At 63.8% G+C, this 45,830-nt stretch carries 45 protein-coding genes; 29 read left to right on the forward strand and 16 right to left on the reverse strand.

The genetic code is table 11. The features are described 5' to 3' along the window. Nucleotides 1-359: 359 nt before the first annotated feature. Nucleotides 360-1,349 (forward strand): HdeD family acid-resistance protein, encoded by a 990-nt coding sequence (locus tag ABF648_RS04505; protein ID WP_415631098.1) that lies wholly within the window; start codon nt 360-362, stop codon nt 1,347-1,349. Nucleotides 1,350-1,354: 5 nt separating this feature from the next. Here ABF648_RS04505 and ABF648_RS04510 read toward each other — a convergent pair whose 3' ends face one another. Continuing rightward, nucleotides 1,355-1,972: a hypothetical protein gene (locus ABF648_RS04510; protein ID WP_415631099.1), complete on the reverse strand. Its 618-nt coding sequence runs from the start codon at nt 1,970-1,972 to the stop codon at nt 1,355-1,357. A 934-nt stretch (nt 1,973-2,906) separates the two neighbouring features. Beyond that, a complete protein-coding gene (locus ABF648_RS04515; protein ID WP_415631100.1) occupies nt 2,907-3,176 on the reverse strand; it encodes a hypothetical protein in 270 nt (89 codons plus the stop codon). 69 nt (nt 3,177-3,245) lie between these two features. On the opposite strand from ABF648_RS04515, the gene ABF648_RS04520 reads away from it, so the two are divergent. From ABF648_RS04520 to ABF648_RS04550, 7 genes are all read left to right on the forward strand, one after another. Then, on the forward strand, nt 3,246-4,145 hold the full coding sequence (locus ABF648_RS04520; RefSeq protein WP_415631101.1) for a phosphopantothenoylcysteine decarboxylase: 900 nt from the start codon (nt 3,246-3,248) through the stop codon (nt 4,143-4,145). 75 nt (nt 4,146-4,220) lie between these two features. Continuing rightward, nucleotides 4,221-4,790, forward strand: coding sequence for a flavoprotein (locus ABF648_RS04525; RefSeq protein ID WP_415631102.1), 570 nt, complete (start codon nt 4,221-4,223; stop codon nt 4,788-4,790). 69 nt (nt 4,791-4,859) lie between these two features. Continuing rightward, a complete protein-coding gene (gene panC / locus ABF648_RS04530; protein WP_415631103.1) occupies nt 4,860-5,723 on the forward strand; it encodes a pantoate--beta-alanine ligase in 864 nt (287 codons plus the stop codon). A 1-nt stretch (nt 5,724) separates the two neighbouring features. Then, the gene (gene panD, locus ABF648_RS04535; RefSeq protein WP_415631104.1) at nt 5,725-6,090 is read left to right on the forward strand and encodes an aspartate 1-decarboxylase; all 366 of its coding nucleotides are present in this window, start codon (nt 5,725-5,727) and stop codon (nt 6,088-6,090) included. Nucleotides 6,091-6,120: 30 nt separating this feature from the next. Continuing rightward, a complete protein-coding gene (locus tag ABF648_RS04540) occupies nt 6,121-6,915 on the forward strand; it encodes a type III pantothenate kinase (protein WP_415631105.1) in 795 nt (264 codons plus the stop codon). Between the two features lie 35 nt (nt 6,916-6,950). Then, entirely contained in the window at nt 6,951-7,490 is a 540-nt protein-coding gene (locus tag ABF648_RS04545; protein WP_415631106.1) for a hypothetical protein, read from the forward strand. A gap of 158 nt (nt 7,491-7,648) precedes the next feature. Then, the gene (locus ABF648_RS04550) at nt 7,649-8,209 is read left to right on the forward strand and encodes a hypothetical protein (protein ID WP_415631107.1); all 561 of its coding nucleotides are present in this window, start codon (nt 7,649-7,651) and stop codon (nt 8,207-8,209) included. A 357-nt stretch (nt 8,210-8,566) separates the two neighbouring features. Here the strand turns inward: ABF648_RS04550 and ABF648_RS04555 are convergent, their stop codons facing one another. Continuing rightward, nucleotides 8,567-10,234 (reverse strand): AMP-binding protein, encoded by a 1,668-nt coding sequence (locus tag ABF648_RS04555; protein WP_415631108.1) that lies wholly within the window; start codon nt 10,232-10,234, stop codon nt 8,567-8,569. A 725-nt stretch (nt 10,235-10,959) separates the two neighbouring features. Here ABF648_RS04555 and ABF648_RS04560 point away from each other — a divergent pair. The 9 genes from ABF648_RS04560 (at nt 10,960) to ABF648_RS04600 (ending at nt 20,297) form a co-directional block, all read left to right on the forward strand. Further along, the gene (locus ABF648_RS04560) at nt 10,960-11,475 is read left to right on the forward strand and encodes an SAF domain-containing protein (protein WP_415631109.1); all 516 of its coding nucleotides are present in this window, start codon (nt 10,960-10,962) and stop codon (nt 11,473-11,475) included. Continuing rightward, on the forward strand, nt 11,472-12,431 hold the full coding sequence (locus ABF648_RS04565) for a hypothetical protein (protein WP_415631110.1): 960 nt from the start codon (nt 11,472-11,474) through the stop codon (nt 12,429-12,431). Before ABF648_RS04560 ends, ABF648_RS04565 begins: the two co-directional genes overlap by 4 nt. After that, complete coding sequence (locus ABF648_RS04570) at nt 12,428-14,077, forward strand: CpaF family protein (RefSeq protein WP_415631111.1); 1,650 nt, start codon at nt 12,428-12,430, stop codon at nt 14,075-14,077. Before ABF648_RS04565 ends, ABF648_RS04570 begins: the two co-directional genes overlap by 4 nt. Before the next feature lie 140 nt (nt 14,078-14,217). Continuing rightward, entirely contained in the window at nt 14,218-14,967 is a 750-nt protein-coding gene (locus tag ABF648_RS04575) for a type II secretion system F family protein (RefSeq protein ID WP_415631112.1), read from the forward strand. Beyond that, entirely contained in the window at nt 14,960-15,865 is a 906-nt protein-coding gene (locus ABF648_RS04580; RefSeq protein ID WP_415631113.1) for a hypothetical protein, read from the forward strand. The genes ABF648_RS04575 and ABF648_RS04580 overlap by 8 nt, the downstream gene beginning before the upstream one ends. A gap of 108 nt (nt 15,866-15,973) precedes the next feature. Next, nucleotides 15,974-16,171, forward strand: coding sequence for a hypothetical protein (locus ABF648_RS04585; RefSeq protein ID WP_415631114.1), 198 nt, complete (start codon nt 15,974-15,976; stop codon nt 16,169-16,171). A 6-nt stretch (nt 16,172-16,177) separates the two neighbouring features. Continuing rightward, the gene (locus ABF648_RS04590; protein WP_415631115.1) at nt 16,178-16,540 is read left to right on the forward strand and encodes a TadE family protein; all 363 of its coding nucleotides are present in this window, start codon (nt 16,178-16,180) and stop codon (nt 16,538-16,540) included. 47 nt (nt 16,541-16,587) lie between these two features. Beyond that, nucleotides 16,588-17,076: a TadE/TadG family type IV pilus assembly protein gene (locus ABF648_RS04595; protein ID WP_415631116.1), complete on the forward strand. Its 489-nt coding sequence runs from the start codon at nt 16,588-16,590 to the stop codon at nt 17,074-17,076. Continuing rightward, complete coding sequence (locus ABF648_RS04600) at nt 17,073-20,297, forward strand: LysM peptidoglycan-binding domain-containing protein (RefSeq protein ID WP_415631117.1); 3,225 nt, start codon at nt 17,073-17,075, stop codon at nt 20,295-20,297. The genes ABF648_RS04595 and ABF648_RS04600 overlap by 4 nt, the downstream gene beginning before the upstream one ends. Before the next feature lie 8 nt (nt 20,298-20,305). On the opposite strand, the gene ABF648_RS04605 is transcribed toward ABF648_RS04600, so the two are convergent. Beyond that, nucleotides 20,306-21,661, reverse strand: a complete 1,356-nt coding sequence (locus tag ABF648_RS04605; RefSeq protein WP_415631118.1) for an MFS transporter — start codon at nt 21,659-21,661, stop codon at nt 20,306-20,308. Between the two features lie 125 nt (nt 21,662-21,786). Here ABF648_RS04605 and ABF648_RS04610 point away from each other — a divergent pair, with 125 nt between their 5' ends. Then, the gene (locus tag ABF648_RS04610; protein ID WP_415631119.1) at nt 21,787-22,221 is read left to right on the forward strand and encodes a hypothetical protein; all 435 of its coding nucleotides are present in this window, start codon (nt 21,787-21,789) and stop codon (nt 22,219-22,221) included. Between the two features lie 568 nt (nt 22,222-22,789). Here the strand turns inward: ABF648_RS04610 and ABF648_RS04615 are convergent. Then, the gene (locus ABF648_RS04615) at nt 22,790-23,452 is read right to left on the reverse strand and encodes a response regulator (RefSeq protein WP_415631120.1); all 663 of its coding nucleotides are present in this window, start codon (nt 23,450-23,452) and stop codon (nt 22,790-22,792) included. Nucleotides 23,453-23,611: 159 nt separating this feature from the next. After that, complete coding sequence (locus ABF648_RS04620; protein ID WP_415631121.1) at nt 23,612-24,862, reverse strand: sensor histidine kinase; 1,251 nt, start codon at nt 24,860-24,862, stop codon at nt 23,612-23,614. A 90-nt stretch (nt 24,863-24,952) separates the two neighbouring features. Here ABF648_RS04620 and ABF648_RS04625 point away from each other — a divergent pair, with 90 nt between their 5' ends. Next, entirely contained in the window at nt 24,953-26,851 is a 1,899-nt protein-coding gene (locus ABF648_RS04625; RefSeq protein ID WP_415631122.1) for a hypothetical protein, read from the forward strand. A gap of 264 nt (nt 26,852-27,115) precedes the next feature. On the opposite strand, the gene ABF648_RS04630 is transcribed toward ABF648_RS04625, so the two are convergent. Beyond that, the gene (locus tag ABF648_RS04630) at nt 27,116-28,507 is read right to left on the reverse strand and encodes an Nramp family divalent metal transporter (RefSeq protein ID WP_415631123.1); all 1,392 of its coding nucleotides are present in this window, start codon (nt 28,505-28,507) and stop codon (nt 27,116-27,118) included. 106 nt (nt 28,508-28,613) lie between these two features. Here ABF648_RS04630 and ABF648_RS04635 point away from each other — a divergent pair, with 106 nt between their 5' ends. Beyond that, nucleotides 28,614-29,324 carry a metal-dependent transcriptional regulator gene (locus ABF648_RS04635; RefSeq protein ID WP_415631124.1) on the forward strand — a complete coding sequence of 237 codons (711 nt, stop codon included), beginning with the start codon at nt 28,614-28,616 and terminating at the stop codon, nt 29,322-29,324. Nucleotides 29,325-29,452: 128 nt separating this feature from the next. After that, the gene (locus tag ABF648_RS04640; RefSeq protein WP_415631125.1) at nt 29,453-29,902 is read left to right on the forward strand and encodes an HIT family protein; all 450 of its coding nucleotides are present in this window, start codon (nt 29,453-29,455) and stop codon (nt 29,900-29,902) included. 19 nt (nt 29,903-29,921) lie between these two features. Here the strand turns inward: ABF648_RS04640 and panB are convergent, their stop codons facing one another. Both panB and ABF648_RS04650 read right to left on the reverse strand, forming a co-directional pair. Then, nucleotides 29,922-30,767 (reverse strand): 3-methyl-2-oxobutanoate hydroxymethyltransferase, encoded by an 846-nt coding sequence (panB, locus tag ABF648_RS04645; RefSeq protein WP_415631126.1) that lies wholly within the window; start codon nt 30,765-30,767, stop codon nt 29,922-29,924. Nucleotides 30,768-30,996: 229 nt separating this feature from the next. Further along, nucleotides 30,997-31,506 carry a hypothetical protein gene (locus ABF648_RS04650; RefSeq protein ID WP_415631127.1) on the reverse strand — a complete coding sequence of 170 codons (510 nt, stop codon included), beginning with the start codon at nt 31,504-31,506 and terminating at the stop codon, nt 30,997-30,999. A 273-nt stretch (nt 31,507-31,779) separates the two neighbouring features. On the opposite strand from ABF648_RS04650, the gene ABF648_RS04655 reads away from it, so the two are divergent. Then, nucleotides 31,780-32,682, forward strand: coding sequence for a hypothetical protein (locus ABF648_RS04655; protein WP_415631128.1), 903 nt, complete (start codon nt 31,780-31,782; stop codon nt 32,680-32,682). A gap of 180 nt (nt 32,683-32,862) precedes the next feature. On the opposite strand, the gene ABF648_RS04660 is transcribed toward ABF648_RS04655, so the two are convergent. Next, nucleotides 32,863-33,243, reverse strand: coding sequence for a Fe-only nitrogenase accessory AnfO family protein (locus ABF648_RS04660; RefSeq protein WP_415631129.1), 381 nt, complete (start codon nt 33,241-33,243; stop codon nt 32,863-32,865). Nucleotides 33,244-33,420: 177 nt separating this feature from the next. Here ABF648_RS04660 and ABF648_RS04665 point away from each other — a divergent pair, with 177 nt between their 5' ends. The 4 genes from ABF648_RS04665 to ABF648_RS04680 are packed head-to-tail and all read left to right on the forward strand — an operon-like array spanning nt 33,421 to nt 35,993. After that, on the forward strand, nt 33,421-33,597 hold the full coding sequence (locus ABF648_RS04665) for a hypothetical protein (protein ID WP_415631130.1): 177 nt from the start codon (nt 33,421-33,423) through the stop codon (nt 33,595-33,597). An 18-nt stretch (nt 33,598-33,615) separates the two neighbouring features. Then, nucleotides 33,616-34,431, forward strand: coding sequence for an ABC transporter ATP-binding protein (locus tag ABF648_RS04670; RefSeq protein ID WP_415631131.1), 816 nt, complete (start codon nt 33,616-33,618; stop codon nt 34,429-34,431). Then, on the forward strand, nt 34,428-35,201 hold the full coding sequence (locus tag ABF648_RS04675) for an ABC transporter permease (RefSeq protein WP_415631132.1): 774 nt from the start codon (nt 34,428-34,430) through the stop codon (nt 35,199-35,201). Before ABF648_RS04670 ends, ABF648_RS04675 begins: the two co-directional genes overlap by 4 nt. 15 nt (nt 35,202-35,216) lie before the next feature. Next, nucleotides 35,217-35,993 carry a MerR family transcriptional regulator gene (locus ABF648_RS04680; RefSeq protein ID WP_415631133.1) on the forward strand — a complete coding sequence of 259 codons (777 nt, stop codon included), beginning with the start codon at nt 35,217-35,219 and terminating at the stop codon, nt 35,991-35,993. Nucleotides 35,994-36,306: 313 nt separating this feature from the next. Here the strand turns inward: ABF648_RS04680 and ABF648_RS04685 are convergent, their stop codons facing one another. The 5 genes from ABF648_RS04685 to ABF648_RS04705 form a co-directional block, all read right to left on the reverse strand. Beyond that, on the reverse strand, nt 36,307-36,747 hold the full coding sequence (locus ABF648_RS04685; RefSeq protein ID WP_415631134.1) for a PTS sugar transporter subunit IIA: 441 nt from the start codon (nt 36,745-36,747) through the stop codon (nt 36,307-36,309). A gap of 72 nt (nt 36,748-36,819) precedes the next feature. Beyond that, complete coding sequence (locus ABF648_RS04690; RefSeq protein ID WP_415631135.1) at nt 36,820-38,535, reverse strand: glycoside hydrolase family 13 protein; 1,716 nt, start codon at nt 38,533-38,535, stop codon at nt 36,820-36,822. 17 nt (nt 38,536-38,552) lie between these two features. After that, nucleotides 38,553-39,374, reverse strand: a complete 822-nt coding sequence (locus tag ABF648_RS04695) for a PTS system mannose/fructose/sorbose family transporter subunit IID (protein ID WP_415631136.1) — start codon at nt 39,372-39,374, stop codon at nt 38,553-38,555. Further along, on the reverse strand, nt 39,371-40,225 hold the full coding sequence (locus ABF648_RS04700) for a PTS mannose/fructose/sorbose/N-acetylgalactosamine transporter subunit IIC (protein ID WP_415631137.1): 855 nt from the start codon (nt 40,223-40,225) through the stop codon (nt 39,371-39,373). The genes ABF648_RS04695 and ABF648_RS04700 overlap by 4 nt, the downstream gene beginning before the upstream one ends. A 15-nt stretch (nt 40,226-40,240) precedes the next feature. Next, nucleotides 40,241-40,714, reverse strand: coding sequence for a PTS sugar transporter subunit IIB (locus ABF648_RS04705; protein ID WP_415631138.1), 474 nt, complete (start codon nt 40,712-40,714; stop codon nt 40,241-40,243). A gap of 180 nt (nt 40,715-40,894) precedes the next feature. On the opposite strand from ABF648_RS04705, the gene ABF648_RS04710 reads away from it, so the two are divergent. The 3 genes from ABF648_RS04710 (at nt 40,895) to ABF648_RS04720 (ending at nt 45,008) form a co-directional block, all read left to right on the forward strand. Then, on the forward strand, nt 40,895-41,947 hold the full coding sequence (locus ABF648_RS04710; RefSeq protein ID WP_415631139.1) for a LacI family DNA-binding transcriptional regulator: 1,053 nt from the start codon (nt 40,895-40,897) through the stop codon (nt 41,945-41,947). A 789-nt stretch (nt 41,948-42,736) separates the two neighbouring features. Next, a complete protein-coding gene (gene gnd / locus ABF648_RS04715; protein WP_415631140.1) occupies nt 42,737-43,780 on the forward strand; it encodes a phosphogluconate dehydrogenase (NAD(+)-dependent, decarboxylating) in 1,044 nt (347 codons plus the stop codon). A 217-nt stretch (nt 43,781-43,997) separates the two neighbouring features. Then, nucleotides 43,998-45,008 (forward strand): FUSC family protein, encoded by a 1,011-nt coding sequence (locus tag ABF648_RS04720; protein WP_415631141.1) that lies wholly within the window; start codon nt 43,998-44,000, stop codon nt 45,006-45,008. A 109-nt stretch (nt 45,009-45,117) separates the two neighbouring features. Here ABF648_RS04720 and ABF648_RS04725 read toward each other — a convergent pair whose 3' ends face one another. Next, on the reverse strand, nt 45,118-45,429 hold the full coding sequence (locus tag ABF648_RS04725) for a hypothetical protein (protein WP_415631142.1): 312 nt from the start codon (nt 45,427-45,429) through the stop codon (nt 45,118-45,120). Between the last annotated feature and the right edge of the window lie 401 nt (nt 45,430-45,830).

The raw sequence follows: 45,830 nt of genomic DNA on the forward strand, positions 1-45,830 counted from the left end.
ATGTCGTCGACGCCGAGATCGTCGACGACGACACCGACCAGAAGTGACTCGGCGGGGGGGGGGGGGGGGGGGGGGGGGGGGGGGGGGGGGGGGCGCCCCCCCCCCCCCCCCCCCCCCGTCTCGTTGTGCCGTCCCACGGTTCTCACGCACTGTCCACGACATCAAAGCCGGCAACCGTGAGTTGGGCCGCCGATCATGCAGCAACCAGCTCAGTCTTCTCACGCAACCTATGACTGTAGGAAAAGGCTGGTAAATACCTGCCCGAGTGCGATTTGGCATCGTACGCGCGGCTGGCCGACATCCTAAGGTGACTATGGGCGCAGGCCTTCGATCAGTTGTGACGCCGACAAGAGGAAATGATGAGCGAAAAAAGTTCCCCGGACACCTTCGAACGCATGGTGGCTCTGACCAACACCGTCCGGGTGGTGTTCTTCATCAGTGGTCTCATCACAGCTGTCGTCGGTGTGCTGCTGCTCATCTGGCCGGGACTCAGCCCTCAGTTGGCAGCAGCGCACATCGCCATCTATGCCCTTCCTGCTGGCGTGATCTCCGTCGCGCTCGGGCTGTTCGCCAGGCGCATCGCGGGGTGGCGACGCGGCGGCTATGCAGTCATCGGTGTGCTGCTCGTGATCGTCTGCATCGTGGCGCTGTGGGGGGTGGACACAGACGGTTCGAATGTCTCCACCTTCCTCGGCATCGTGGCCGGCATCGTGTGGATTCTGCAGGGAATCTTCGCCGTTGCCCAGACCGACCGCTCCAAGGACACCCTGTGGTCGATCATCTTCGGCGTGGTGAGCGTATTGGCGGGTATTGCCGTGCTCATCTCCCCGCTGTGGGGCCGTCAGGGAGTATGGATCTCGTTCGGTGTCGCGCTGCTGGTGCTCGGTCTGGCGCAGATCGTCCAGGGACTGAACATCGGCGATTGGACCTATGACCCCAAGCGCAAGCAGGCTCCCGCGGCTGAGTCCAGGCCGGCGTCGGTCAAGCCATCCGCCAAGGCCGAGAGTGCTCCCAAACCGAAGAGCGCGGGCAAGCCCAAGGCCACTGACCAGAAACTCCCCCAGAGTAAGAATGCGGGGGCCACCACAGCAGCCACAGGTCCCACCGCAGCAACCGATCCCGCTGTGGCTGCGCCCATGCCTGTGAAGTCCACCGGCAGCGAACTGACACCGGACTTCCTCAAGACGGACACCGCCGGATCAGCTGAGGCGAAGCCCGGCGATGCGCCCCGTGATGACATCGCCGGTCAGGCACCGGTTGGCGAAGAGAAGCCGCACACCGGCGCTGACAACTCGGTCACCGGCCCAGAGGATGACGCCAAGATGAAGAAGGGCTGGCGGCGCCACTGAGCTCCCTAGGCCACTTCTGGAGACATCTCCAGCAGTTCTTCACTGCGTAGCCAGGCAGCAACGGACTGCTCGGGCACGAGTTCATGCCAGGCGTCCCAGCCAATGTGGAAACTGTGCCCATGAGCCCGTTCAGCACCATGAGTATGACCGTGCAGCAGAGCGGTTCCGAGATCGGGAAGCCGGAATTGGTCATACCGGGCGCCATCCCGGAACAGGCCATCACCCCAAGCCGCATAGGGAAAGTGGGAGAGCAGCACGGGAACTCCCTCGATCTTCATCAGGCGGAAGGTCGTGATGGTCTCGAACACCTCCAGCCAGGCGTGCATGTCGGCGTGAGCGAATCTGGTGTCATGCAGTGGATGCACGTCATCGTGGTTGCCCGCCACCAGGTGCTTGCGGCCGGGCAGGGTGGCGAGCACGGCCAGGGCTTCGTGGGGATCTGAATCGGCGATGTCTCCCAGTAGATAGACGGCATCGTCGGGCCCCACCTGGCGTCGCCAGGTCTGGCAGATCTCACCATTCATGGCCTGTGGATCGGCGAATCCCCGCATGTGGGCGACCTTCGCGTGCCCGAAATGAGGATCGGCCGTGAACCACACATGACTCACTGGTGTGCCCTTCATGTCGTTGGTTTCCACAGCCGCGATGGGATCCGAAATCCCTCGCAGAAATTCAGAATGCGTGCTCTTGGTGAGATGCTGACGAAGCCTGTAGGAGAGTCTCTGGTCTTCTGTATTTCCACCATTTTCACTTTATGCGGGAGAATGGCTCTGCGCCCGCCCGATCATGGTGTGATGCGGACAGTCCAGTACCCAGCGCCGTGATGTGCATCATGGAAGGTCGGCATGGCGAGCGTGCCTCGAGACCAAGGCGAGCCCTGACACAGTGAAACGAAGGCGAGTCCTGTCGCCGCGAGACGTTTGGAACCGCGAGACAAGGCGAGCGTTGACACAGGAGGCCACGCGTGAACGAAAACCAGAACCACCCCGATGACGGGCGTGACTGGTCCGAGAATGACGTGACGAACAACGATCCGATCTCAGGTGGGAAAGCTGCCGGAAATCCGGACGCGGACGAAACTGTCATCCTCCCTCGGCGCACTGCGCGCCGGGGGCTCTCACCGGCATCTGAGGATTCACCGAAGCCGCCGCCGGAATCCGACGCGGAGAAGACTCAAGCGATGGGAGCCGTGACCCCATCGCGCAATCCCGATCAAACTGGGGGGATGGGGGCCGTGACCCCATCGGACGACCCCGACAAGACACAGGTGATGGGGGCGGTGTCTCCCTCGTCTGCACCGAAATCATCGTCAGATGCGCCGAGCAATTCCGATCCCGACCTCGGGCAGCCGACGCAGGTGATGCCCGTGGTCACCCCCCATCCGGTTCCGCCTCAGCCGTCCAGTCAGGATGGAACTCGGCCGCCCACGGCTCAGGACGGTGGCCAGCCCCTTCATTTCGTCGCATATGACACGCCGGGGGGTCAGGACGACGCTGGCAATGATGATTCAGACGGTTCTGGCGGCCACAAGTCAGGCAAAGTGCTGACACGACTGCTTCAGGTGCTCAGCGCTCTGCTGATCCTGTGCATCGGTCTGGTGATTGGAGCCTTCGCCTTCGGGTCGTCGGTCAATCGGGCCACCCCGGCGAGCACGACCACGGCCACGGTCACGAACACCACCACCACGGTGAATACGGTGACGGCAACGCCTTCTGTGACGTCGGCGCCACCTGCACAGACCGTGACGGCGGAAGCACAGACGGTGACCGTGACGGTGCCGGGTCGAGGAACCACAGTTACTGCAACGTCTGTCAATCCTGCAGTCACGGTGACCGCTCCGCCCGACACGGTGACCGCCACGGTCACTGTTGCTGCAGCTGCGCCTCAAAGCTGACAATGCGCTTTCTCATCACAGCAGGTGGCACCACCGAGCTCATCGACCCGGTGCGCCGCATCACGAACAGCGCCACGGGTCAGCTGGGCAGCCTGATTGCCGCCAGCCTCGCAGCTGCTGGTGGCCAAGAGGTGGAGCGGATTCACTATGTCTGCGAGCGCGGTGCCGTCGTGCCCGAGCTCGACTGCCTCGACCTGGTCACGGTGCGCGGAGTGAACCAGACCGCTGAGGCGATGCGCCGGCTGCTCAGCTCCGAGCCCATCGATGCGGTGATCCACTCAATGGCTGTCAGCGATTACACGGTGTCGGGAGTCACCACTCGTCACGAGATATCTGGCAGATTGGCACAGCTGGCCGGCCGGTGGGCTGCATCCGGCGTCCCGGATGAGGCTCAGCGCGACATGGAGCTGAACGCCGTGCTCAACGGCAGCGCCCAGGCGCCCAGCGAGGAGGTCAAACTCTCCTCCGGACTGACCGATCTCGTGCTGCTGATGGCGCAGACGCCCAAGCTCATCTCCCTGGTCAAGACGCTGCAGCCCAGCACCGTGCTGGTGGGATTCAAATTGCTCAATGGGGTGTCCGAGGCCGAACTGCTCAGGGCTGCCGGTCGCGTGCAGCAGCAGAATTCCTGCGACTTCGTGCTGGCCAATGACATGACCGCCATCACGGCAACCCAGCACAAGGCCCTATTGCTTGACTACGGGCGGGCGCCCGAGGGGATGCTGGCAGATGGCCAGGCGGCTGAGAGCCTGCCGGGTACAGTGTGGAAGCCGTCGGCATCGCCCGGATCCGGGGCACAGGCAACTGCTGAAATCATCGGGAGATATGAAACCAAGCAGCAGATTGCCGATGGGATCGCGCAGGCCGTGCTTACCCGCATGAAGAATGTGGACCGGCGGTGACCCGCACCGCAGGTGCGGACTGGACAACGGGCACCGCAGGTGCGGACTGGACAACGGGCACCGCAGGTGCGGACCATGAGCAGGGCACAGCGAAGGAGCAGACCTGCAGTGAAGAATGTCATCCTCGGCGTGACCGGCAGTATCGCTGCTTACAAGGCCGCCGACATCGCCAACGAACTCACCAAGGCCGGCAACAGTGTTGACGTCATCCTCACCAGCGGCGGGGCGCAATTCATCACCCCTCTCACCCTTCAGACGTTGTCGAAGAACCCGGTCTGCGCCGACATGTTCGACATCCGCCGCCCCCACGAGGTGGAGCACATCTCATTGGCCCAGAAGGCCGACCTGCTGCTCATCGCGCCGGCTTCGGCCGATGTCATCGGCAAGCTCGCCCATGGCATCGCGGATGACATGCTCACCACGGTGGTGCTCGCGCTGGGTGATATTCCGAAGCTCATCGCCCCGGCCATGAACACCCGGATGTACCAGAATCCCCTGACCCAGGCCAATATCGCCACACTGCGCACGGTGGGTTTCAATTTCATCGAGCCGCGGGTCGGCTATCTCGCCGAGGGCCACGTCGGGCTCGGCCCGATGGAAGAGGTCGAGGTCATCGTGAGGCGCGTTCAGCAGGCACTGGCCTGAGAACCGGCCCCGGTGCTTTCCAGGTTGAATCGGCGAGCCACACTTATAGGCGACATAAGGAGCTTTTAGATGACTGTCCTCACGACAGTGAGTGAAGTACGCGCCTGGCTGCATGATCATGATCGCGCCAACAAGTCCGTCGGCCTGGTGCCCACCATGGGATTCCTGCACGACGGCCACAAATCCCTGATCGAGCGAGCACACGCTGACAACGACATCGTCATCGTCAGCGATTTCGTCAACCCCATTCAGTTCGGCGAGGGGGAGGACTACTCGAGTTACCCCCGCGATCTGGACCACGACCATGAGCTGGCCACCGCCGCAGGTGCCGATGTCGTCTTCCATCCCAGCGTCGAGGAGCTCTATCCGGCAGGTGCGGCCACCGAGGTGGAGGTCAAGGCTCCGCTCACCCACGTGTTGTGCGGTGCGTCGCGCCCGATCCATTTCAAGGGCGTCACAACCGTCGTCGCGAAGATGTTGAACATTGTGGGCCCCGACCGTGTCTACTTCGGGCAGAAGGACGCCCAGCAGACCGTCGTGGTGGCCCAGATGATCCGTGACATGCTCATTCCGGTGCAGATGATCGTCTGCCCGATCGTGCGTGAGGCAGATGGTCTGGCACTCAGCTCCCGCAACACCTATTTGGACGCCGAGCAGCGCAAGGCGGCACTCGTGCTGCACCGGGCACTCGACCAGGCGGCTGAGCGGTTCGCGGGCGGGGAGCGCTCGGCCGGCGCCCTGCGAGGGCTGGTTCGCGAGACCATCGAGGAACAGCCGCAGGCGAACATCGAGTACGTCGAGATTGTCGATGCACATACGCTGGACCAGATCGATACGATCGAGTCCGGCCATCAGGCGCTCGCTGCTGTGGCAGTGCGCTTCGGGGACACCAGGCTCATCGACAATTGCCTGCTGGGAATCGAGGGGGGCTGACATGCAGCTGACCATGCTCAAGGCCAAGATTCACCGCGCCACGGTGACCCAGGCCGACATCAACTATGTGGGCTCCATCACCATCGATCAGGACCTGCTCGACGCCGCCGGAGTGTACGAGTACGAGCAGGTGCACATCGCCGACATCGATCGCGGTACCCGGCTGGTCACCTATGCCATTCCGGGTGAGGCCGGTAGCGGCGTGGTGTGCATCAACGGTGCTGGCGCGAAGCTGGTGTCTGCCGGCGACAAGGTCATCATTATGATCTATGCCCAGGTGCCTGAAGAAGAGGCGGCCGGTATGCAGCCGAGAGTGGTGTTTGTGGACGGCCACAATGTTGCCTGCTCACAAGAGGAATCCGCCTAGCGGGTCGGAGCTCGTGGCTCCGGGGATGAGATGTTCTTCACTGTCAACATCGGAAATACCAATACCGCTGCCGCGATCGTGGACGCCGAGGGGTTGACCACGGCCCGCCGGCGGACGGCGTCCCTGCGAAAGCCGAGTGCTGTCCGTCACCTCCTGGCACGCCTGCTGCGCAACTGCCCATCGGCTGACGAACCGCTTGAGGGTGCCATCCTCGCGTCGGTCGTCCCCGCAATGCTTCCCCTTGTGACAAGCGCACTCACCGAGTTCACCGGTCGTGCACCGCTGGTCCTCGATCGGAAGCTGGACACCGGCATCGACCTGTCGGGCTACCGGGGGTTGCTCGGGGCCGACCGGATTGCCGCCTGCGCGGGAGGTGCCGAAGCCTGCCCGGGGCCCTTCGTGGTGATCGACCTGGGTACCGCCACCACGATGAGTGCGGTGGATGGACATCATCGCTTCGCCGGTGGGCTGATCTGTCCCGGCCTGCAGATGGGACTGGAGGCCTTGTCAGAGCGCACTGCTCAGCTTCCCGACACGTCGCTGGAGTCTCGTCCACCGCTGTTCGGCCAGGACACCCGCGGCTGCCTCGTGTCGGGTGCCGTGCATGGCAGCGCCGCGATCGTGGATGGCGTGGGCGCCAGTGCTCTGACTGAACTCGGCCCAGGCGCCACAGTGGTGCTCACCGGCGGTAATGCACGCCGGGTGGTGCACTATCTGCACATTCCGGTGCTTCACGAGCCGGAGTTGGTCCTGCAGGGCCTGGCGGCCACCTTCCGCCGTCATGTTCCGGCGCCCGTGCTGCCGAAGGTCAGCACTCTCGTCTAGCAGCGAGACCTTCGTGACGCAGTTATCCTCGGAAGATGACCGCCCCGACCACGGCCACATCAATTTCAGCGGACCTCCGGCTGCCGCGCTGGATCGTCGTGTGGTTCTGGGTGACCGCGATCATCCAGGCCTATGACGCGTTGTTCGTGGTGCTCGGGCCGCTGTCCCACGATGGCGGCCCGTTGGCGGGACTGTGGCCGGGCCATCTGCTCTATGCGCGATTCGACCGTCGATACGGCGACTACGATGCCTTCGGTACCGCGCAGTCGTGTCTGAATCTCGCTGAAGTCATCGGGGCGCTGATCGCGCTGAGGTTGCGAAAGCGGTTTGCCGGTGTCATCTTCGGTCTCATCGTTAGCGTCGCGACCTTCTGGAAAACAACGCTGTACTTCGGTGTCGAAATCGCCAGTGGCCTTGCGATGACCCGCGATGCCCTCGACCGGGGGGACCTCGCCGGGTTCTTCTTCATCGCGGTATTCCCGAATCTGTTCTGGCTGGCCATTCCGCTCGCCGTGATCATCGTGCTCGCTCGCCAGATCGCCCGAGTGGGCCGGTTGGCTGCCAGGGCAGTGTGATCGATCACCGTATCGCACCGGAACGCCCGGGTTCTCGGCGTGGACGGGCTGGTGGAGAACGCCGATTCGCGTCAATACTTGCTGGGGTGACGCCCGGCCGCAGCAAAATCACCGGGTGTGCCCGACTGACTGATCTCGATGCAGCAGGAGAGGATGACATGCCTGAGGAAAAGGATCCAGAGGACCGCCCGGAGGTCATCACACCCATGGACGTACTGCTCACGGCCCTTCGCAGTGCTGGCAAGCCGCTGGGGCGTGATGCGTTGAATGAGGCCCTCAACAAGATCGAGGCCGATGATGGTCCGGTACTGCTGTTCGATCTGGACTGGGACGGCCTGCTCGAGACAGAGGCATGCACCCTGGCAGGCCCCGTGTGGTGCTCCGCCACCTATCCTCAGGACTGTGCCGATCCCGTCGCCTGGCGCGGCCTGTTCGGCAGGGCGGGCTTCTGTGTGGACGGCGTCCCCGCGGAACGGCCCGCCGAGGCCATCACCTTGTACCGGGCCTCGGGTGAGAATCACAAGGCTCGCTGGTCGTGGACCGACTCGCTGGAACAGGCCACCAAGTTGGCTGCGCCGGAATCGCCGGAGCTGCCATCGTCGAAGAAGGTGTGGACGGCGACCGTCGAGCCGGAACGGCTGCTGGCGGGCGTCACCGACAGCTACGGCCTCGACTACGTGGTCGACACCCAAGGTCTTGAGATCAGTGCTGTCGCATAGGGGCTAGGGGATCACCGCCATCGCACAGGGCCATTGCCCGGCCTGCGGGTGCTCTGCTCCTCGGGGCGTCCGTCGGTGGCATGGCGGCCTCGTGTGCACCCGGCCAGGGTTACTCCGGGTCGCTCGTGGACCAGGGGTCGCACGAAGTAATGTCGCGCCCACCCATACGGCGCTGCGCATCGAGCGCACCACTTACCACCGGCGTGCACGCAGAGTGGAGTTCTGTGACACGGCACATCGGGCCGACGAGTTCACGGTGCGCCGCCAGGGCTGAAACGCGCCAGGGCTGCAATGTTCCACGTGGAACTTCCAGCTGACTACGCCTGACGCTGCGCAGAGGGGATTGCTTCGACGGCCTCAAGGCCGCACGAAGAGCCCCTTCTCGGCGTCGGCCGGCGCCTGCTGCTTGAGCACGAAGTGCTGCTTCTTACCGGTGGCGGTCATCGGCAGCTCATCGACGAAGGCATAGCGACGGGGGCGCTTGTAGTTGGCCAGATTCGGATCGGCCCGGCAGAAGGAATCCAGCTGCTTGGCGGCTGCGGCGTGATCTTCCAGGCAGCCCTTCCGGGGCACGAGATAGGCCACCACCAACTGGCCCCATTCCTCGTCCGGAAGGCTGGTGACCAGGCACTCCGCGACATCCGGGTGCGCACACAGCGCCTCCTCCACCTGCACCGGGTGCACGTTCTCACCACCGGAGATGATCATGTCGTCCTTGCGGCCCACGATGGTGACGGTCTCGGTGTCGTCCCAGGTGGCCAGGTCCCCGGGGTAGATCCAGCCGTTGTGGAACTTCGCGGCCTCCTCCTCGGGATTGCCGGGATAGGCGTATCCGGCCTTGATGGTGCGCATGATGACCTCGCCGATCTCGGTGCCGTCCTTGGCCGCCTGCTCGTCGGGTTCGGCCAGCCGATCCGGCAGCACCTTCACCACGGCGACGTCGTCGTCGATGCAGGCGTGCCCGGCTGTGCCTGAGCCGGCCGGCAGGTCGAAGGGACGCAGGAAGGTGTTCCAGAAGCTCTCGGTGGTGCCGTAGCCATTCGCGATTCTGGGGGTGAGTACGTGCTGATAACGCAGCGCCGCAGCCTTGTCCAGAGGTGCGCCCATCGTCACGACGCCGCGCAGTGAGCTGAGATCGCGAGGCCGTGCCTCCTGGGCGTCGGCCATCCGCTCCAGGTTGGTGGGCGCTCCGATGACATAGCTGAGCTTGCGCTGCTCGATGGTGTCCAGCACGGCCAGCTCGTCGAACTTCGGCATGATGACCACCTCGCCACCCACGTAGAAGACGGTGTTCGGGCCGGCACAGTAGTTGCCGCCGCGATGGAACCACGGGGACATGTTGAGCGTGCGGTCGTGCTCGTTGAGGGGGAAGTGCATGATCACGTCGTGGGCAGTGAGCACCTCGTTGAGGCTTGTCAGCGGCACAGCCTTGGGCATTCCGGTGGTTCCGGAGGTGAACAGCCGGCTGGTCTCGTCCCAGATGGAGCCGTCGGCCGGAGCGGTGAAGCTGGGGGCATCGTTGGCCAGCAAGTCATCGAAAGGGATGGAACCGGGCAGCTGTTCGCCGTCTCCGACCGCCACCAGCAGCGTGGGGCGATACCCGGATGCCTGTATCGCCTTGGCCAGATCGGCCGCCCTGGAGGTGTCGTAGACGAACACCGCCGGGTGCTCCTGGGCGAGCATGAAGGCGCTCTCGCCGGGGGCGAGCCGGTAGTTCATCGGCGAACTCACCGCGCGCAGTCCCTGGGCCGCCACATAGAGCATCGCGAATTCCGGGCAGTTGAGCAGCTGGTGGGCGACGACGTCCCCGGTGCCGATTCCGCGGGAGGCGCGCCCGGCCACCAGGCGCCCGCAGTCGCGCCCCAGCTGCTCGTAGGTCCAGGTGCGCCCGCTCGGCAGGTCGGTCATCGCGGTGCGCCCGGCGTAGCGATGCACATTGCGTTCGAAGCCGCTGGCCCACGTGAAATGGGTCTCGAAGACCGATTTCAGTGCGCTGGGGTCATAGCTGGTGTTGGGGATGGTCATGCCGGTGTGCCTTCCTGCCGCCGTGACTGGTGTGCCGAGTCTTTGTGGATTGGGGTCTGTGCGGGGGCGGTGCTGGATTGGTTCTTGCGGGCCCGCAGGTGCCCACGGCTGTGCGCGTGACTTTGCCGTGTACGGCCGCTCGACCAAAGTTACGCGACCGTAGGATCCGAGTCACGAAGGGGGTGGCGGACACTTCCGGTGAAATCGGTCGCGGGTGGTTGTGGCGGTCACCGAATCCAGGCTGTAGCGGCGTGCCAGCGATGCGGACATCGCAGTACTGGCTCTGGCGCCTGCCAGGTACACGAGCGGTGACAGCGCATGGGAATGGCCAACCTGGGGAATTCTGTGGAAAAGTTCAGGGATCCAGGTGACACTCGATATTTCCGCAACTGCGTGTCTTACAGCCATGTATTTCCGCTGATCAGGGAAATAATCGCCTGACGAGGGCGATCTGCTGCCATGAATGTCAAGGTCTGTGGACAGGACTTTGAGTTGTCCACAGCGAATTTTCTGCCCTTCCGAGCGTCGAAGTGTTCATTTATGGTTCTGAGTCCCGGCCCCTTCCACTGGCCCGGGACGAAGGGATGACCCCGATGGTGACCACCATGAGAGCCACGCCCAGTCAGTGGCAACGCACCCCCGTTCCTGCCTTGCGTGCGCGACGGAGCCCACGCCTGATCGTCCTGGGTGTGCTGTGTGCCTGCCTTGGCGGGCTCGGGTGTGCATTGGCGCTGCAGCAGCTCACCGATGCCCGGCAGGTGCTTGTCGTGGTCCATCCGCTGTCCAGGGGACAGGTCGTCACAGCCGGTGATCTCGGCACGGTGAGCATAGGGTCGGCCTCCGGCGCCGCGGTGGTGCCTGCTGAACAGCTCAGCAGCCTTGTCGGGAAGACCGCACTGACCGATCTCGGGCAGGGTGCCGTGCTCGGTCCGCAGAGCATCGGCGATCCCAATATCGCGGCCGGGCGATCTCACGTGGGGCTCTCCCTGCCGGGAGGAAGAGTGCCCAGTGGGCTCAAGGTCGGCTCACCGGTGATCGTCGCCAGCGCTCCCGGGCCGAAGGACGATGCGAGTGTTCAGGTGGCTCTCGTGAAGGTCGACGCCGAGGTGGCCAGTGTCCCCTCGTCGAAGACCGATGGGGGTCAGTCCTTCGATATCGACGTTCCGGAATCAGCTGCCCTGCAGATCGCCACTCTGGCTGCCGCCGAACGGCTGATCGTCGTCTCGAGGACTGGTGGATGATGACCATCGTTCTGCTCGGCTCGGCGGTGGGTTCGCCCGGAGTCACCACCACCTGCCTCGCACTGGCGCTCACCTGGCCGCGCAGCGTGCTGGTCGTGGACTGCGACCGGAATCCTTCCCAGGCGGTGCTGGCCGGCTGGCTCCGCGCAGCGCCGGTGGCATCCCGGGGGCTGGTGGATCTGGCTCAAGCACATCGGGAGATGCTGCCCATCGCACCCATCCTGTGGAGCCGCACCGTGCCACTCACCGCTGAGGATGTGCCGGACGATGATTCGCGAAGAGGGTCGTCGCAGGGAGCAGGGGCCGGCCGAGGCACGGATGTCACGGCGCCCGATACAGCCAGCCCGGATGCTTCCGAGCGCCGCGACGCAGCAGCCGCACCGGCGCAGGGAGACGTCGTTCGCCGCTTCCTGCCTGGTTTCAGCAGACCGGGTGCGGCGGCTCTCTTCGAACCTGTCTGGCCCGAACTGGCAGAGGCCCTGGCCGGTTTGGCCGGGAGCGACGTGGACATTCTCATCGATGCCGGCCGTGTCGGCGCTGAGGGCCCGCCCGCTTCACTGCTTGCCATTTCTGACGTCGTGGCGCTCACCGTGCGCAGTTCGCTGAGGTCGCTGGCGGCTGTGCGTCTCTATGTTCCGGGGTTGAGCGAGCGCGTCGCCGGGTTGCAGGGCCCCCGCTTCGGATTCGTCGTCGTTGGTCCGGGCAGGCCCTATTCCGATGCCGAGATAGAGCACGAATTCGCCCTCCCCGTGCTCGCCGACCTGCCCTGGAGCCCGGACGATTCGGCGGTGCTCAGCGAAGGTGGCGAGCAGCCTCGCCGTTTCACCGAACGGCCACTGCTGCGCGGAGCACGGGCAGCGGCTTCTGCGCTGGGTGCGGCAGTTCCTCGAGCGCACCAGTCTTCCCAGGTCGTGCCCGGACTGCAGGCATCCCAGCTCTCGGGGGCTTGGTCATGAGTGGCCGCCGGTCCGATCCACTGCCGCCAAGAGCGCTCGGCCTGGCACTTGGTGATCTCAAGGCGCCCTTCGATCAGGGCACGCCGTCGTGGCGAAACCCGGATCCTGACCCGGTGGGTCGGGTGCCCGGACCTGGCGATCCCCCTCGTGGGTTCACACAGCTCGGCAGATCCGCATCACTGGGCAACGTGCCGGAGGGCACAGACCTGCGCCGCTCCAGCCGTGGAAACCCTCCAGGGCCTGGGACCGAAGGTGGAGGTCCATCGAGGGCGGCACTGCATGGCGAGCCGGATCGGCGCACCCTCTCCGAGGGCGCCACAGACTCTTCGGACACAACGGATTGGCGTGTGGTGAGCCAGCTGCGGTCCATGCTCTCAGAGACGATCACCCGTGAGCAGGAGTCCTGGGAGCACGAACACCAGCGCCCCATGGACGCTGAAGATCGCCGGCTCATGGGCCAGTCGATGATCCGGCGGGCGATTCATGACCACGCTGACCAGCTGAACCGCAGCGGCGAGGCCCTGTGGACACTCGATGTGGAGCAGCGCTATGTCAAGGCCGTCACCGACGCGATCTTCGGGTTTGGACGGATGCAGCCCGTTTTCGAGATCGCCGATGCCGAGAACATCGAGATCCACGGCTACGACTGCGTGCTCGCGCAGTTCGGCGACGGGCACCGCGAGGAGCTCGATCCGGTGGCCGATTCTGACGCGGAGTTGGTTGCTGCGGTGCGTTTTCTCGGTGAGAACGCTGATCCGCCGAGGCCATTCGACGATGCGCATCCCACCATCACGGTTGCGCTGGGCGATCGTTTCCGGCTGCACGCCATCGGATTCGGCCTGGCAGACCGGCCCTCGGTCATCATCCGGCAGCATCTGCTCACCGATGTCAGCCTGGAGACACTCGCGCACAGCGGCATGATGCCCGGTGAGGTGGCGGAGATGCTCCGAGCCTGCGTCCGGGCGAGGCGCTCGATCGTCATCTCCGGTGACCAGGGCGCGGGCAAGACCACCTTGTTGCGGGCCTTGGTGGATGCCATTCCCGTCACGGAGCGATTCGGCACCCTGGAAACCGACTACGAGCTCCTCACCCATTTGCAGCCGCGCCGGCGCAACATGGTCGCACTGCAGGCCAAGATCGGCCTCGGGGAAGTGGTCGACGGCCGCCGGATCGGTGAGTACACCGTTGCCGACCTGATCCCGGAAGCCCTGCGGCAGAACCTCACCCGGCTGGTCGTCGGCGAGGTGAGGGGCAATGAGGCAGGAGCCATGCTCCAGGCGATGCAGTCCGGCGCCGGAGCGCTCACCACGACGCACTCGCACTCTGCATCCTCCACGATGGATCGCTTGGCTGCGAGGGTTGCAGAGGGTGGCGTGCTTCGTCTCGACGAGGCCTACCGGCAGATCGCCTACAACATCCACCTGCTCATCCATGTCGCGCTGGTGGACAACACCTGGCGAGGTGGCAAGCGCTATCGCCATATCAGCGAGATCAGGGCATTGACCGGGGCGATGGAGGCCGGCAGGCCCACTACGCACCTGGTCTACCGGGCTGGCCGTGATGGCTCATCGGAGTTCTTCCAGCCCGGCGAAAACCTCCTCGCGGAGATTGAGCCCTTCACCGGCGAGGAGGTGACGAGACCATGACCCTCGTCCTCGCACCACTGGGGGTGGCCGTGGTGATTCTGGGTGGCTTCGTCCTTGCCGAAGGCGCGCGAACACGAGATCGCGAGTTGTCCACAGATTCTTCCACAAGGTTGTGGGAAACACTCAGCGTGCGGTGGAAAATGACCACTCGGGTTCAACGCATCCGAACCGCAATCGCAGCGATATCCGCAGGGCTCTGCCTGGTCATCTCAGGATCCCTTCTCGCCGCGGTGATCGTGGCCAGCCTTGTTCTCGTTCTCCCGGCGTTGTTGTCCACACCGGTCAACCGCGATATCGAAATACTCCAGGCATTCGACCGATGGGTGAGGTTGCTGGTGGGCTCGGTGTCCACCGGTAAGTCGCTGCCCGATGCGGTTCGCGCGACGCAGCACCAGGTCGCGCCACTGCTTCGCAGGCCGGTCAGCCAACTCATCGCCCGGTTCGATGCACGGTGGCCCCTCGATCACGCACTGCGGGCCCTGGCCGATGACTTCGCCAGTCCCGACGCGGACGCCGTGGTCGCAGCGATGGTGGTGGCCGCCCGGCGCGGCGGCACAGGTATCACCTCATCGCTGCGCGCCCTGGGCGACCACACGAGGCATCGACTGAAGAGCCTGCGGGAGGTCGAGACGGAACGAGCGAAGCCGCGCATGGTCGTGCGCCAGGTCACCGTCATCACGCTCGCCGTCCTGGCCGGAGTCGCCGTGCTGAACCCGGAGTACATGGCGCCCTATCGCAGCCCGGTAGGCCAACTGGTGGGGGCATTGCTGTTCGCCGGCTATCTGTGCGCTCTGCTCATGCTTCGCCGGGTGGCACGTCCGCGTCCCCGGGAAAGGATCCTGCAGGGTGGCCTGCTGGCGGCGCCGGTGAGTGAGGTGGACGATGCCTGATCCCCTCCTGATCTCCATTCTGGCCGGCGCACTGGCTGCTGCCGGGCTGGTCGTCCTCGTGGCCGGGGTGCGGCCGAGCACGGTGCGGATGGCGGACGCCTTCGTGAACCTCGATGGCGGGCACCCCGCACCAGGCGCTGACCGGGAGATGCTCGTCAGCACTGCGGACAGTTGGCTGGAACGCCTCGGTGCCAACGCCTATGCGCGGTTTCATCTGCCGATACGTGAAGGCAGTCGTCGGCTGCTTCAGCTGCGGGATCGCTCCATCGGCGACTTCATGGCAGAGAAACTGGTCCTCGCTGTGACAGGCCTGCTCACGCCCATGATCGTTGCTGCACTCAGTGCCCTGCTCGGGTCACCACTCGGCGCGCCGGTGCCGCTGGCTTGCCTGGCACTGGCTGCGCTCGGCTGGTTCTGGCCCGATGCCACGCTGCGACGCAGCGCGAACCGAGCACGGTTCAGCGCCGACGAGGCACTCCTCAGCCTCTTCGACCTGGTGATGCTGGAACGAATGGCCAACCGGTCCGCTTCCCAGGCCCTTGAATCAGCCGCATCCGTCTCCGATGTCCCCGTGTTCCGGCGCGTGCGGGGCGTACTGGTGCAGGCGAGTCTGGAGCAGCAGCAACCATGGCCGGGCCTGCGCTCACTGGCCGCGGAGCTGCGTCTGCCCGTCCTCGCCGATCTCGCCGACATCATGCAGCTCGACGATCAGGGTGCCTCACTGACTGAGGCGCTCGCCGCTCGAGTCGAGGAGCTCAGAGATGCCCATCTGGCCACCGAGCGCACCGAAGCCAATGAAGTCAACGAACGAATGACCTTGTGGATGGCGCTTCCCGTGATGTTCTTCGGTCTCGCCTTCATCGCACCGCCACTGATGCGCCTTTCTGGAATGAGCTGAACCAAGACGGGTGGTGCACACCACCCGCCCAGGACTTCTGAATCCGTCCGTCACGACACAGAGCACCATCACGACATCCAGTACGACGACACCGAGGAGTTGAGCACAATGCCCACATCACTGAACCGGATCATCCAGTTCGCAAGCCTGGTCATCGGCATCCTGAGCGCACCACGGACGCACAGGGACGAGCGCGGTCTGTCCCAGTCCACCGAGAACGCGGTCCTTCTCGCGGGCGCGGTGGTCATTGCGGGAGTCGTGATCGTCGCCGTGCGGGCCTATGTCACCTCGCACATGCCCAGCTGAGCAGTCATGACACGGCCACTCCAGCGCGCTGAACGCGGCATGAGCGAGGCCATCCAGTGGGCTGTTCTCGCACCCGTTGTGATGGCCGCACTGCTCGGTGTGATCGAGGCCGGGGTGTGGTTGCATGCCCGCACTGTGGTCCAGCAGGCTGCGCTCACAGCGGCTGAGACCCAGGCCCTGCACGGTGTGTCACCCGGCGCGGCAGAGCAAGTCGTCGCGCAGATGACTTCGGAATTGCTGGACGTGCGCACGACCAATGCCGTCGGTGCGGATGCCATCTCGGTAACCGTGCGGGCGCGCGTTCCCCTTGCGCTGGATCTCGGGCTGACCGAGGTCTCGGCGACTGCCTCCCGACCACGGGAGCGATGACTCCCCCGGAGGAAGAACAACCGACACTGCCCTGAAGGGAGATGACAGTGAACCTCGAGTTGGCCCCGAGCCCTCCTCCACAGACACCGATTCTTCGCCGGCCCCTTCTTCGCCGGCCTCGCGATGATCGCGGCGCGGTCACCATGGAGCTGGTCGTCGTCGTGCCAGGCATGGTGCTCCTGATTGCCCTCATGACCGCGGGCTGGCGCATCTGGTCGGTCCGGGCGCAGGTGCAGGATGCAGCAGCGGCCGGCGCCCGGGCGGCGAGCCTGGCTACCAGCGGAACCGCTGCGCAGGCATCCGCACGCGAAGTCGTCAATGCCGATCTGCAGGCGGTTTCCAGCGCGTGTACAGCACCCGCAGTGGTCGTCGACAGTTCCGGGTTTTCCACACCGGCGGGAACAGAGGCGCACACACGCGTCGACGTGACCTGCCAGGTGGCACTGTCCGACCTGATCGTGGCGGTTCCCGGCTTCATCAAGGCCGAAGGCCATGCCACTTCCCGGTTGGACACATTCAGGGAGCGTCGGCCATGAAGCGCACTCTTGCCCCGATCGGTTCCCTGCTGCTGCTCCTGGCGCTCCTGCCGGGTGGTGCATGGGCGCTCGTGCACTGGGGACGCCTGGATCTGCTGCCGCAGCTGCGGTTCAGCTCCCTGACGGATCCATCCGGCAGCGGAACGGTTCTCCTCGTGCTGTTCAGCTGCGTCGGATGGGGAGCCTGGTTGCTGATGACCGCCTCCGTCGCGGGCGAGGTCGTGAGCTCGGTCAGCAAGGGACGAATCCGGTGGCGCCCTCCTGCCGGGGGACTCTTCCAGCCCGCAGCAGCGGTGCTGGTCACCTCTCTCGCCGGGTTGGTTTTCACTCCCGGGCAGCCAGGCGAGCTGAGCACCGGCAACAACCAGGTGGTGGCCGCTCCAGCGCTCACCATGTCTGCGGAATCCGGGCAGGCCACCGTCGTGGGAAAGGCTGTTCACGACGTCACGGGCGAAGAGACCATCCGATGGCACACGGTGCGCCAGGGAGACGATCTGTGGAGCCTTGCCGAGCGCTACTACGAGGACGGCAGTCAGTGGCGAACCATTGTGGCTGCCAACCAGACCACGGTGCTGTCACCACTGGAGCAACTCGAGCCGGGCAATCTGCTGGCCATACCCGATGGCACACGAGCTGATCCTTCGGATGTCTCGGTCGCGTCCGAGACATCAGGCGCCACATCCGATGTCGGTACAGTATCGGGACCAGACAGTCTCCCCTCTGTTCCCGATGATGCTCCGGCAAGCGATTCCGCCCATCTTGGCGGCGTCCCGGCCAGGTCGGGTCCGCTGGACGCGGGCGTCGACACGGAAGGCTCCCATGTCCCAGGGTCGGCACGACTGTTGAATGCGGGCTCTCCGCGGCTCCAAGAGGTGACGGTGCAGCGGGGCGACACCTTGTGGGCCTTGTCGCAGCAGCATCTGGGTGATGCCACCCGATGGCAGGAATTGCACGAGGCCAATGCCGATTCACTCGCCGATCCGGACCTCATCTCGCCAGGACAGGTCCTCAGGCTTCCCAGCGGCGCGCCCGGTGCCGATGACCAGGACAAGGAGGTTTCTGGCTCTGGCCAAGGGATCACCGACGAAGCAGCCACAGAGACTGATGAGGAAGAAGAGGGCCAGCCAGATCTGGACCAGGACGATCAGAACGTGGAACGGAACGGGCAAGAGCCAGACAGAGCAGAACTGGGCCAGCAGGACCACAACCAGGACGAGCAGATGGAGTCGGGTGGCACCCAGCAGGGCCATGCCGGGATGGATCCGGTCGAACAGGGCCAGGGTCCAGAAGATCCAGGACCGAATGACCCAGATCACCAAGAGGGCAGCCCAGCAGACGAAGGCGTTCTCACCTCCGACGAGGACGTGGCAGGACACGTGAGATCGCTCATCGGCCCGATGGGGGCCCTCGTCGCCTCTGCACTTGTGGTGGCCCTCATGGTGCGTCGGCGCTGGCAGCGCAATGAGCGTCCAGCCGGGAGAATGCCCCGCAGACCCGCACCTGCCAGCCGGGCTGCACTGTCGGCGATGACTGCCACTGCACGGCCCAGCCGCGCAGGCTCTCCGGGCAGCTCAGCCACCACCGAGCAGACCTTCCCCGAGCAGAACTGCACCGAACGGATTCCCGCTGGGCGGCTTCCACCGGCATCCGGCGAGGGTTCATCGCCCACCGCCGAACCAGCAGGCGATGACGGCCACTGCCGCCACGAGGTCCAGTTGGGCACAGGCGATGCAGGTCCGGTGACTCTCGACCTGGGCCCAGGCGGGCTGTTCACCGTGCACAGCCGCGACGAGGAAGTGGTCACCGGTCTGTTGGCCTCCATCGCAGTGCAGCTCAGGGCTCAGCCGGAAACAGCTGCATCGGTGCACCTCGCCCCGAGTCTGGCGTGGATGCACTCCCTGGACGATCCCGATCTGCACATCGCCGACAACGCCACCAGCCTGGTGAGTGATCTTGAACGGCTGGTCGTGCAGCGCAGCGAATGGTTGCAGACGCAAACCGGCTTGAACCCCGCATTCTCGGACGGCCTGATCGGCGCGACGGATGTCACTGGAATCACAGGCGGCGCTGATTTGGTGGGACTGCTCAAGGCATCACCGGCACCAGAGCAGGACATCGGAGCGCCTGCCAATGCCCGGATTGGCAGTTGGGCGCCAGCCGTTTTCCTGTCGGACGAGCCCTGCTCAGCCGATGCCCGGCTTCTCGAACGGCTCAACATCAGTGTCGTCTGCCGCGTGTCCAACCCGGAGGACGCGCTCATCGTCGTGGACGAGGAGTCCGGTTCCACAGCGGGGATCGACTTCCGTCCGGAGATGGTGATGCCCCCAGCACGTCGCGCTCTCGAAGAACTCTTCGAACTCGCGGCCCAGAACGATCACGAAACCGCCTGGTGGTGGGCCTCCGATGACGTACCACCTCCACTCGCATCTTTGCCTTCGCTGCCCGCCCCACTGACCAGTGAGGAGTTCCCCGTGCCTGATTCACCACCCTCACCGGCTCCCTTCCTGCGCCTGCTCGGCACCATTGAATTGGCCAACGCGAACGGCCCGCGTCCGAGCCGTGCCGTGAAGCAGTGCGAGGAGTACTGCGCCTGGATTCTTGTCCACCCGGGGTCCAGCGCCGCCCAGATGACCCGCGATCTGCTCGTCGCCGACACCACACGCCGGTCCAACATGTCGCGGCTGCGGGCATGGCTGGGGCAGGATCCAGACGGCGAGCCCTATCTGCCCGATGCCTACAGCGGACGCATCGCCCTGCACCCCGCCGTCAGCTCGGACTGGGAGCAACTCCAGGTCCTGGTTGCCGGTGGAGTGAACCGGGCAAGCGATCAGACGCTGCATGCAGCGCTGTCCCTGCTGCGAGGCGCACCGCTGGCCGATGCAGCGCCTGGCGAGTGGCGCTGGGCGGAGGACTTGCGCGAAGACATGGTGTGCATCATCCGCGATATCGGCGCCACTCTCGCGGAACACTGCCTGGCACGCCGAGATCTTGACCATGCCCGATGGGCGATCGAAAGAGCACTTGCCGCCTCACCGGACGACGAATTGCTGCTGTGCCTGCGGCTCCGCACCGAGCACCTCGACGGGAACCGTCAGGAAGTGGAGCGACTCGTGCTGTACATCACCCGGCAGGCCAGGCTCCTCGGCGTGGACCTCATGGACGACACCGTCCGCCTGTTGCAGGAGGTGATGGAGGGACAGGAACGCGCCCGGCTGGCCTGATCATGGGATCACCCAGCCTGCGTCCCGTGTGAATCCGCTCTGCGGGGATTTGCTCTGGTCCCCAGGTCGAAGACGGCATTTCCCAGCGCGCGCGAGCCTGCGGCGAAGCCCACCGCCGCGAGCAGGTAGACCGCTCCGAAGCCCGCCGTCACCGGCACACTCACGCCATTGGCTGGTAGCAGCAGCGCCGCGATGACGGCGCCGAGCACGGTGCTGAGGTTGTAGATCGCGTCGTAGATCGTGAACACCCGGCCCTTGTACGCATCGTCGATGTGGGCCACCACCACGGTGTCCACCTGGATCTTCACCGACTGGCCGATCAGACCCATCACGAAACCGTTCAGCACCAGGGTGGGCACCCAGAAGATCGAGCCGGGTATCGCCTGGCTCAGCGCCATCACCACCAGCAGCACGATGATGCAATGGCGCACCCCGAGACGGTGGCCGAGCGGAGCAGCGACGATGCCGCTCAACGCGAAGCCGATGCCGCTGACCAGGAACCACAGGCCGATCCCGGCCAGCGCGGCGGTGAGATTTCCGGACGGGGTGAGGTAGTGGCGGTAGACCACGATCACCATCGCCATGAGCATGCCGTAGCCGATCCGCACCACCGATTGCACCGACAGCGCCAGCCAGGCAGGCCTTCGCGAGGCGAGGTGACGCAACGCCATGACAAGGCCATTCGCCACCTCTGTCATCGTTTTGTGGTGCTCTCCGGGCGCCGGTCCCAGGGCCGTTCTGGGGATTCTCGTGCACGTCAGTGCGGAGCAGCAGAACAGCACTGCGGCCAGCACGAAGATCAGTGCATTCGCCGTGTCCACTCCGGCCCGGCCACCCACCAGCAGCCTGATTGCGCCCGCCGATCCACCGCCGACGATGAGTCCCAGCGGGCCGATCATCGGCATGATCGAATTCGCGTCCAGATATTCGTCGTCGCTGACGGTGCGCGCCAGGCCCGCTTGCAGCCCCGCCAGGGTGAAGCGGTTGAGGCTCAGCATGATCAGCAGCATGAAGGTGAGCACCACCTGGCTCGCGCCGCTGGTGTGGTGGCCGCCGATGAGCAGCACCAGCACCAGGGAGCACAGGATCCGCACCGAATCCACGAGGATCGAGATGCGCTGCCGCGAGAAGCGATCCAGGAAGACTGCCAGGAAAGGCCCGATCAGCGAATAGGGCAGCGTCGTCAGCGCCAGCACCCCTGCCACCGCCCATGCGCTGGTCTGGGACTGCGGGCTGAACAGCAGATAGGAGGCCATACCCACCTGGGCCGTGCCATCGCCGGACTGCCCGAAACAGCGCACCAGAGTAAGGAGGCGAAAGTCGCGGTGGCGCCACAGCCTGCTCAGACGGCGGGTGAATTCCACAGAACCCCCTCGGGTTGCTCATCGGTCGCGCACGACCTTCTGGGTACTCGCGCCCCCGACACGGCATACGCCGAAGGGGCCAGCGCAGCCTATCCTGCCAACTTGGGCTCGGATAGGGTCTGACCATGACAGGCCCGGCAGCCGATCCAACGCACGGCCCGCGCAATGACAGAGCCGAAATGGCGCGCACCCAGGCGAAGATCCAGCAGAGGGCTGCTCGTCGCGAGGCCGCCGAGGCGCAGAAGCTCATCGACGAGTTCGTCGCCAGTGCCCGTCGCGCAGGCCTCGACGCGGTTCCCCTGGTCGCGCAACTCATATCCGGGGGGACGGCGAAGACCGATCGCACCGGCTGGTACATCAAGCGCAGCCACACGATCGCCGTCGGCGAGGACGGTGGCTACTACCTGCTCACGGCGCCCGGTGGCCTGCGAGCCCGATGGCGAGGTGTGCACCTGGAGCCTTCCCAACCCGGGCTCCAGGTGGGCAGGGGAGGCAGGGATGGGGAGACGGGTGATCTCGCCGAATTCCTGCAGCGCACCCTCGAGGGCAAGAATTTGTAGTGGGGAACTCCCAACGGGGACATACAGGCGCTCACGAACTGAGCTGGGTCAACGGCGACAGCGATTGCGAGCAGAGCCCCTGGCTTTACCGACCAGCAACACAATCCCCGACGGGAAAGACGGTCGCTGACCAATTGATCAGTGACCAATTGATCAGGGACAGGAAAATTCTGAAAGTGCCAGAACAGGCACCAGGGGGCTGCTGGTCACCCCCAACAGCCCCCTGGGCGTCTATGGACCGCGCCTGTGCGGAAGCTGAGACCACTGATCGCCAACCCCGTGAACTGCATCGTCGAAGGCCTGTGGGACCGGTTCTCTAGCGCTCAACCTTGGGTAAAAGAATACACGAACATGAGAGAAACCTGAAGAGTTTGTTATCAGTTGGTGAAGGCTTTCTCAGTGCCGCACCGATGGTCTCAGCGGGTCCGGTGGCTGTGTTCCGGGCGACCGGCTCGCCGTGACCCCAACCGAATTCACGTCTGAAACGTATTTGCGGATTTTTATCATCAGTGCATCCGATAAAGCGGATCTACGAAGATGTCCCGCCATGAGGGGAACGAATCGGAATTCAGGGGTGCACGATCCCGGTCTCGTAGGCGATCAGCACCAGTCCCACCCGATCTCTGGCATGCAGCTTGTTCAGCAGCCGGCCGATGTGGGTCTTCACCGTGCCTTCCGCCATGAACAGGTGAGCGGCGATCTCTGAATTGGTGGCTCCGTGCGCCACTTCGGCGAGGACCTCCCGCTCACGCTCGGTGAGCACATCGAGGCGCTCGTCGATCGCGCCCGGGTGGTCGGGTAGCGAGGGCACCACATGATCGAGCAAGCGCCTTGTTGCACTGGGTGCCACCACGGAATCGCCGGCTGCCACCGTGCGGATGGCATTGAGCAGATCGGCGGGCCGGGCGTCCTTGAGCATGAAGCCTGCTGCTCCGGCCTTGAGGGCGGCGAAGACATACTCATCCAGGTCGAAGGTGGTCAGCACCAGAACCCGGGTGTTCACAGCCAGTGCCACCACCTGCCGGGTGGCTTCCACGCCATCCATCACCGGCATACGGATGTCCATGAGCACCACATCGGGCCCCAGGTCCCCGATCTTCTCGACGGCTTCGGCTCCGTCGGAAGCTTCGCCGACGACCGACATGTCGGCCTCGGCCTCAATGAGCATCCGGAAGCCGCTGCGCACCAGGGCCTGGTCGTCGGCGAGGAAGACCGTGATCTGGTCCGTCATCTGTGCCCCTTAGGTGTCTGCTCGCCGGCCTCGTGGATCCCCATGTCCCAACACCGGTGCCTGGTGATCCCATCGACCATCGCCGGGGGATCGGTGGTTCCCTCACCCGCGATCGGGCAGACAGCGTGGGTCACACAGACTGGGTGTTTGACGACAACGCTATCGGCTGCCGAATGGCGGTGCGCTGTCCAGGTAACCAACGTTCAGGTGATCAATGTCGAGGGGAAGAAGTGCCCGCACCTGGAAGCCCCTGGTGGGCAGCGGTTGAGCACTCACCTGGCCGCCCATCGCCACCACTCGTTCCCGCATGCCACGAAGGCCGTTGCCCTCACCGTCATCGGCGGCTCTGGCTCCCAGGCCGTCATCGGTGACGACGATTTCGACAGCGTCGGGACGATAGGCGATGTCGACGCGGCAGTGCGCCTCCGGGCCTGCATGCTTGAGGAAGTTGGTCACAGCCTCCTGGACCACGCGATAGGCGGTGAGCTCGAGACTGGCCGGTACTGCGGGCCTGGTCCCGGTGACGACCAGATCGAGGCGTTCTCCAGCCCTTCCGGTCATGGTGGGAATGTCCGCGAGCCCGGGTTGGGGTGCGTATTCGGCGTTGCCAGGGCCTGCTCGCAGCACACCCACGATGCGTCGCATCTCGGTGAGCGCCTCGCGGCCGGTCTCGGCGATGGTGTCGAGCACCTCGCCGGCACCCTCGGGATTGCGCTGGGCCAGAGCCTTGCCGCCCTCGGCCTGGACGACGATCACGCTCAGCGAATGTGCCACCACGTCGTGAAGCTCGCGCGCAATGTCATTGCGCACCCTCGCCTCGGTGCTGCGCGCCCGTTCCTCGCGAGCGGCCAGTGTCACCTCGTAGCGTTGGATTTCCGCGCGTGCTCTCTCCTGGGCGGCGATGTCGTTTTCACGCAGGCGGCGCCCGATGAGATAGGGCACCAGCACTGCCGTCGAGCACATGATGAACAGCATCCCGAACAGGCTTCCCTGGCTGACATTGCCGGCTGAGAAGTGCGGGCTGTCCAGCCAGCGAAGCGGCCCCATGATCGCGCCGATGAGTCCGCAGACGAGCACGAGCCGCGAACTGGTGCCGTCGACCCCTCGCGCCACCGAGTAGGCCACCACCGGCACCGCGAGCAGTGCAGCCGTGGGGCCTGGAACCACGGCGCACTGCACCAGGCCCGCCACGGAGACGATGGCCAGCATCATGAGGGGCCGCCGCCGGCGTAACACCACGGGAAGGGTGAGCCCCAGTGAGCTGATCGTGGTGGCCACCGGACGGACGGTGCCGTCATCGAAGAGGTCCCCCCAGAAGGCAGTGCCGAGCGTGAGCACGACGGCAAGGGCGATGTCGCCCTTGGAGAACAGGGCTATGTCGCGCCGGATGGACCAGTGTGTCGATGACATGTCGGTGTCAGCCTAGGTTGCCGGTGAGGCGAGGACGCCAGTTCGAACTGTGGAAACTACCTATCAAACCCAAGAATTGTCTAAGATTAGATGAAGAAAGCCTTCCTAGACGGAGCAGACATGTCGAGCCAGCCCAACGGGCGCACTACAGCCGGGATGTCCGCGGCTGCCGCCCGCATGGTGTGGCCCGCTTTTGGCACTGCAGGATGCGACGCCCGATTCATTGCGATGTTGCGCGCTGACATCGATGCTCGCGTCGATCTGGCCGACCACAGCCTGCTCATTTTGCTGAAAACCTGGTTCGAATGTGCTGACCAGATGCCTGAACAGCTGCGTGCGGCGGTGCAGCGGACCATCACGGGATTCCGTTTCAATCTCGACGAGCCGGGTTCGGACTCGATGTGCACCTGGACCGAGAGCCACTATGCGGCTTTCGCCACCTGCGAATACCTGGCCGGGAAGTTGTTCCCCTCGGAGACCTTCGCCAATGACGGGCAGCCGGGACAGGTTCACAAACAGGCCGCCGAAGTCCGCCTACGGGTGTGGCTGCACGATCGCTTCCGCTGGGGCTTCGGTGAATGGCTGTCAAGCAGCTACTACACCGTCGACATCGCCGCGCTCAGCCTGATCGTCGACTGGGCGGACACCCCGGATCTTCGCAGGGGTGCGGCAATAGTGCTCGACCTGTTCATGCTCGACATGGCCCTGCATCGTTTCGACGGTCACTTCGTGGCGGCTTCGGCTCGATCTACCGCCCTGCAGTTGCAACGACCATCCGATGCGCCAGTCCAGACCATCGTCGACAACGCCTTCGGGACGTGCGATGAAACATTCCAGCCCTACCAGCTGGCAGCGATCTTCTGCCACCGCTCCCGCTACGAGGTGCCCCGGACCCTGCGTGAGATCGCCGCGAGCCCCGATGTCTTCCGCATCCACACGTCCCAGGGGCTGAACGTCGATGAGGTGCCCGATGCCCTCTCATCGGATTCGGTCTACCCGCGCACCAGCGCCCAGGAGCAGCTTGACTTCTGGTGGTCGATGCAGGTCTTCACAGCGCCGCCAGTGGTCAACGCCACGGTGAAGAAGTACCGGGCCGCACATCTGGACAACCACGATTTTCTCGCTGCGCTCGGCCAGCTCGCCCGGATCCCGTCCGCGCTGCGGCGGGCGAGTGTGCGGGTCGCGCGACCCACATCCGACGGCATGGCTGTCCAGCGTGGCAATGTGCAGACCTTCCGCACGCCCTACTACCTGCTGAGCAGTGCTCAGCGTTACCATCCCGGCGAGTTCGGCGACCAGCAGCACCTGTGGCAGGCCTGTCTGCCCGGAAACATCAGCATCTTCGGGAATCATCCTGTGTCGCGTACCTTGCACACCCAGAGTTATCCCGAAGGCCAGCAGAACTGGATCGGCAATGGGATCAATCCTGACATCGCACAGGCCGACGATGTGCTGCTCGTGCAGTACGACCTACGGGGCCGCCAGGGTCGTTTCGAGGGTCCGCGGCAGCTGTTCACCCACATCTACTTCCCCTTCGTGGACTTCGACGAGAGCACAGTCGGTGATCGTTGGGTGGCGGGGCACAGGGCAGGGAGCTATGTCGGTGTCCTCGCGACGAGCCCGCTCGACCTCATCAGCGAGACCGAGATCGTGCAGCGCGGTGTGCGCACCGGCTATGCGGTGATCGTGGGAGACGAGCGGGAGTTCGGTTCGCTCGGCAGCTTCGTCCGGCAACTCAAGGAGTGCCGCATCAGCCTGAAGGGCGGGCGACTGCGTCTGACCACCTACTACGGAGACTACGAGCTTGAGTGGGGTGCAGATTTCACGGTGAACGGGCAGAAAGCCGACGATCGGTATCCGCGCTATTCCTGCCAGGCCGCCGAGGTTGCCAGGGAGCCCACCCTGATCCGGGTTGAGGGGTCCGCCCATCGGTTGCAGCTGGACTGGAGCAAGCTCGGCCGAGAAGAGAGTCCGTCTGGACGCGGCTAGAAGCACTCACCCGGCAGCATCGCGGGTGCGAGTTGCTCCGGTCACTTCACGCGGTCGGTGGCCTGACTCCACAACTCGGCCTCGCGGACGGCCTCCTGATGCCGGCGTGCGACCAAGCCCATGAGGATCGCAGTGCTCACCGCCAGCATGATAATTGCTCTTTTCGCCATGTCACCTCCTGAGCCTCGTGGCTGCGCGGTCAGGATAGCGCGCCGGGGCAGTCGTCCTGCCGAGGAACTCGCCATGCCGGACCGGCGCTGCTGGTCAGAAGAGGTTCTGGACAGTACCGATGATGAGCCGGGCATTGAGCACCGTCAGCACGGCTGTGGCGATCCACCCGAGGGCACCCATCCATGGAGCATTGGCGAATCGGGCTCCCATGATGCGCTTCGATCCGGTGAGCCAGACCAGCGGCACCATGGAGACCGGCAATGCAAGGCTGAGGAATACTTGGGTGCTGACCAGCAGGTCGTCCATGAAAAGCTCGTCACCGCCGGTTATCAGCGTGCAGATCAGCACCGGGATGACCGCCACCAGCCGGGTGACCATCCGCCGCATCCACATCGGGATGCGCAGCCGGATGAAACCCTCCATCACGATCTGGCCGCTGAGGGTACCGGTGATGGTCGAGTTCTGGCCCGAGGCGAGCAGAGCCACGGCGAACAGGGTGCTCAGCACCGGGCTCGCAACGGCACCGGTGATGGCCGGGTTCTGCAGGGCTGCATAGACCGAGCCGAAGGTGCTGAGGTCCTGGGTGGTTCCGTAGAACAGTGCGGCGCCGAGGATCAGCAGCAGGCAGTTCACCACGAAGGCCGCGCTGAGCTGGATGTTGGAGTCCCAGGTGGTGAAACGCACCGCGCGGGCGAGGCTCTCCTCGTCACTGCGATCCACCGCGCGGGATTGCACGATCGAGGAGTGCAGATACAGATTGTGCGGCATGACCGTGGCACCCACGATGCCCAGGGCCATGGTCAGCTGGCCGGCATGAAATACCTGTGTGCTCGGCACGAATCCGGTGATGACCTGGGAGAATATCGGTTTGGCGATCCACACCTCGTAGATGAAGACGGCCATGATCGTGCAGATCAGGGTGACCACGAAGGCCTCGATCTTGCGGAAGCCCACCCTCATGAGCAGCAGCAGGAGGAAGACGTCGCCGATGGTGAGCAGGACTCCCATCGACAGATTCAGCCCGAACAGCAGGTTCAAGGCGATGGCCGCACCGGTCACTTCGGCGATGTCGGTGGCCATGATGGCCAGTTCGGTGACGATCCAGAGCACGAATCCGGTGCGGCGTCCGGTGTGCGCGCGGGTGGCCTGTGCGAGATCCATGCCTGTGGCGATGCCGAGCTTGGCCGCCATGTGCTGCAGGAGCATCGCGATGAGGCTGGAGATCAGGATGACGCTGAGCAGCAAGTAACCGTACTGCGATCCGCCGCCGATCGAGGTGACCCAGTTGCCCGGATCCATGTAACCCACCGCGACGAGCGCGCCTGGGCCGCAGAAGGCAGCCAGGGTGCGCCAGAATCCAGCGCTGGCCGAGGGCGTCTCGACGGTCGAGTTGATCTCCTCGAGGGAGCGCTCGTTGGCGGGGCGGATGAGTCCTCTTTGTGAGGAGCGCGATGACTCGGAAACACAGTCCTCGTCGGTGCGCATCGGCAATGTCCTCCCCAGTGCTGCCGTGCCAGGGTTACCACCCAACGACACCTAAAAGTTCGTGTACACGTAACTACGTCTGTCAGAGTACACGTACCCTGGTTTCATGCCCAAGAAACCCGCCACACCGACACCCAACCAGGAGCAATGCCTGAAGGTGGTCTGGGATCTCACCGAGCAGGGCGAGACGCCGGTGACCAACACCGAACTCGCGAAGCGGCTCGGGCTGGGAAATTCGACGGTGTCCGACATGGTCCGCAGGCTGGTGGACGGCGGATTCCTGAATCACGAGCCCTATGGCGCGATCAGGCTCACCGACTCCGGTTCCCGGGCCGCGGTTCGCGTGGTGCGGAGGCATCGCATCCTGGAAACCTGTCTCGCCGAGCTCTTCGGTTACGCCTGGGACGAGGTGCACGAAGAGGCCGATGCCCTCGAGCACGCCGCATCCGACGAGCTCATCAACAGGATGGAGCGCCGTCTCGGGCATCCGCGCCGCGATCCCCATGGGGATCCCATTCCCAGTGCGGACGGCGAGATCAGTGCGGATGCCGGCCATACCCTCGACACGCTGGCGCCGGGCAAGCGCGCCGTGGTGGCCCGTGTGACAGATCGCGAACCGGAATTGCTGCGCTATCTGGCGGCACATGGGGTCCGCATCGGCAGCACGGTCGTACGCCAGAGCGGTTCACCACTGGCCAGCGATGTCACCTGCGCTGTGCCCGGCAGTGATGATCCCCTGACCATTTCGGCGCGGCATGCGCAACTGATCACGGTGACGCCTGCCCGCCGGCCGACGCCTTCGACGGTGCGAGCCTGAGTTCTCCCGTCGAGCGGCGTCCATTGACGCTGCCCTGGATTTCAGAGTGTCCTGCTGGGGAAATTCGTCGCTGGGCATGCAGGGGACGCTGGCCTGAATCGTGGAAGCCGGGGTGCAACGATTGGCCCATGAGCACCTTGTTCACCAAGATCATCAACGGCGAGATCCCAGGCCGTTTCGCATGGGCCGACGACGAGTGTGTTGTCTTCGCGTCCATCAATCCCATCAGCGATGGCCACATGCTCGTCGTACCGAGGGCAGAGGTTTCCAAATACACCGATGCCGAGGACGCCCTTCTCGCCCATCTCAGCCATGTCGCCAAGGTCATCGGCCAGGCCTGCGAGAAGGCCTTCGGCGCTCCACGGGCTGCGCTGCTGGTGGCTGGCTTCGAGATCCCCCATCTTCACCTGCACGTGCTGCCGGCCTGGGGCGAGGCCGAATTGAGTTTCACCAATGCCCGTCACGATGTGCCTGACGAGCAACTCGATGCCGCCACCGAGCGGGTGCGTGAAGCCCTTCGCGAACTCGGGCACGACGCGAATGTGCCCAACGAATTGCATTCGCCCGCTCTCGGTTGAGATCCCTGCCGGGCAGTTCTCAGAAGGAGTGCTCGGACCCGGGGAATTTTCCCTCCTGGACATCTGCGGCGAAGGCCCGTGCGGCATCCCCGAGCACCTGGTGAAGATCTGCATAGCGCTTCACGAAACGCGGCATCCGCCCGGTCCGCAGGCCTGCCATGTCTTGCCAGACCAGCACCTGTGCGTCGCACCCGACCCCAGCGCCGATGCCGACCGTGGGGATCTGGAGGGCCTTGGTGATGGTGGTGGCGACATCTGCGGCGACCATCTCGAGCACGATCGCGAAGGCTCCCGCAGCCTCCAGTGCGGTGGCGGATTCCAGCAGCCGCTCCGCGCTGTGGCCGCGGCCCTGCACCCGATAGCCACCCAGTTGATGCTCTGACTGTGGGGTGAAGCCGATGTGGGCCATCACGGGGATGCCATTGGTGGTGAGTTTCTCCACCTGGGGAACCATCTCCAGCCCGCCCTCGAGCTTCACGGCATGGGCGCCGGCCTCCTTCATGAACCGCGCCGAGGTGAGGAAGCACTGCTCGGGAGAGGCCTGGTACGAGCCGAAGGGCAGATCGGCCACCACGAGCGGACGTGTGGTGGATCGGCTCACCGCGCGCACCAGAGGAATGAGTTCGTCAACCGTCACCGGTAGTGAGGTGTCATTCCCGTAGACATTGTTGGACGCCGAGTCGCCGATGAGCAGCACCGGAATACCCGCTTCTTCGAACAGCGCGGCGGTGTACATGTCGTAGCTGGTGAGCATGGCCCACTTCTCGCCGCGTTCCTTCATCTTCTGCAGATGCGGAATGCGGATCCGTCGAGGAGTATCGGCGGTGGACTGTGACGCTGCATAGGGTGCGGGTTGCTCGCTCATGATTGCCTGTCTTTGGCGCGGATTCCGAACAGATCGAGCCTAGCTCCCACGCCGTCGATGATGGCTTCTCCCTGTTCCGCGCAGCCAGGGTCAGCCCACGCGATGCACATCGGGTCAGTCACAGCCAACGGGGTCATGCACACGACAGTGCCAGTACGGCCCAGAGGTGGAGGCGCGTCCGGCCCCTCATCGTCGGTGGTCTGGGTCGATGGCTCAGATCGGGATTCTTCTAGGCCCCGGCGGCCAGCGCTGCCAGTTCGGCCTGGATGTCGTCCACGGCCTTGGTGATGTCGGCCACGGTGACGGTGGGAGTCGTGGGCACCACGCCACCGAGCGTCCAGAAGGTCTTCAGGAGCTGCACCAGCTCTGGGGGAGTGAGGTCATCGGGAGCCAGACCAGCTGGCGCCGGGCCCCCCGGCAGATCCGACAGCACCTCGCCGATGGCGGGATGATCGACGATGATCGGCCCCTCCACCAGGCGGCGGCAATTCAGGAAGCGTGCCACACCGGTGATCATGATGACTGAGCCGATCAGCCCGGTGCCCTTCTGGATGACGAACGCGAAATCCTCGGCGAAGAGCTTCTCAGCGTCCAGATGCCATGGGCCCCTGCCTCGCAGTCCCACCTCGGCAGCGGCGCTCAGCAAGCCCCCGTCACGTGGCCAACCGAGCATGCTACGGCCGAATACATCGCCGTCCTGGGCAGGTTGTTCAGGCTCGAGTGCGAGCGCGAGGACCATGACTCACCTGCCTAATGACGACGATCAAGGCTGTCAGAGACAGTGTCACCCACCAGGCCTGGAGCTGTGACGATGACCAGTCGTCGGACGCCGTCGATGGTGCCTGCCGGAGGACTGAGACTTACGGCAGCTCTGCTCCAGTGTCTTCCCCGCATCGCATCCGGTGTCTTCAGCGCATGTCTCGTGGGGCATGTCTCACGGGATGGGCAGAACATTGGGATTGGCGAAACCCTAGCTTAGGCTAACCTAAGTAGTTTCAACGAAGGACGGCACATGGAGACATCTTCCCTGTCGCGCGGCGCATGCGTGGTCGACTCGCTGGCGTCATGGACTCGTTCGATTGCCTGCCGGTTGCTCTCAGGCGCGGGGAGTGCGTCGCTCGTCGTGTATGAGTGGGCTCCTTCGACCGCGGTTGATTCGCTGGTGCATGGCGTGTCGACCGGCGGAGACCTCGTCGTGGCAGCGTGTCCGGCGACGGGTCATCGGATAAGCAGCTTTCCGGATTCCTTCCCGGTCGATGTGCGTCTGAGCATTCTCAAGGACGCCGCAGATCCCTCGGTGAGGATCAAGTCCGCAGGCGTGCAAGCGCTGGGAACCTTCGAGTGGGTTCCCGCTGCCGAAGCCACCAGGATGCTGCTCGCCAACGAACTGCCTCCTGATGTGGGTGCGATCCTGGCCAGTGAGAACGGCCGGCTCGGCATGGTCAAGGCTCAGCGCATTCTTGTGCACGACTGCTCGGGGATTACTTCCCTCCCGCTGTCCGAGTTGATGGATTCCCTTGTCGGAGAGGATTCCATGGCGAACTTCCCGGATGCTGACGAGGAGTTGGACGCGAACCATGTGGTGTTGTCCTGTGGTCAGGAAGCCCTGTGCCGAATGTGCGACGCCGTCACACGCGGCAACCTGCCGGGCAAGGAACTGACGAATCGTCCGCTGCGTGAAGGATGCGTGCGATTCGGGGACCAAGTCTTCTGTGCTGACGTCGATCGTACCGGAATGGTGCTCGTGCGCATTGGAACCGATGGCACCGAAACCGTTTTCGCGCCATTTGGCGGTGACGTCGACTCCATGGCGGAGTTGAGTGATCAGATCGAGGGCATCGCGCGCGGGTTGGAGAGCCTGGAGAAATCATCCGAGTGGCCGGATACCCCGGTTTCGGAACAGTTGAGCGCCTGAGCTGCCACGCCCTTTGATGAGGCTGCTCCAGAAATATCTGTCAGCAGCGCAGTCCGGGGGTGCGCTCAAATATGGGCACCCCCGGACTGTTCCAGCCATTCAACAGCGCTGAGTATTCAATAGTGCTGCGTTTCAACAATGTTGATCCGCAGTGTTGATGGAATTCAGTGGTGCTGGGACCTACGAGGCGGTCACCGGGCCACGCCGGTAGAGCACGCGGGAGACCGGGGCCTCTTCCATGCAGCACTTCTCGATGACATCGAGGTCATTGTCAGGCGTCCCGTCGACGATCCACAGGTCCACATTGTTCCTTGTGAACACGCCTCCGCTGAATCCGCGCGGTGGCATGACAGCCAAGATCTGGCAGTCATCCTGCAGCCAGTCGCACATCAGTTCCACCCGGGCACGCATGGCCGGCAGGGTCGAGCAGTTGACTGCGGGAAACTCCATCGAGCGATCGACGATCCACTCGTTGGCCTCCCTCTCGTAGACATAGATGGTTCCGTCGAATTCAGGGCTGGTTGCGCGGCCTGCAGAGTCCAGGAACATGGCGATCTTCATTGAAAGCTCCTCACGGATATCAACACGGTGGATGTGCATCACGACACAACCCACGAGCGATTCGAAACGGCGAAACCATCATTGGTTCACCCGAACCCACCCGGTTGACGGGGGATGCTGTTACACATTTAAGCACGTCCAGTCACAAATGTGTAACAGGAGCTTCTGCGCCTCGTCATGGGCAACATCACCGACCCGGTGATTCAGGGCATCCGCTTCGTGGAGGGCTTCTGCCTGGCGCAATCCGGCCTTGACCTTGATCCCGCATCAACCCAGCATCCTGATTTCAGGAGCGTTGCGCAGGGCGGGGCGCTCCTGAGAGAGGAGGCGTGTGATGTCGGGTTGCACGAGTAAGGCCTGGAGCAAGAGCTCATGACGGAGGGATCGATCCTCGTTCCGGCGATCCGGGTGCGGGGCTTGGAGAAGTCGTACGGGAAGGTCTCGGTGCTGCGCGGGGTGGACTTCGAGGTCGCCTCGGGGAGCATCTTCGCCCTGCTCGGCTCGAACGGTGCGGGCAAGACGACGATCGTGCGGATCCTGTCCACGCTGTTGAAGGCAGATGCGGGAGCCGCCAGCATCAACGGCTTCGACGTCTCCTCGCAGCCGGCGCAGGTGCGGGAGTCCATCAGCCTGACGGGGCAGTTCGCCGCCGTCGATGAGATCCTCACCGGGCGGGAGAACCTGATCCTCGTCGCCAGGCTCCGCCACCTGAAGAACCCCGGGGCGATCGCTGACGGGCTGCTCGACCGGTTCACGCTGACCGATGACGGTGGACGCAGGGTCGGCGAGTACTCCGGGGGCATGCGTCGGCGGCTGGACATCGCGATGAGCCTGATCGGGGACCCGCCGGTGGTGTTCCTGGACGAGCCGACCACGGGCCTGGATCCGGCGCGGCGGATCGAGGTGTGGAAGGCCGTCGAGAAGCTCGCCGCGGGCGGGACGACGGTGCTGCTGACCACGCAGTACCTGGACGAGGCCGAGGAGTTGGCCGACCGGATCGCGATCCTGCACCAGGGCAGGATCCTCGTGGACGGCACGCTGGACGAGCTGAAGAAGTTGCTGCCGCCGGCGAAGGTCGAGTACGTCGAGAAGCAGCCGTCCCTCGAAGATGTCTTCCTCGCCCTCGTGGGCGAGGACAGCGACGCCCCCGCCGCGAACGGCAGCGCCGGTGAGGAGGGAGCATCATGACCACCCACATCCTCGGTGACACCGCCACGCTCACCGGCAGGTCGATGAAGCACGTTACGCGCAGCCCCGACACCATCATCACGACCGCGGTCATGCCGATCGCGATCATGCTGCTGTTCGTCTACGTGCTCGGAGGCGCGGTGAACACCGGACAGGATGCCGGCTCGGGCGAGTACATCGCCTATGTGCTGCCGGGCATCCTGCTCATCACGGTCGCGATGGGCATCTCCTACACCGCGTACAGGCTGTTCACCGACCTGCAGAGCGGCATCTTCGACCGGTTCCACTCGATGCCCATCGCCCGCTCCGCGGCACTGTGGGCGCATGTGCTGACCTCGCTGACTGCCAACGCCATCTCCGTCGTGCTCGTGACGGGCGTCGCGTTCCTCATGGGCTTCCGCACGGGTGCCGGAGTGCCGGGGTGGCTTGCGGTCGCGGGCATCATGGTCCTGTTCATCTTCGCCCTGACGTGGGTGGCGGTGCTGTCGGGGCTGTCGGCAAAGTCGGTGGACGGCGCAAGCGCGGTTCTGCAGCCGCTGATCTTCCTGCCGTTCATCAGCTCCGCGTTCGTGCCCACCGAGTCGATGCCGGGCCCGGTGCGGTGGTTCGCCGAGCACCAGCCGGTGACCTCCATCGTCAACACGATTCGCGACCTGTTCGCCCAGCAGCCCGTCAGCTCTGACATCTGGGTCGCACTCGCCTGGTGCGTCGGCATCTCCATCGCCGCCTATGTCGCCACGATGGTCGTCTACCGGCGGAAGATCGCCTGAGGCAGGGTGGATGTCATGCTCACGATCAGCCAGCTCGCCGCCTACGCCGGGGTGACGGTGGCGACCGTGCGGCACTACCACAAGATCGGCCTGCTGCCCGAGCCCGGCCGTGACCGCTCCGGGTATCGCAGCTACGACGCCGCCGCGGTCGTGCGGCTGATCCGCATCCACATCCTCGCCAGCGCCGGTGTGCCACTGGCCCAGGTGGAAGAGCTCCTGGATGCCGATCCGCAGGAGTTCGCCGACGAGGTTCGGCAGATCGACAAGCGGCTGCGAGCCGAGGTCCGGCAGGTGCAGGAGACCCGCAGGAGACTGGCCCGGCTCGCCGCGGGAGAGCACATGGCGCTCCCGGCGAGTGTGGTCGGCTACCTCGACCGGCTCCGCGATCTCGGCATCGAGGAGCGGTACATCGAGCGGGAGCGGGACGCCTGGATCATGGTCGCCGCGCAGATCCCGGGGCAGATCGACGCCGTGATCGCGCAGAAGCACGCCGACCTGGACGACCCGGACATGGTACGGCTGTACACCCTGCTCAGCGGAGCGCTCGACTGGACCGCCGACGACCCGCGTGTGGTCGAGGCCGCCGACATCCTGGACCGCATCACCACCCGAGCCGTCGAATCCGGTGACATTCGCGAAGACGGGTTCGACGACAGCTTCGTCGACCTGCTGGACACCACGATGGCCGAATCCGCACCCGCTGCCAAGCGGCTGCTGACACTCCTGGAGGAGCGGGGCTGGAAGGGCTGGACCCGCCTCGAGCGCGTGCCCGGCGAGGACGACACGCCTTAATGGTGCCGGCACGTCGACCACGATCCGCGCCGCTGCCCTCCACACGCCGGTTCTCACTCAAGGCATCACATCGGTGTCCGCGCTCCCGATCGCCGCTGTCGGGTTCGTTGCACTGACGACGTCGTGGAGGACATCGGCTTGGGTGGTTGTGGTCGAGTCCGGCCTGATCGGAAAGGGCGTCCTGCGAGTACCGGAGAAGGCCCTGGCCATCCTTGGCCGAAGGATCGCGCCGAACCACGGCCTGATCTGTCAGCTTTCAGGTGGTGACTCCTGTCAGCCGTTACTCTCTGGTCGGGTGTATGACGCTTGGGTCTCAGAATGAATCGTCGTCGGCGTCTGCTTCGGCATCCGAGATCTGCGCCAGCGCCTCACGATAGGTCCTGATCCCGGATGATCCGCGCTGTTTGGCCACGTGAACCAGTTCGTCGAGACCCACTCCGCGCTTACGTTTGATCAGAGTCTCCAGCAACATGGGCAGGTTCGCGCCGGCGACCACGTCGAATTCGGTTCGTCCAGCGATGAACTGCACCGCGGCGTTGTACGGGCTGCCCCCGAACAAGTCGACGAAGAAGAGCGTCTCCTCGTCGGCGTTGCCCTCGACGATCTTCGCGTACTGGGCGATCAACTCCGCGACGGTCTGTCCCGGAACGAAGTTCACCGTGGACACATCTTGCACATTGCCCAAGAGCATACCGGCGGCGTCCTGCAATGCCTCCGCAAGATGTCCGTGCGTGGCAATCACTATGTGAGTCATGTTTCCCCTCTGTTCTGACTTTTTGTGGGGCGTCCGCCTTGGCGGCCGCCTTTCAGCGTGTGGACAGGACAATCAGTTGGGCTGGCTGTCACTGTCCGGACCCTCGTCGTCGTCCATCCGCGCAACAATGCACGCCTCATATGGGCGCAACTGGGGCTGTGCCAGCGGCGCCGGGTAGTTCGCGATCACCGCTCGCCACCGGTCGTACAGCAGCGGCTGGATATGCTCCGTCGACTGCTCCTGATCTGAGAGATTGACGATCACGAGCCAACGCTGCTCGTGCCAGATCCGTTCATAGACGAACAGTGCGGGATCGTCTCCGAGCAGCAGTTCGTAGGTTCCTTCGGCCAAGATCGGTTCCTGGTGACGAAGGGCAATGAGCCGCTGGTAGTAGGCAAACACGGAATCGCGATCGGCCAGTGCCTCAGCAACGTTGATATCCACATATCGCGGGTTGACTTTCAACCAGGGCCATGAGGTCGTGAATCCCGCGTTCTTACTGGCATCCCACTGCATTGGCGTGCGGGCATTGTCGCGGCCCACCTGCCAGACAGCCTTCGTGAATCTCTCCTCCGAGATCGTGCCGGCGTCGTGGACATACGCGCGGTACGCGTTCTTGATGTCGATGTCTTGATAATCGCTCAGCTCGTAGTGCGCATTCACCATGCCGATCTCCTCGCCCTGATAGACGAATGGAGTGCCCTGCATTCCGTGCAGCACGGTAGCGAATGCGGTCGCGCACTGCTTTCTGTACACCGTGTCGTTTCCCCAGCGGGAGACAATCCTCGCTCGGTCGTGGTTCTCGAAATACAAGGCATTCCAGCCGTGATCGACCAGTACATACTGCCATTTCGAGAGCACCGCTTTGAGCTCGGGAACCTCCATCGGTCGCAGATCCCATTTGCGGTTCACCGAGTTCGGAACCCGGTCGAGTTCGATGTGCTCGAAGGTGAAGATCATGTCCAGCTCGGTACGTTCCGGATCTGTGAGCAGACGTGCGATCTCCGGAGTTGAGGCCGGCGCCTCACCAATGGCAACGCAGTCGTACTTGCTCAGGACTTCCCGGTGCATTTCCTGGAGGAACTCGTGCAGTCGCGGCCCGTAGTAGTGCATCGGCCCGATGATGAATTCCTTGCCTTCCTGGGGCGGGTAGTCCGGGAAGTCGATGTACTTTGAGATTTGCGCGATCACGTCCATGCGCCACCCGTTGATGCCACGATCCATCCAGAACCGCATGAGATCGTAGATCTCGTGTCGCACCTGAGGGTTCTCCCAGTTGAGGTCGGGCTGTTTGGACGCGTAGTAGTGCAGGTAGTACTGGTCCCTGTCCGCGCAGTATTCCCAGGCGGAACCGCCGAAGTGTGATCCCCAGTTGTTCGGCGGCCCGCCATCGGGCTTCGGATCTCGCCACAGGTAGTAGTCGCTGTACGGGTTGTCGCGCGATTGCCTGCTGCGACGGAACCAGTCATGCTCGTCGGAGGTGTGGTTGACGACCAGATCCATGATGACCCGGATACCTCGTTCGTGTGCACCGTCTATCAACCGCTGCACATCGTTCATCGTGCCGAAACGGCTGTCGATCCGTCGGTAGTCGCTGATGTCGTACCCGTTGTCGACCTGCGGTGATTCATAGATCGGACTCAGCCACAAGGCATCGATGCCGAGCGAATGTAGATAGTCGAGCTTGGAGGTAATCCCGTTGAGGTCTCCCCAGCCGGTGCCATCCGAGTCGAGAAAACTCTTCGGATAGATCTGGTAGATGACGGCGTTTTTCCACCATTTGGTCATGTTGATGTTCCGTCCCTTTACGCAATCCCGAGCAGGGAGATCAGGATGCCCAAGCCGATGACCCCGAAGATCAGGTAGTTGATGCTGATCTTCTTGCTCAACAGGTAATAGCAGAGAAGAGTGAGTGACAGAGGAATGATCCCGATGAATATCTGGTCCAACATGTCTTGGAGTTTCAACACCGACGTGCCGCCCATCGACATGGAGATTGTGGTTTTGAACACCACGAGTTGATAGGTCATTCCTCCGACCATCATGAGGCCGACGATACTGGCCGCCTTGGTCAGGATGTGGATCAGCCCGCTTTCGTACACCTTCGAGATGTACGTGGACCCGAGCGTATAGCCGAGGAAACCTCCGTAGTAGCGCACCAGCTGCGCAGGGATATTGAATATCAGCAGGAACACGATCGGGGCCATTATGTTCCCCGCTTGCGCCATACCGACGGCGATGCCGGCCGCCACGACGCGCAACACGCCCCAGAAGAATGAGTCCCCGATGCCCGCGAGCGGCCCCATCAGGCTGGACTTGATCGCATTGATCGAGTTGACGTCGAAGTCCTCGGACTGGCTGTTCTGTTTCTCCATCGAGGCAGCGAGTCCCATGATGAAGCTCGACATCGGAACCGTGGTGTTGAAGTAGGAGACATGGCGCACGAGCGCAGCGCGTCTGTCCTGCTCGTTCTTGTAGAAGCGTTCGATCCAGGGGATCATTGCATAGCAGAAGCCGGATGCTCCCTGCTTTGCCGGACTGACCGCTGCATAGAGCGTGATCGAACGCCAGAAGGTGCCTCGCAGAAGCTTCTTTTCATCCTTCGAGAGATCATGGGTGAGTTTCATTTCAGGAAGTCCTCTTCGTCTGCATTGAGATCGTCCAGTCCGGCATCAGCGCCGGACATCACAACTGCTTGCCCTCCGGCTGGTGCATGGGCGAATTCCTCCAACTTCCGTCCGAACTTGGAGATCTGGTAGTCCCGCTGGGCGATGACGACAGCGATGATCACACCGAGCACGGCAAGCGCGATGAGCGGCAATTTCAGGTAGGCAACCCCGACGAATCCCAGGAAGAAGAACACTGCGAGCGCCCGGTTCCAGAGCAGCTTCATGAGCATCGCCATGCCGACGGCAGGCAGTAGATTGCCGCAGATCTCCAGGCCGTGCATGACGACGGTTGGGATCGCATCGACCGCAACCTGGATCGCGTCCGAGCCCACGAGTATGCCCACGAAGGGCAGAAGGGAGTAGAGCCCCCACTGGAGTCCCCAGGCGCCGAAGTGCAACCCAACGATGCTCTTGGCCTTACCTTGTGCCGCCAATCGATCGAAGACCGGGGCGAACGAGCCCACGATGAAGATGTAGGTGAGCGTCTTGACCTGGAGCCCTAGCAGCCCGATAGGGATCGCCAGTGGAATGGCCACCGCCGCGCCGCCGCCCAAGTGGATGGCGAACGCGGTACCGACTGCGGTTGCAAGGCCCGGTTCGGCGGAACTGGATCCTCCGATGTTCACCACGCCCATGAACACCGCCTCGAGGGCGGCTCCGATCAGCAGGCCCGACTGAACATCGCCGAGCGCCAGACCGACCAGCGGGCCGATGATGATCGGACGGTTCAGCATGGTGAGTCCGAGTAGTTCTGCTCCTCCGACCGTGACGAAGACGATCAGGGCGACGATTGCAGCTTCATACAGCATGATCTCGCCTCAGCTTCACTTGAGTTTCGTGAGGGCGTCGCGGGCGAGGGTCTTCTCCGCGGTTGGAACCGGTTGCAGAAACGCCTCGGGAGTGAGTTCGACGAGAGTCTTGTAGTCGGCGAGTTCCGGGGGAGTGAGCAGTACATAACTGCTCAGCTGAGTCCTCTCCGTACTGCCGGACGTCTTGCCGACGTTTCCGATGTTAACGCTTTCAATACCGCCGACACGTTCAACCAGATGAAGGGCATCGTGCACGGTTCGTACCAGCACGAGCAGGCGTTTGTCCGCGGCGGCCGGTGCCGTGAGGATGCGGACGGCATCGCTGACCGACTTGATCAATACCTTGACCTCTGGCGGCGCAGCCATTTTTAGCGCCATCTGTTGGACATTGTTGGTTGCCGCCTCGTCATTGGCTACCAGGATTCCTTGAATCTGCAGTGCCCGGCACCACGCCATGGCGATCTGGCCATGGATCAGACGCTCGTCCACGCGTAGAGCGATCATCTTTGCTCGCCTTTCGTTACAGAGAGTGCAGCACTCCAGACAGTTGCTCATTGTGCGGAGGTGCTGGCCTCATAGAATGAAAACGCTTACATGGTACCCTGTTGATTGTCACGTTGCCAAGTGTTCGGCCACGCTGAAAACGAGGTTGTTGCACGAGAGGGATGTATGGCACGGCGATCAGAGGAAGCGACAATCTCAGACGTTGCGCGACTGGCCGAGGTCTCCACGGCAACCGTGTCACGTGCGCTTCGCAGACCCGGGCAGGTGAAGCCGGCCACCCGGGCTCGCATTCTGGAGGCCGCGCAAACGCTCTCGTACGGCGCGACCCGCAGTGCTTCCAGCCTTGCATCCGGAAGGACCGACCGGATCGCCATTCTGAACGGCGGCAGTCTTGCGCACTGGTTCACCTCGGAGATCCTGCAAGGCGCCTACACGGTGATCCACGATCACCAGATGGATCTCATCTTGTATCGGGCGGGAACAGCCGCGGAGCGTGAGCAATTCTTCCGTACCCTGCCCGCCCGGAAGAATGCCGACGCAATGATTGTGACTTCATTCAAACTGCAAGAGGATGAGACCGCGCACCTCAGCCGACTCCACATGCCGTTGGTGTTCCTGAACATGTCCGCGGGACCGTATCCCAACGCATCCATCGACGATGATCAGGCGGCGCGCAGGGTCGCACGCCACCTGGTGTCGCTTGGGCACCAAGTCTTCGCCGTGGTGGGATCGGCCTCGCAGCACCACGGCGCCTTCTGGAGCAGTGACACCCGCAGAGACAGCTTCGAGGAAGAAGTGAAGACGCTGTCGCCGGCGGCGGTGGTGCACCATATCTCCGTACCGGCTGTGCTTGCGCCCAACGCTGGTGAGCTGGCGACCCAGAGCATCCTCGACAAAACCCGGCCGCCCACCGCGATCTTCGTGTTGCTGGATGAACTCGCGATTCCATTGATTCACACCCTGCGTCGCCAGGGTCTTCGGGTGCCGCAGGATGTCTCCGTCGTCGGCTTCGACGATCACCCGATGGCCGCGAGTTTCGGTCTGACCACAGTCCGTCAGCCCGTCGCAGAAATAGGAGCGCGCGGCGCCGATCTTGCTGTTCGCCTCGCAGCGGGCGAGCAGGACGTCACCACTCACGTCTCGATCCCGACGTCACTGGTGCTCCGGCAGAGCACGGCCAGTCCACTGGACAGCATTTTTCTGCGCAATCCTGATTAGTATCCACACTCCCATCGCAACGACCAGCACCTCGGCGTCGCGAGGGCGAAAGCCATCGCGTCCGGCACGACACGCGCGAGGGTTCCTTCCAGGAGGGCGCTGATGTGCGCCCAGCGTGGGTGCCCAGTCCGTGATGGGGTGGGAGTCGCATCGTCTAGATGTGGTGTTCAGCCAGGTTTGGGGTTGCCCGCAGGTTTCGGGCGGTTGGAACGTGCGTGCAACCCCACCAAGTCTCAACGACAAATCCGCCAGCATGGCATCCAGCAGTTCTCCGTCGATGAACGCCTGCGTGATGATCGGTGCCATCAGCATGGCCGTGAGGCCTCAAGGATATGTATGGAGCGCCACGGACCAGGAGGTTGGCCCTGTATGAGGCCAACCTCGTATGAGGCCAACCTCCTGATCTCACGCGAAACGCTCGCAAAGCCCGTGCGCGCGCAGGGGACCGCAGGGATCAGCCCCCGAACCTGGCACCCGCCGGACACGATCCACGGGAACAGGCACTCTCCGACATCACCTACCTGACCACCGGACGGGGCTGGGCGGATCTGTGTGTCGTGCACGACGGTCACACCCGCCGCGTGCTGGGACAACGCAGCCGATGAATCGCCCTGGTCCATCTTCAGGAACGAGTAACTACCACCGACGCCATCCCAGGATCGGGAGCAACAAGCCCGTTAGAGTACGAATGCCGCCAGCTTGCGCTGGCAGCCTGACCAAACAACCACCTGCCCGGATAATGGAATCAACCCCACACACCGCTTGAATTCACTCCGAAAGGAACTGAACATGACCACCACGACACCCATGCAACTTGGAATGGTCGGCCTGGGCCGGATGGGAGCGGGCTTGGTGCGCCGCCTCGTCGCCGACGGGCACCACTGCGTCGGCTATGACGTCTCATCGGATGCCGTGAAGGCTCTGGAGTCCTCGGAGCCTGAAGGTTTCACCGGCGCTGAGTCGATGGCCGATCTCGCGGCGAAGCTCGAGGCGCCCCGTGCGGTGTGGGTGATGGTGCCGGCCGGCGAGATCACCGACAAGACGATCGCTTCGCTGGCTGAGGTGCTGGAGCCGGGCGACACGATCATTGACGGCGGCAACAGCTACTACCACGACGATCTCCGGCACGCAGCCGAGCTGCGTCAGGAGGGTATTCACCACGTCGACGTCGGCACCAGTGGCGGTGTCTGGGGCTTCGAGCGCGGCTTCTGCTTGATGATCGGTGGCGAGAACGACGTCGTGGATCGTCTGAACCCGATCTTCGCTACGATCGCGCCCGGTTTCGACGCGGCACCCCGCACTCCGGGTCGTACTGGCGAGCCCTCCGAATCGGAATACGGCTATTACCACTGCGGGCCCAACGGTGCTGGGCACTTCGTGAAGATGGTGCACAACGGTATTGAGTACGGCATCATGGCCGCTTTCGCGGAGGGCCTGAACATCATCAAGCACGCCGATGCCGGTCGCGCCGCGCGCGAGCAGGATGCCGAGACAGCCCCTCTGGAGAACCCGGTCTTCTACCAGTACGACATCGATCTTCCGGAGGTGGCCGAGGTGTGGCGGCGTGGCAGCGTGATCGGTTCCTGGCTTCTCGACCTCACTGCCGACGCGCTCCACAAGTCCCCCACGCTCGATGAGTATTCCGGGCGCGTATCCGACTCGGGTGAGGGACGCTGGACCTCGCGTGCGGCAATCGATGTGGGTGTGCCGGCGCCGGTGCTCACCAGCGCGCTCTACTCCCGATTCGCCTCGCGCGACCTGGACTCGTTCTCGGACAAGATCCTCTCCGCGATGCGTAAGGGTTTCGGCGGCCACGACGAGAAGACGGACTGATATGTGTGACTTCGTGGAGTCTGTTTGTGTCAAATCCCGTTCGGCGGGCGGGTGATGGAGAACTCCTTGAAACGTGTGCATGAAATCCCAGATAAGTCCCGAACTACTCCGGCCGAAGGGCCAGGGTATTTCGTGCTGTGAGTGCAATCTCCCATTGAAATGAGTGATGACCGCTAGTAATTCAACTGGCAACGGTACGAAAGGCTATTCTGCGAGAGTGAAACGCATCCCGTTCGGAGTCAAGCTCGCGGTGCTCATGCTTTGCATGGCCGCGCCTGTGATTCCCTTCACCTTCATATGGCCCGGATTCTATGGCGTCGCCATGTACGGGATAATGGTGGCCACATTGTCGTGGGTCAGTGCCGGCCCGAAGGTGAGCCTCATGGCCACCGCTGCACTCGGCGTGTTCGGAGCCATCGGTATCGTGTGCCGAGGCCAGGTCTGGTTACTCGCGGTCATCGTATTCCTGCTCGGCGTGGGCTTTGGCGTGGCAGCAAGCCGGGGTGTGAACAGCGCTGTGATGCAGGTGATGATTCTCACGCCATATTTCATGCGGCAACCTCCACCATTGTTCAGCAAGGGCGAGCCCTCGGTCACACCCATTTACTTGATTTCCGTGGTCGTGATCGTCTTCCTCGGCGGATGCTGGGCCATTTTCCTGCTGGAAAGGATGGCGGGGAAACGTACCCTCAGAGTAAAGGAGGTTCCCGACCCGAAGGGTGCATTCCTGTACGGGGTGTTGCTCGGGCTGGTTTCCGCTTCCGTGGTCGTGGTGGGGCAGACTTACTTCCCGAACACGCGCTGGGTCTGGATCACGATGACGCTTTACGTGCTCACCAACCCACTCCAGCCGCTGAACTGGCACAGGATGTGGCAGCGAGTCGGGGGCACCGTCGGTGGCTTGGCAGTCGTGACAATCCTGGCCCTGGCCGGCGTGCCCGATCCCGTGATGCTGCTTCTCGGCCTCATAACGCTGTGGGCCTGCCTGTATTTGTATGTCACGGAAAAACCGTACTGGGAGTACGTGGTCCTGCTCAGCATGACGGTGGTACTCATCAACTCCTACGGGAAGAACACCCATCTCCTCGACCTGCAACGGATGGGCTTCACGCTTGTCGGAGCGGCTCTTGCGATCACCATTGCGTGCACGGTCAATCTGATCAGGTACCACCGGATCTCGGGTACGGGTATGCCAGAGTTGGCCGGCCAGGGTAGTTCCGCGGATTAGCGGCCCCGGCGAGCTGGAACGGGTTCGGGGCGGGAGCACCCACGATCAACTCGGTGCGGTCGTTGGAGAAATAGTCGCGCAGCCAGTTCTTGACAGCACCGGAACGTTCTCAGCTGCTGGGCAGCAGCACATCGTGCACGGAGTAGCGCGGGGAGCTGAACTCGTCAGCGCCCTGCGTGCCGGAGAAGTTCATTTTCGCACCCGTGGAGATCAGCAGGATCCTACCCTCGCAGCCGGCACCATCAGCCATCGTCACGGCGTGGGCCTTCGCGCCGATCGAGGTCACATCGCCGGTCAGAACTCGGGGATTTTCGTCCTCGCGGAGAACCCCCGCAATGGCTCGGCCACATCGCTGGAGGAAACTGGGAACTGGCGACTTGATATAGCAGCAGCTGGAATTGCTGATCACTGTTGCGGCCAATGAGCAGGTGAACTCCGTGTTTGGCGAGTTGCTTCGCAACCCCGATACAGGAAAATCCTGCGCCGAGGGAGAGCACACCGAATTTCCTGCCATTTCACCCAAGAATTCACCAATATAGGTGCACAAGCGGTTCAACCGGGCCGTCTCTTCTGGGATCCTCCCCGGGTCTGAACCCGATCAGATCTGCACCGAACTCAACGAACCCCTCGCGACCATCGTTCGCGAGGGGGCAGGAGGCAACGAGGCCAAACTGGAGAACCCTTCAACATCTTCCTCGCCCCCAAGCACCAGGCCGCCGTCACATGACCGCGGCCGGGGGTGCCAACAGGGGGCCGCACGGCGGAGGTCGCGGGTGTTTACATTCGATCGGCGGTGGGGCAGATGGGGGGCGACCCCCAGAC

It is taken from the genome of Propionibacterium sp. (assembly GCF_047719395.1).
Taxonomy (GTDB): Bacteria; Actinomycetota; Actinomycetes; order Propionibacteriales; family Propionibacteriaceae; genus Propionibacterium.

Bases quoted from the DNA above. Each gene is read 5' to 3' on its own strand.
- ABF648_RS04625 (WP_415631122.1), top strand. From the start codon at position 24,953: ATGAAGAAAGCCTTCCTAGACGGAGCAGACATGTCGAGCCAGCCCAAC.
- ABF648_RS04505 (WP_415631098.1), top strand. From the start codon at position 360: ATGAGCGAAAAAAGTTCCCCGGACACCTTCGAACGCATGGTGGCTCTG.
- ABF648_RS04555 (WP_415631108.1), bottom strand. From the start codon at position 10,234: ATGACCATCCCCAACACCAGCTATGACCCCAGCGCACTGAAATCGGTC.
- ABF648_RS04575 (WP_415631112.1), top strand. From the start codon at position 14,218: ATGACCACTCGGGTTCAACGCATCCGAACCGCAATCGCAGCGATATCC.
- gnd (WP_415631140.1), top strand. From the start codon at position 42,737: ATGACCACCACGACACCCATGCAACTTGGAATGGTCGGCCTGGGCCGG.
- ABF648_RS04660 (WP_415631129.1), bottom strand. From the start codon at position 33,243: ATGAAGATCGCCATGTTCCTGGACTCTGCAGGCCGCGCAACCAGCCCT.
- ABF648_RS04620 (WP_415631121.1), bottom strand. From the start codon at position 24,862: ATGTCATCGACACACTGGTCCATCCGGCGCGACATAGCCCTGTTCTCC.
- ABF648_RS04550 (WP_415631107.1), top strand. From the start codon at position 7,649: ATGCCTGAGGAAAAGGATCCAGAGGACCGCCCGGAGGTCATCACACCC.
- ABF648_RS04570 (WP_415631111.1), top strand. From the start codon at position 12,428: ATGAGTGGCCGCCGGTCCGATCCACTGCCGCCAAGAGCGCTCGGCCTG.
- ABF648_RS04525 (WP_415631102.1), top strand. From the start codon at position 4,221: ATGAGCAGGGCACAGCGAAGGAGCAGACCTGCAGTGAAGAATGTCATC.
- ABF648_RS04695 (WP_415631136.1), bottom strand. From the start codon at position 39,374: ATGAAACTCACCCATGATCTCTCGAAGGATGAAAAGAAGCTTCTGCGA.
- ABF648_RS04520 (WP_415631101.1), top strand. From the start codon at position 3,246: ATGCGCTTTCTCATCACAGCAGGTGGCACCACCGAGCTCATCGACCCG.
- panD (WP_415631104.1), top strand. From the start codon at position 5,725: ATGCAGCTGACCATGCTCAAGGCCAAGATTCACCGCGCCACGGTGACC.
- ABF648_RS04665 (WP_415631130.1), top strand. From the start codon at position 33,421: ATGGGCAACATCACCGACCCGGTGATTCAGGGCATCCGCTTCGTGGAG.
- ABF648_RS04640 (WP_415631125.1), top strand. From the start codon at position 29,453: ATGAGCACCTTGTTCACCAAGATCATCAACGGCGAGATCCCAGGCCGT.
- panC (WP_415631103.1), top strand. From the start codon at position 4,860: ATGACTGTCCTCACGACAGTGAGTGAAGTACGCGCCTGGCTGCATGAT.
- ABF648_RS04670 (WP_415631131.1), top strand. From the start codon at position 33,616: ATGACGGAGGGATCGATCCTCGTTCCGGCGATCCGGGTGCGGGGCTTG.
- ABF648_RS04510 (WP_415631099.1), bottom strand. From the start codon at position 1,972: ATGAAGGGCACACCAGTGAGTCATGTGTGGTTCACGGCCGATCCTCAT.
- ABF648_RS04655 (WP_415631128.1), top strand. From the start codon at position 31,780: ATGGAGACATCTTCCCTGTCGCGCGGCGCATGCGTGGTCGACTCGCTG.
- ABF648_RS04650 (WP_415631127.1), bottom strand. From the start codon at position 31,506: ATGGTCCTCGCGCTCGCACTCGAGCCTGAACAACCTGCCCAGGACGGC.
- ABF648_RS04680 (WP_415631133.1), top strand. From the start codon at position 35,217: ATGCTCACGATCAGCCAGCTCGCCGCCTACGCCGGGGTGACGGTGGCG.
- ABF648_RS04700 (WP_415631137.1), bottom strand. From the start codon at position 40,225: ATGCTGTATGAAGCTGCAATCGTCGCCCTGATCGTCTTCGTCACGGTC.
- ABF648_RS04710 (WP_415631139.1), top strand. From the start codon at position 40,895: ATGGCACGGCGATCAGAGGAAGCGACAATCTCAGACGTTGCGCGACTG.
- ABF648_RS04610 (WP_415631119.1), top strand. From the start codon at position 21,787: ATGACAGGCCCGGCAGCCGATCCAACGCACGGCCCGCGCAATGACAGA.
- ABF648_RS04685 (WP_415631134.1), bottom strand. From the start codon at position 36,747: ATGACTCACATAGTGATTGCCACGCACGGACATCTTGCGGAGGCATTG.
- ABF648_RS04600 (WP_415631117.1), top strand. From the start codon at position 17,073: ATGAAGCGCACTCTTGCCCCGATCGGTTCCCTGCTGCTGCTCCTGGCG.
- ABF648_RS04635 (WP_415631124.1), top strand. From the start codon at position 28,614: ATGCCCAAGAAACCCGCCACACCGACACCCAACCAGGAGCAATGCCTG.
- ABF648_RS04540 (WP_415631105.1), top strand. From the start codon at position 6,121: ATGTTCTTCACTGTCAACATCGGAAATACCAATACCGCTGCCGCGATC.
- ABF648_RS04590 (WP_415631115.1), top strand. From the start codon at position 16,178: ATGACACGGCCACTCCAGCGCGCTGAACGCGGCATGAGCGAGGCCATC.
- ABF648_RS04615 (WP_415631120.1), bottom strand. From the start codon at position 23,452: ATGACGGACCAGATCACGGTCTTCCTCGCCGACGACCAGGCCCTGGTG.
- ABF648_RS04675 (WP_415631132.1), top strand. From the start codon at position 34,428: ATGACCACCCACATCCTCGGTGACACCGCCACGCTCACCGGCAGGTCG.
- ABF648_RS04690 (WP_415631135.1), bottom strand. From the start codon at position 38,535: ATGACCAAATGGTGGAAAAACGCCGTCATCTACCAGATCTATCCGAAG.
- ABF648_RS04565 (WP_415631110.1), top strand. From the start codon at position 11,472: ATGATGACCATCGTTCTGCTCGGCTCGGCGGTGGGTTCGCCCGGAGTC.
- ABF648_RS04630 (WP_415631123.1), bottom strand. From the start codon at position 28,507: ATGCGCACCGACGAGGACTGTGTTTCCGAGTCATCGCGCTCCTCACAA.
- ABF648_RS04545 (WP_415631106.1), top strand. From the start codon at position 6,951: ATGACCGCCCCGACCACGGCCACATCAATTTCAGCGGACCTCCGGCTG.
- ABF648_RS04585 (WP_415631114.1), top strand. From the start codon at position 15,974: ATGCCCACATCACTGAACCGGATCATCCAGTTCGCAAGCCTGGTCATC.
- panB (WP_415631126.1), bottom strand. From the start codon at position 30,767: ATGAGCGAGCAACCCGCACCCTATGCAGCGTCACAGTCCACCGCCGAT.
- ABF648_RS04580 (WP_415631113.1), top strand. From the start codon at position 14,960: ATGCCTGATCCCCTCCTGATCTCCATTCTGGCCGGCGCACTGGCTGCT.